Origin of the sequence: Novosphingobium sp. 1529 (genome assembly GCF_040544855.1) — a bacterium.
GTDB classification, from domain to species: Bacteria; Pseudomonadota; Alphaproteobacteria; order Sphingomonadales; family Sphingomonadaceae; genus Novosphingobium; species Novosphingobium capsulatum.
Genome location: NZ_JBEPKW010000018.1, coordinates 1 through 48,530, shown reverse-complemented (window position 1 = coordinate 48,530; position 48,530 = coordinate 1). Strand labels below are relative to the sequence as shown.

Here is a 48,530-nt window from a genome sequence, read left to right as displayed (position 1 = left end):
AATTCACCAAGGGTTGAGCAAACCAGCTGGCGCGGGCGGCTGACAGCCGCCGCCCACCAAACATCATCCTTCCGCGGCCCTGACCGGATGGTTACACTGATCGCCATAATATCGATCGACTAACGACAGGCCCTGCCGACCCTCGACCTGACCGAGAAGAAAACCGATCTCGGGCTCAGCAAACGGCCGGTTCTGGCAGGAGCTGACGTTCAAAGTCCGACCGCGATCGACGCGTTTTGGTCGCCTGCTGCCGGTCGTTCGTGTCTGGAGCAGTCATTTGGCGTTCGCCGGAGTGGCATTGAGAGCAACAGAAGCTGGCCCAATAGCATCTCCGCTCACTTTTCCGGCCAGCCTCAGGCCGCACGTTCGGCCGCCGCTTCGTTCGCAGGGACCGCGTCCTTGCGAGCTTCCCAGGTCGCCACAAGAAAGGTCGCCATCGACCCTGCAAGATTGACCGCCAGTTCGGCGTGGCGCGGCGCGGGCTTCGCCTTACGCGGACCGCTGCTGTGCGCGTCGCCGAGCCTGTTGCGCAAGGCACCGAGCGATTCGACGATCGACTGGCAGTTGCCGAGGATCTGCTTGAAGACCGGCTCGCTATGCCCGTCCGGCGCCAAGTTCAGCGCCTTCGATAATTTGCGGTAGAGCTGCGGCAGATCGTCCTGATCCGTTGCCGGCGCCTCCAGCGTCGGCGCGAGATCGTCCAGGAGCCAGCGGAAGACGTCTTCGAGCAGCGTGCGCGCCAGCGTGATGGCGCCTGCCGGATCCGTCGCGCGACGATCGAGCGCTGCCTCCCAGCGCGCATGGACCTGCTCGGGCTCGAATCGCGCGAGCGTCCCGGAGATGCTGGCTTCGGCCGGCGAACCAATCGCGGCCGCTTCGACCTTGTAGATCACGCTTCCCGACAGGCGGCCCGCGCGCTGCAGGCGATAGCCGTCATGGCGCAGATGCTCGTTAATGCCTTCTACCCGTGCCTGCTGGACCGTATCGGAGACAGTGGTCGGATGAACCAGCGCTTCGAGTACGCGAAAGAACAGCACCTTCGAGCAGTCGATCAGGCCGAGATGCTCGAGCAGTTCGCGATTGCTCCAGTCGTCGTTCCTTACCGTGTGCTGGAGGACATCCTCACGCAGGCTGCTGCGTTCGCCCCAATCATTCTGAAAAACCGACGGCATCGCGCCGAGCGGCCAGATCGTCTCCAGAAAGATCAGCTCGTCATACTCGCTGCAAAGATACTGGCCGTCGAAGAGACTGATGATCCGGCGCCGCGTCAGCGCCGAGACCATAGGCCCGTCAGATTCTTCGGCCTTGGCGAGCAATTCCGACAAAGCGAAATCCGCCTCTTCGGCCAGGAGCGCGTGGATCATCGGCAGCAGCTTAGGCGCCGGTACCTCCATCAGCCGGGAATGCGCATATTTGAACTTGCTGCGCATCGCTTCGTCTTCCGTCCCGGCCTCAAGACCGAGCAGTACGCATAACGCGGGCACGTCGTAGGCCTTGGCATCGGCAATGATCTCGGCCGCGCGTGTACGGATCGCTTTGATCAGGGACGGATCGGCACCCATGCCTTGAAACCCTCTTTCACCGGACGAAGCACAGACAGGCGCTTCCATTCATGACGATCGGTCGAGCGTGAGGACGTGAAAGGTCAGCGAAGGCGGTAGCCGTCCATGTCCTCGCTCAGCGCCGCGAGCTGATCGAGCGCCTCATTGCGGGTCGCATCACGCTTGATTCGATAGGCCTCGATATCGGCCGCGCGCAGCCGGCGATGGCTGCCGACCTTGACCCCGGGCAAGGTGCCGCCATCGACCAGGCGCACGACATATTGTCGGGAGACGTTAAGTCGCTCGGCCGCTGCCTGCGTCGTCAGCATCTCGTCGTCGGCGACCACCGATACCTGCCGGCCTTCCGCCATGAGTGTAGCAGCGCGCGCCATGACGTCCGCGAGCGACGCTGGCAGTTCGAGCTGACGCCCAGTCGCGTCGATGACATGCACCGTGGTGCGCGCCTTGCCCTTGCTCCCGGTCGCGAACATGCCCGCTAGGTGCGTCACCGCTGTCCGTTCGCTATGGGTAACCGATTTGCGACCCTTGCGGGACTCGGAGGTTCTGACATCTGCCATGGAGGTCAATATGGCGAACAAACGACCCAAACGCAACCAACAGGAGGTGAGGAGCAGGTCGACGACTGGAGCACATGTCAGCACAGGTTAGCACCATAGTATTATGGAGTCATAGCAGCCTCGCCTAAACCACGGGCAAGCCTCAGAAAATTGGATCCCTGCCGCCGCATATAGCGCACCGCCTGCAAGCCTCGTGACTCATATGAGTCAGCTTACTAAGGTTGAAACGCCGGTTCGATGTCGGCCAGCCAGCTTGACGCCTTGCGTATGTCTCTATTTTTTCTGATAAATCAATGAGATAATCCAGTCACGAAATCAAAGTGAGAATTGAAGCGATGGCCACATTGAAGGGGAAAGCAGTTCGCTCCAAGGATATCGAGCTGCGCGACACCTATTTCGAGGATGCGGCCGAGCGCCTGTGGGATCGCGGCAAGCATCATGGGTTCGCGACCGTGCCTAAGACGATGCCGCTCCTCATGCGGGCGCTCGACGAGCTCTCCAAGGGGAAGCCGCTGGGCTGCACCTATTTCGCCCTGTTCTGCGCGACTTGGGACAATGGCTTGGTCCGGCTCGGCCGATCGACCGACCTGCCTTATGCCTCCGGCTTTACCGGCCCGCGCGGTGTGCGCGGCTGGCAGGAGCGTATGAAGCTGTTGGAGAGTTTCGGGTTCGTGGAGATCCGCCCGAGCGGCGGACAGAAGTTCGGCCTGGCCTTCCTGCCCAATCCTAACATCGTGCTGCTCGACCTGTGGGAGAAGAAGCAGGCGCAGGGGAACGGACCCTTTGACCCCCCCGGTCTCGGCGGGCTGCAGGATGCGACCATGAGCGCCTTCCTCGAACGTGCGATCGACGTGGGAGCGAACGACGTCACGCGCAAACACGCCAAAATCAATGCAGTGAAGCGCAGCGTAGCCGAGGACGAGGCCGCGCAGCCGAGGACGAAGCGGGTCCGGACCGCGAAGGCCGCGAAGGAATAGACAGTTATGCTTGTGGCAGCGGTTCTCGACGCCAATGTGCTTTTCCCCATGATCCTGCGGGACACGTTGCTGCGCGTGGCAGCGGCGGGGTGTTTCCGGGCGCATTGGTCCGAACGGATTCTCGATGAGATGTCGCGCAACCTGGTCGAGGATCACCGCGTCACGCCGGAGAACGCCGAGCGCTTGCAGCGTCAGATGGCGACCGCGTTCCCGGACGCGGCCGTCGAGGACTGGGCGCTGCATGAGGGCGCGATGTCGAACGATCCGAAGGATCGGCATGTCGCGGCGGCAGCGGTTGCGATCGGCGCGGACCTGATCGTCACCGCGAATCTCAAGGATTTCGTCCCGCTGCCCGACGGCCTGCGCGCGATCGGGCCGGACGCCTTTCTGTGCGATCGGTTCCTGGCCATGCCTGAAGCCATGCTGGCCGCACTCGATCGGCAGGCGGCCGGGTATCGCAATCCCCCGGCTGGACGTGCCGAACTGCTCGACTGGCTGGAGCGCGACGTGCCCGATTTCGTGGCTGCCGTCCGAGCGCAAGAAGCCATCGGAGGGGCGTAAGCTCAATTTCTTTCGAGCCCCGATCGGCTTCCACGATGCCTATGCTTGGGCGCCAAGCCAGAAGACCGAGCGGGCGGCCTGGGGCAGCGACGCGGATCCGCTCGCGCGCGGGAGCGCCGAGGTAGTGACCGACGAGGCGCTGACCTCTGAACCTCTGGCGATCCCCGGCACGGTGAGCCGACCGGCAGCTGTCAAACTTGCGAGTGACCGGTTTTGGCGCAAGCCGACATTCCAGCGCCCGCACCGGAATGTCTTGATTTGGTCGACAACGGCCGTCTCTAACTGCCAATCTGCCAGCCCACGCTCTACGATCCGCTGTGCCCAAATTTCGGGCGCAGGATCTTCGCGCCATCGCGTAGCTGGTCGAGATGATCAGACCAGTGCTGCATCATGCGCACCCGTTCCTCCCAGTATTGGCCCCGTGCATAGGCCCGGCGAATAGAATTCCCATCAGCGTGAGCAAGCTGTCGCTCGATGGCGTCCGGATTCCAGCAGCCCATTTCGTTGAGCAGCGTGGCTGCCAAGGCGCGGAAGCCATGACCGGTCATCTCCTCCTTGCCATAGCCCAGCCGCCGGAGCGCTGCATTGATTGTGTTATCGGACATGGGTCGATCAACGGCGCGCAGGGAGGGGAACAGAAAAGGGCTATAAGCGGCGTCGTGCTCAATCTCCGCCAGTATCGCCAGCACCTGCCTGGTGAGCGGAACAGCATGAGGGCGACGCATCTTCATCTTGTGCCCTGGGATGGTCCATACGCGCTTTTCGAGGTCAAATTCGGACCACTCCGCCCAGCGTAATTCGCCGGGCCGGACGAAGACATGTGCAAGCATCCGCAACGCCGTTCGGGTCAGGGGGTGCCCATCATAATCGTCGATGGTGCGCAGCAGCGCCCCTGTTTCAACAGGCGTCGTGATTGCGGCCCGATGGGTGGTCTTGGGCGTGATCAGCGCACCGCGCAGATCCGAGGCGATATCGCGCTCAGTCCGTGCGGTGGCAATGGCATATCTGAAAACCTGGCTGGATGCTGTCCGCGCCCGATTGGCGGTGTCGTAGCGCTTGGTGGCTTCTATCTTCTTGAGTGCCAGCAGCAATTCATGCGCAGAGATTTCGCTGATAGGGCGCCTTCCAATTGCTGGGTAAAGCTTCGCCAGGAGCCAGCGCGCTTTCTTCACCGTCATCGGCGCGGCGCCTTCGGCGACTATTTTGTCGAGCCACTCCTTGGCCACCGCCTCGAACGTGTGCGTCGCCGCCAGCGATCTGGCGATCTTTTCGAGCTTGGCGTGTTCGACGGGATCAATCCCCTTGGCAAGCAGCCGACGTGCATCAAGCAGTCGCTCCCGGGCCTCTCCAAGCAGCAGTTCGGGCCACCGACCGAAAGTTATGGTTCTCTGTTTGCCATGAATGCGGTAATTCATGCGCCAGACGCGGCTACCGCTGGGTTCGACCAGCAGATAGAGGCCGTCGCGATCGCTTAGCTTGTAGGGTTTGTCCTTGGGCTTCGCACGCGACACCCATGCCGCCGTAAGCCCGGATTTCTGCCGTTTTCCGTTCGACATGATGGTATGTCCCCATCCTGAAATCGGGGCCTACCATCAACTCGTCCATCACACGGGTGAGATCTGATGAAACGGCCCTCGACTGACGGAGCCATAATAGCAGATAAAAGTTCCGAAAAACAGCCGCTTACAGGACGTCTTCAGACGCTCTGGGAGGCTGCGATGGAGGCCCATTGTGCATCAAACAAGAATGACAGGGTGGGGTGATCATCCCCTCGACGGGATCAACGATTGGCGGTGATGGCAACACACAGCATTTGACGATCCACCTGAATTCTCTCACCATTGACGGCTGAATCCGTATCACCGGGGAGCGGCTAAGGACATGCTTAAAGATTGCTACCAATTTTGGCACCGAAATGCTGTTGCCCAACATGCCAAGTGGGTTTTCACAGCATTCTCTGCACTCTTGGCTTCCTGTTCAGCCGTGCATGCAAGCACTTATGTCGAGGAAAAGGTTAAGTGCCCTGTCGGCGGTGAGAAGTTCAAATATATGGGCTTGGCCAGTATCTCGACATGGGGCGCATTTCCGGATGGGATGCCGCTGGGATCAGGACAATTTCCCACCTTGCCGCCGCAATGCCCATCTAACGGGTTGGTCATGTATCGAGACTTCACGCCGCAGGAAGTGTCCAAGCTGGCAGTCTTTGTGGCCAGTCCGGAATTCAAGGCTCTGCGCTCTTCGGGCGAAACGCCTTACTATCTCGCCTATAAAACTGCCGTTTTTCTGGGCGATGCCAAACCTTATTGGCTTCTGCTTTCAGCAAGTTGGGAAGCCAAAAACCTTGATCCGCTCGGCTCATTAGCGCGCCGATACAATGAGGAGTTTGTGACGGCGGCAAAGGCGGTGCAGATTGATGCCACCGAATTTGAATCCATCGCCATTCGCTTTAGGGCGGCAAACGCACTGCGCGAACTGGGCCATTTTGATGATGCCGAAGCCATTCGTTCGGCGATCGTAATTTCCCCCAATGCCGGCGGCGCCGACGATCGAGCCGCAACCAATCGTACTGGCTGGAGCAAAATGATTGCAGATCTGGCAGCGCCCATTGCGCGCAAAGATAGCAGTCGCAGCCCAATCGACATGCTGGGTGAGCGCGAGGTCATCTTCCGTTGTTTGAGCAAAGAGGCTGCGGAAAAGTTCAAGCAACCTCTTCCTCAGCCGTTGAGCACATTTGAACAGGCTTACTGCGCTCGCCCCGAGTTCGTCGACCATCTGAAAGAGCAGCGCGCCTGGTTAACAGCGCAAGATCAATAGCCGCCGCGAAAGCGGACGTTCAAGCCCTCAGTGCCCACATCGGAACCTGCCGCTAGTTCACCGTTGCTGCGCGACACATGAAGACAGGGGTTTAAACAGAATTACCGTTTCCCGATGTGGTGCAGATGTCAGTTTGAGCCCAGACATTGGCCTTGGAACAGATGCGGGCAGCGGCCGCATTTTTCGGTCGATTTGAGCGCAACACTACCGTTATCGCGACTGCGCTAATGACGCAGTTTCGCACTTTGGTTTCTCCGGAGGGCGAATTCGCTGTCGCTGGCCCATTGTGGCCAATCGTGCCCGTCGGCCAGTTCGCGGCCCACCGCATAAATCATGGTGAGCGTTTGCAGCGCACTATCATAAGTCCATTCGCGGCTCCATTCATCGCCGTTCTGGTGATAGCGCTTGGCCAAATAATCGGCGCGCAGCGCCTCGCCCCGTGGGGTTCCACCATCCACCATGTCCAGACCGGGGTCATAGGATAGCGCTGGGACACCTACCTTGGCGAAGGAAAAATGGTCTGAACGATAGAAGGTGCCCGCCTCGGGGTGAGCTTCTGGCGTATAGCGAAGCCCATTGGTCTCGCCCTGCGCGATCAGCATGTCGAGCAATCCGTTCTTGGCTAGACCCTTGACCGTAAAGTCACGCGTGGAACCAAAGACGTTGAAGCCACCATCCAGATTGATGGCGCCTGCAGTGGTTGCCAGCGAGTAGAGCGGGTTCTGGCCGTAATATTCGCTGCCCAGCAGCCCGCGCTCTTCGCCAGTAACAGCAAGAAAGGCAACGCTACGCGCAGGCGCAGGCGCCTTGGCCCACGCGCGCGCCAGTTCCAGCAACAGCGCGGTGCCTGCAGCGTTATCCTTGGCGCCATTGGCAATTCTGTCGCCATGCGCATCTGGGTCGCCAATCCCAAGATGGTCCCAATGGGCCGAATAAAGGACAGTTTCATGCGGACGCTGCTTGCCCTGCACCAGAGCGACAACGTTCTTGCTGTGAATGACTTCCACCCTGGCCGAGTAGCTGGCACTGAACGTTGGCGTCAGGGTGACAGGTGTGAATTCACGGGTCATCGCCTTGGCCTTGGCGGCTTCAAAATCAACGCCAGATGCTTTGAACATGGCAAGGGCTGTGTCCCTTGTGATCCAAGCTTCCAGCGGGGTGTGGGCCAAGGTTGGCGCTTTGCGTAGAATGTCAAACGAGTCGAAGGTGTTGGACCCTGCGACCGTGGCCCAGCCATAAGCTGCGGGCTTGTCCTCGTGCACCACCAGCACGCCGGCGGCCCCTCTGCGCGCCATTTCCTCGTATTTGTAGGTCCAGCGCCCATAATAGGTCATCGCCTTGCCGCCAAATGCGCAGCCCAACTTGCAGCCCGGATCCTCGAAATCGGGATCATTGACCAAAACCACGGCGATCTTACCTTTAAGATCCAGACCCTTGAAATCATCCCAGTGCAACTCAGGCGCAGCAACTCCATAGCCGACGAACACCAAAGGCGCCCCGGTCACTTGATATGAAGCGCCGCCGTGCTGAGGCGGGCGTATCGCGATGTCCTTGCGCTGCACCAGCGGGCCTAAGCCAGAAAGGCTGGCCTGAGGCATAGTCAGAAAGGTGGCGTGTTGTAGCGGCACGTCCTGAGTCCACGTGCGGTGGCCTCTCACGATCTCGCCGCCGGGTTTCAGCCCGGCCTCCTTGAACTGCTTGATCAGATAGGCGGTGGTCAGCGTCTCGCCCTTGGTGGCCGGGCTGCGTCCCTCAAATTCGTCGGACGCCAAAATCCGGATATCATCCGAGATGCGTTCCGCTTTGAAAAGCGGCGCGGGTGCAGCTTGCGCGCAATGTGATGCAAGAGCGGAGGAAAGCAGAAGAAGGCCGGCAACAAAACGCATGATCAATGCCCCCAAATCAAGTTAGTGCACTTGCACATCATCGTATCACTGATCAATGAGCTACGCCTCCGGCACGATGCGAGCATAATCGAGGCCGAGCGGATTGCGCTATCCAATCCCCATCCGCGGCGATGGGTAGAGAAGCAGATCAACGCGCATCAGCAATTCCGCAAGAAGGCGCTCTCCCGTATTCGGCGGAATGGCAACAGGTCGCTGATTGATCGGGACAGCGACATTCTCAAGTTTATGATCAACGTCCGCAAGTAGGCGCGTGCTGCCGGTTCCAGCGGCACCCAATCGGGCGCCGTGCCCGCCCTTCAAAGTGGTCGTTCACTGCTACTGATCTTCATGTCCGAACCCGCCATTGGTTCACCAAATATAGACAAGCCCGCTGCGATCACAGCGGGCCTGATATTGCGCAAAACTGGGGCGAGCCGAAATGGATGCCCCATCATCCGCGCCCACCTCGGTGTTACGAGGCCAATTGCGCACGTCCCTTCGTTTCCATCCCCAACCACCGTGCCAGTCTCGGCAAATGCGGCAGCACGAAGTGATCCAGCAGCAGCAGGATCGCCAACGAGCCGGTGAACATCGGCAGCCAGACAGCCAAGAACACCAGCAGGCCCCAAGCGCCAACACCCCGCAGCTTTCCCTGTTGCGAAAAGCGCGGCGGCGCGCCCAAAACGCCCTCAGGCTTGCGGCGGCGCCACATGACAAAGCCGCTGACCGCCAGCGTGACCAGCATCAGCGCGGTCAGCACGCCGATGAGTTGGTTGATGATGCCGAACAACTGCCCCTCGTGCCAGGCGATGCCATAGGCCATCACCTTGTCGATGGGGTGGCGGTTGGTGATATCCTCGCGCGATTTGAACGCGCCGGTTTGCCCGTCATAGCGCAAGGTCACCCGCAAGGGCCGGTTTTGCGCGTCCGATTTGACGACCCAGCCCTTGGCGGGTTTGCCCGCGCCACCTTCGCCCGCAGGCGCGCCGGGCGGGATGACCAAAGCTGGAAAAGCTAGATGTTCGGCCTTGGCATGGTCAACCATGGTGTCGAACAGCGCGGCGTTGAAACCCGCGCCCATGCCGCCTGCATGGTGATGGTGCCCGCCGGCCATATCCATCCTGGCCATGCCTTCCATGCCGGGCATCGCTGCCATGGCATCGGGCTTGTTGTGTCCGGCATGGTCGTCGCCGCCATCATCAGCCACTTTGCCGCCGATGGTCCAGTCCTGCGGGCCTTTCACCCAGCCCATCTCCTGCCGCACCGCCTTGAAGGCGCTGCCCCAGGCGCTGGCCCATGGCAGGCCGGTGAACAGCAGCACCAGGGCCAGCCCCGAAACCCAAAAGCCGGTGACCGCGTGCATGTCGCGCCAAACGGCCCGCCCGCCCAGATGCACGCGCGGCCAAACAACGCCGGCCCCCCATGCCGCGCCATTCTTGGGCCACCACAGATAGAGGCCGGTCACGATCATCACGATCGCCCAACTGGCCGCCAGTTCGACCAGCCAACTGCCATTGCGGCCCAGCAGCAATTGGCCATGGATCTTGCGGTCGATGGCGATGATGCGGTTTTCGGGCGCGATCTGGCCCAGCACCTTGCCCTGCGGCGAGACGAACACATCACTTGCGCCGCCTTGCGGCAGTTTGAAGTGAACAACGGCGGCGTCGCCTTCAACCTGCGGCAGGCGATAGGAGGTCCACTTGCCCCCCGGCACCGCCGCCTTGGCCGCGTCGAGTTGCACCGAGGCCGGGACCGCCCCGGCGGTGGGCAGGCCCTGATAGGCGCGCTCCTCCCAGCGGTCGATCTGAGGCTTGAACAAATAGAGCGCGCCCGAAATCGACAGCAGCACCATCAGCGGCAGCACGAACACGGCGGCATAGAAGTGCCATCGCCAGATCATGCGATAGAGCGCCGCGCGCTGGATCGATGTGTTGGTCATGGGAAATCCTCATCCTGCGATAAAGGGCAGCCCGCCTGGGACTGCCCATGCGTGCGGCCTTATCGATCAAAGCGGATCGAGATGAATCCGGTGGTGTTGGGATAGGGGTGATAGACATAGCCCCGGTTGTTGGTGAAATTGTCCACACCCGCCGACAGGGTCAGGCCATTGTCGAGGCGGTAGGTCACCTTGGCATCGAAGATGTCATAAGGGCTGCTGGCGCCATAGGCATGGATGACGAGATCGGTGTTGGTGAGCGTGCTGTAAGCGCCGGAAGAATGGCGATAACCCAGCGAGTAGCTGAGCTTGTCATTCTGGTGCCAGACCGCCACGGCACGCGCACGCCAGGGCGGAACGCCGGGGAATTGTTTTCCATTGGCTGCCGGGTTTTGCAGGTCCGACTGTACAACCCCATCGACATAGGTCACCGAGCCGCGCAGGTCGAAGCCCTTGATGAGCACATCGTGCAGGTCGGCCGCCGCTTCCACTCCGCGAAAACGCACCGAGGCCACATTCTCGGTGACCGAGGATGCCGTCGCGCTGACCAGCGTATCCTTTTGCGCGACCAGCGCGTTCTTACGGTTTTCCTGGAACAGCGAGACCCGCAGCGATCCGAGCTTGCCCCTGACCTCGCTGGTCCATTCATAGGCCCAGACATCCTCGGGCAGGAGGTTGGGGTTGCTGGCAATGAGGTTGGTGCCGTTGGTCACCTTCTGGAACAGTTCGGCCACGGTAGGATAGCGCACCGCCCGCCCGAACGAGAAACGCGAGGTCAGTGCCGGGGTTATCTTGTAGGCCAGTGCCGCCTTGGGCGAGAAATTGTTGCGGCTCTGGCTGGGATAGGTGACGGTGTTGGGCGTGGTGCTCGACGAGAAGTTCGAGCCGTCCTGCGCCTTCCAGAACTCCATGCGCCCGCCGATGGTCAGCGTGAGCGGATCGAGCAATTTCCAACGATCCTGCGCATAGATCGCCTGCGTGGTGGTCTGGCCGAAGGAAGCGCCGGTCTGTGCGCCATCGTCATAGGTGGTCCACTGGGCGAGCGCATAGGTGCGCTGGCGCAGACGGAAATTGTCGAGGTGATAGCCAAAACTCACCTCATGGCCCTCAGCAGGGCGCCAGATGCCTTGCGCGTCAATGTCTTTCCAGTTGGTGTTGTGCATGTTTTGGTGGCTGCCCACTGTGGTGTTGCCATAGTTGGACGCCGACAGGCTATGCTCGGTCAGATAGGTGTAGCTGGAAAAGGTCAGCTTCCAATCGAGCCGCGTGCCCTTCTGCTCCAGACCCAGCGCATGCATCATGTGCAACTGGTTGTTAATGGTGGGGTTCAGCCCGGCCACGGTGTAGGCCTTGCCGCCGAGGTTATAAGTGCCGTTGTAGACCGCATTGCCCGAGGCATCGGTCAGGTAGGACTGTGCCTGCGTGGCGGAATGCGCGCCCCACAGCGCGCCGATATAGGTCAGCGTGAGCGAGGGCGTGAAAGCATACGCCAGCTTGATCTTGCCCTGATCCTGAACCGTGTGATCGATGCCATAGCCGCCGAACACCATGCGGGGCTTGCCAGTGCCGGGATCGATATCCTGAAAGCCTCCGGTCACCACCTTGGCAGTGAGTGAGGCGGCGGTGGTCGAAACGCCGGTGGTAGCAAAGCTCATCGGTTGGCCTTGCGCATCAAGGTGATCGTAGGTTGCCCAGATCGTCAGATTGCCGATACGGTCGCCCACGGCCAGGCTGGCATCGCCGCTGTAATTGTGCTGGTTGCTGCCATAGAGGTGGAACGACTGGCGCGCGCCGGTCAGCCCGGCATGGATCTCGAAATGGTCGGGCATGTGGGTGGTAAGGTTGATGACCCCGCCCATCGAATTGCCCGGATAGATCGCGCTGAACGGGCCGTAGATCACGTCAACCTGGCTGATCTCGGCTGGCGCCACCAGGCCCCAGCGCGGCGGATAGGCGTAATTGTTGCCCAGCAGGTTCGAGATGGTCACGCCATCGGCATAGACCACCGATTGTGCGCTGCTGGTGGTTGTGGTGGTGCGCGTCTGGATGATGCCGTTACGATCGCCGATATAGCGTTCGCGCACCTCAAGGCTGGGCAGATATTTGATCGAGGCGCCCGAGGTGAGCGAATTGATGCTGGTCTTGATGTCATCCGCCGTGATCGACTGAACGACCGCGGGCACCTTGGCCACATTGGTCTTCTGCTGCCCCAGCACAACGATGGTGGGATCGGCAGGCGCTTCTGCGGCGCCGGCATCGGCCCCATCGGCAGTTGCACCGGCGGCATAGGCAGGCATGGCTCCGGCCAAAAGGCTGATGGCAAGAGCGAAAGTCGAGATTTTCATGATTACCCCTGTTGAATAGCTTAATTTGTGTGAAATCGTGCAGCTTAGCCCAAGAGCTGCCGCAGCTTCGCCAGCGAGGCGTCATCGCTTTCATTGTGGTCGAGCAGCGTCTGGAACTGTCCATCGCCGCGCATCAGATAGACGCCCGCCGTGTGGTCGATGGTGTAATCGCCGCCCGGCTGAGGCACCTTGGCGACATGGACGCCATAGGCTTTCTCGATGGCCGCAAGCTGGGCATCGGTGCCCGTGAGGCCGATGATGGGCGTGCCAAACAGCGTGACGTACTGGCCAATGTCCTTGGGCTTGTCATGCCCCGGATCGACCGAGACGAAGACAAGCGCGAACTTGTCGCCATCTTTGCCGAGCCTCGCCCGCAGCCGGGCCATTTTGGCCAGCGTCGTCGGGCATACATCCGGGCAGCGGGTGAAGCCGAAGTAGATCGCATAGGGCTTGCCCGCCAGATTGGCCTGCGTGAAGGGTTTGCCGTTGCTGTCGATCAGCGTGAAAGGGCCACCGAGGTTTGTGACTTGGGTTGCCTCGGACGCAGGCTTGCCATGGCCACCAAGGTAAGCCGCAAGACCCAGCCCAAAGGCAACCGTGGCGGCCAAGGCGATGCCCGCCAGAAGCGGTCCCCGGCGGGGTTTGGGATCAGGCTCAGTGGTGGTCATGGGCCATATCCATGCCGCCATTCATCGCCCCCACCGCGCGCACCGGCATCGCAACTTTGACGATCCCGGCCTTTTCAAAGCGCAGCGTAAGCGCGATGGTCCGACCCGGCTTGAACGGCGCCTTGATGCCGATGAACATGATATGGAGGCCGCCGGGTTCCAGTTCGACGACGCCCTTGGCTGGCACGGCAATGCCGTCGGGCAATTCGCGCATCCGCATCACGCCGCCATCCATGCTCATCGTGTGCAGCTGGACGGTGGGCGCCACGGGCGACGTGGCCGAGATCAGACGGTCCGCCGTATCGCTTTTGTTGGTGATGGTCAGGAAGCCACCGCCGTTGACCTGCGCGGGTGCCGTCTCACGCGCCCAGGCGTTGGTGATGGCGATGGTTTGGTGGGCAGCATGGTGGTGTTCGGCCCGAGCGAAAGCGGTTGTTGCCGTGCACGTGATAGCGGCCAGCGCCATGGCGGCGTTGAAGCGAAAAGTCATGGATGAGTCTCCTGGGGGTAGGCCGCGAGGGCCGCGCCGGAATGGCTGATCGGATCGAGGGCAGCGCCAGCGATCTGGCCCACGAGGCCCAGCGCGACCAAAATCCATGCGCGGCGGCGCATAATGCGAAGGTGACGGATGTGGGCGGGCATCAGCGGCGCCCCTGTGACAGGGCCGAAGCAATCAACGGGATCAGCGCCTGCCGCTCCTCCAGCCCAAGGCAGCGGCCAATCTCGACACTCGCCTTGGGGCTGCGCAGGATGAGGCGCAGCGAGGATGGTGTGGGCGCCTGCGCGTCCAGTTTGGCGAACAGGCAAGGCATATGTGTGGCCCTGCCATCGGCATCGCGGTGGCGGATCGTGCCATGGGCAATTTCCAGCACTTCGCCAGCGGGCTTGGATCGCGCATTATACTCCAGCGCGAAGACCAGCGCGCCCATCGTCATCAGGCAATAGGCTGGCACCAGCCAATGGCCAGACATCGCAGGCAGGATCGACAGCGCCATCATCATCGCGCCCAGCACCGCAAAGGTCTGGCGGGCGGGTTCGCTCAAGTGCGAGCGGTTCTCGCGCATATGCAGGACAAGGCCTGCGTGGTGCCCTTGCGGCACATCGCTGTGCGCGCTCAGGGCGAAGGGCCGCTCGGGCGAGCGGCATAAAATCTCGTACATGAAGGACTACTCCGGCCATGGCCGGGGCATCGGGCTTTATGGGAAGGAGAGCCCGCGCACCGGCCTATCCGACAGAAAGGGAAGGTTCTGTCAGGCCAGCGCAGGCGGTCCGCGCAGCGGCGGACGCAGATAGTGGACGCGCTTGGGTGCCGCGGGAAGGTGCGGCGCAAAACCCAGCGCGAGAATGAACAGCAGCGCGGCGGCCAGCAGGATGGGATCGGCCCCGCCCAGCGCGCCATGGGTCAGCGCGGTGAAGGCGCAGGGCGTATCGGCTTTTGCTTTGCCGTGGTCCTTGCTGCTAAGCTCGATCTGTTTGGTGATCTGATGGCCCAGCGAATCGGCGCAGATCTGCACCGTGATCGTTTTCGTGTCGCCGCCCAGCATATAACCGGCGGGAATCAGCGCCTTCATGCACAAAGCCAGCGCGACCAGCAGAGCGGCCACGCGGGGGTTAGACATGAAAAAGGCGCGGAACGTGAGCATGATCGATCTTGCGTCTATAGTCCGTGTGCTTATGTGTCACCGGTCTGGATCAAATTTGGACAATTTGCCCCATGTGGCGGGTGAGTAGGGCCAAGTTACGATGGCAGGTGATTACTTGCGCTTCTCGGGCAGAAGACCGCGCGAACGCATCCACCATAGGAACTCATCGAACCAATGGTCGCTTGTCGCGCCTTTCGGCCTCAGATCAAAGCCATGGCCACCGCGCTCGAACATGTGAAGTTCCGCCGCCCCGCCAGCCTTGCGCCACGCCGCATAGAGCAACGGCCCATCCTGCGGCAGATAGGAGTCATCCGCAGCCGCCGCGATAAAGGCGGGCGCGGCATCGGCGGGCACTGGCCCGCGCAAACCACCATAGATCAGCCCCACAAAGGCAGGCCGACTGACCTTGTCGCCAATGGCCAGATCTGCGGCGAGGAATGCGCCCGATGAAAAGCCGAGCATACCGATCCGATCAGGATCAACGCCCCAAGCCCTGGCGTGCTCGCGCACAAGCGTCATGGCGCGGGAGCCATCTTCCACCGCGTGAGCCTCACCGGCAAAGGGGCGCACCGGCGCAGGCTCCCCGCTTTTTGCCCGCGCGATGATCGCGGCCATCTCCCTCTCATGCACTTCGGGCATGCGCATCGCGTCCTGTGGGCTTTGTATCGTGCGGTATTTGAGAACCAGAGCGGTGACGCCATGGCGGGCCAGACGGCGGGCAATGTCTCGCCCACCATGTTCATAGGCCAAGCCGACAAAGCCACCGCCCGGTGCCACGATCACCGCCGTGCCATTGGGCCGCGCCGGGCGAAATATTTCGAGCGTTGGATCGCTGACGTTGAAGATAAACGTCTCATCCGCCTCGGCGATGCGCTCGCGGGTTTCTGGCACGCCGAGCGCATCGGTGCTCCCCTTGGGGTAGAGCGGCATCATCACTCCACCCACCGCAGCCTGGCGCGCCATGGTGCTGGTTGGCAGCAATGCCGCCAACAGCCCCAGCATCGCCCAATCCGTCCAACGCTTCATGCTGCCCGCTCCCTCAAAGCCTGGCCTTGAGCGTGACATAGGCCGAGCGCGGCTGATTGGGGCCAACCACCGGATAGCCCATATAGGAATAAGGATCCCATGCGCGCCGCCCACCCAGATTGACCACCGAAACGCCCAGCGTGAAGCGGCCAATGTCATAGGAGCCTTGCGCATCGATGACGGCATAGCCCGGCACGGCAATCGAATTGGGCAGCGTCAACTGCCGCGAGGTGACGGCCGTGATCCCTGCGCCAAAGGCCAGCCCCTTGGCCGCCCCGTGCAGGATGCGATAGCGCGCCGCGATGCGCCCGCTGCTTTCGGGGACGCGGGCCAGTCTGTCGCCCGGCGCCACGCCATTGTCGCGCGTGTCGGTATAGGCGTAATTGGCCAGCAGCGAGAGTGCAGGTCTCGGTTCCCACACCAGATCGACTTCCAACCCCCGCGCCCGCTGGCGGCCGGACTGGATGTAGAAGCCCACATTCTTCGGGTCAGCCGTGGCGACATTATCATGCGTCTGGCTGAACAGCGCGAACGTGCCCGACAGGCCCGCCTTGGGCAGGGCCAGCTTGACCCCTGCCTCGACATTGCTCGACCCTTCCGGCTTGGAAGGCTGGAGGCTGATATAGGCGAAGGGCGCGCGGAAGGCCGTGGCCCAGCCTGCGAACAGCGCAACACCTTGCACCACATCCAGTGTGGCGCCGATGCGGGGCGAGACATGGGTATAGGTCTTGTGATTGGCCACGCCGTAATCGCTGTCCTCGACGAAGCGTAGCGAGGTCAGACGCAGGCCGCCGGTCAGATGCAGCGGGCCATAGGTCGCCTGATCCTGCACATAGGCGGCAAGCGTCTGATAGTGGTCGCGCTCGTTGGAGTTGGCGGGTGTTTGCGCGGTGTAGCTCAGGTTGTAGACCGGCTTCGACAGGTTGATCGTGCCCGATGGGCTGTTGCTGACGAACAGGCCCATGCCGCTGTAGAAGCTGGTCCAGTCATAGTTGACCCCGCCGAGCAGATTATGCGTGCCGCCCAACGCATCGAACCGGGCAGCCAGATTGGCGTCAAACGTCGCCTCCTTCGTCCGGTTGGTCATGGAGATGGGATAGACATCGTAGTTCGGCGCGATGGTGCCGGTGGGCATCAGATCGGGAAAGACGAAGCTGCCCCTTTCGTCGACCTCATTGGCATAATAGCGCCCGCTGATCGTCAGCTTCACACGTTCTGAGAACGCATGACGCAGGGTGACCGTGCCCATGCGGTTGTCATTGTCGGTCTGCGGCTGTCCAATAGGCGAGCCGGGGAAGGCATTGCGGGCAATCGTGCCGGCCAGTGCCGCATCGGCGGGCAGGCCTGAATATTCCAGCGCGCCGCGGTGATTGAACTGGCCCTGCACCAGCAGATCGGTGTCGGGCGTCAGCTTGAACAGGATGCTGGGTTGCACCGACCAGCGCTTGCCCTTGACCTTGTCGATCCAGCTCCCGTTGCTTTGATACTCGCCCGCGATCTTGGCCGAGACCTCAGGCGACAAGGCGAGGTTGACATCGCCATAGGGGTTCCATGTCGAAAAGCTGCCCGCGCGCAAGGCAAGGGTTCCGCCGGTCTTGTCCGTCGGGCGCGCCGTTTCGATGTTGATGATGCCGCCCAAAGGCGTGCCAAGGCCGCCGCCATAGAGCGTGGCGCTCGGACCCTTCAGCACCGAGATCGCGGCGACGCCTACGAGGCTGTTGGGATCAAACGCCTGCTGGTTGCCCGCGAAAATCGGCAGGCCGTCGAGATAGACCTCGCCGGGAAACCCACGCAGGATCGGCGGGATGAACAAAGTCTCGTCCGACCGCGTGGGGGTCACGCCCGAGACATTGACCAGCGCATCGCCCAGCGTGCGCCGATCCTGCTCTTTGAGCAGCGCGCCGGTCACCACCTGCACCGATTGCGGTACCTGGATCAGCGGCGTGTCTGTGCGCGTGGCCGAGGCTGAGGTCGGCGCGGCATAGGTATCACGCTTGCCGGTGACGATGATCTGGTCGCCTGCCCAGCTTGGCGCGGCTTTGCTCTGGTCCGTGGTGATTTGCGCCATGGCGGTGGTGGGGAGAAGGAAAGCAGCAGCACAGGCCGCGGCAGACACGCAAGTGCCTGCAAGAAGTAGCGAACGCATGAAAATACCTTTGAATGGTCAGCGCGCATAGGCGCCCGACCAGAATCCGGAACGGGCGCGCAAGGCGGCACCCAACAAGCAGGATCAAAGGTAGATCGGCGGCCCTCTTAGCGGAGGCCTGATATACGTGGGTGCACTGCGGGCAGGCAAAGCCAGGCCGAGCCATGCCACGGCGAGGATGAAAACCAGCAACTGCGCAAGCTGGATGGGGTCCGCCGCAGGCAAGGCCGCATGGGCCAGGCTGCCATAGGGGCATGGCATGGCGTGCTCGCTATGCTGCGGGCTATCCTGCGTGCCGCCATCATGCTTGAGCGGTAATGACACCGACATCGGAGCCGAAGCCACGCCGTTGCAGATCGAGATGGTAATGCGGCTGCCGCCAGCCTCGACCATGTAGCCCGAAGGCACAAGCAACCGCAGCGCCAAAACTGCACAGCAGATCAGCGTGGTCAAGCCACGTCGGGCCAGAAGGCGGCGAACCCACTCCACAAGCCGCACATAGAGTGGGTTAGGCGCAATGTCACCGGGACAGTTTGTCACTGACCATCAATGGCCAAGCAATCTATCTGGCAATGTCAGCAATTGGATTTTGCTGAAGGTAAGCCGCCGTTCCGGTTCGTCCGCAATGCCGGACGAAATCGGTCCTGCGCCTACCTTTGCCGGTCGCCTAACGAGATTGAGCAACTCACACCCTTTCCGACCTTCGCCGCACGCTTCTGGCAATCCTCCAACGCTTTGGCATTGCTCGCCCAAACGCTGGCGGCGTCCCGCAACGCGCTCCACCGCTGCGGATTATATAACTGCAGCATCCGCTGCCCAGCCGCCCAACCATCGCGATGGAGAACCCTGGTGTACAATCGACAGCCCTGGCGTAATCAGGCGTAGATTCAGTGCGTTGGTACCGTTTTTGGCACTCTTGACGCTGACCGCAGACCAACAAATCTCACAGCGACGGAGCAAGAAAACTAACCACAGCGCAGGAAGACCACGCCATGAACGAACAGCCCCCAGACCGCATCCTGCGCCTCAATGCCGTGCTTGATCGCACCGGCCTGACCCGCGCCACTCTCTACCGCAAGATCCAGGCGGGGACGTTTCCAAAGCAGGTGCGCATTGCCACGCGCCGCACCGGCTGGCGGGAATCTGCCATCCGTGAGTGGATGCGCAATCCCATGTTCTATGAGGCAGGCGACGCTTCCTGACGCCCGCGTTGTAATTGCTGGTAGACGCCAAGCCGGTCGGTGATCTGCCAATGGCCAGTCAGGCGATCGTCCGCGTCAAACATGTAGACCGTCGCACCAGACATGTGGATCGTCTGGCCCGTGGCCGGATAGCCCGGCAGATCGGCCGCGTGCGTGCCGCGCCACAGCCAGGTCATCACCACGCTGTCACCATCGGCCAATAGGCCCTGGGTGGCAAAGCGCTGATCCGGAAACGCCGCGCGCGATTGCCGGACACGGTCCTTGAAACCGGCGCGATCGAGCGTCTGGCCGTGCCACGGATCGCCGGGATCGTGGTGGAGGGTATAGGCTTCGGCGATGTAGTCGTCGGCCGCCTCCACGCTCCCTTCATCCCAGACCGCTTGAATGAAGGCCGCGAGGCGCTGCTTGCGCAGGCCACTGCGCATCATGCCGCGCCCTCCCCGCTGGCCAGCATCAGCGCGTGATCGCGAATATCCTGCGGCCAAGCCGCCATCCTGGCCGCGAACGCGTCGCCATCGTCGGCAAACAGCGCGCGAATCGCCTCTTCGTAGCCTGGCAGATCGCCTGCCAGGGCGGACAGGAACGTGTAGGCGCGCTGCTGCGCGCCCTTGCGCTCGGTTCGCCCATGATCAGCCCGCCGTGCTTCGTCGACCAGTCGGCGCAGCGCGCCTGAGGCACCGCCGGGCTGCTGCGCCAGCCATTCCCAATGACGTGGCAACAGCGTCACCTCGCGCGGCACGACGCCGAGCTTGGGCCGCCCGCGCCCGCGCGCCGGCTCTGCCTCACCGCCGCCCGGGCGGGCAAGCCGCGCAACGATCTCTGCCGTGGTGCCACGCAAATCGAGATCGAGCACGCGTCCGGTGGCGTCGTCAAACACGAGCACAGCGTCCATGTCCCGGGTTTCTGCGGTCTTCACCACTAAGGCCACATCGATCAGCGCCCCTTGGGCCAGTTTGCGCAGGCCAGCAAAGGCGGTGCACTGCAGGGAGAGTTCATTCGTCATGGGCTTTTTATAGCCGGATAAATTTATTCTACAATACACCCGGATATAATTGTATGCGCGGTCAAGTGGTCGTGGAGGACGCGCGCAGCACGAAAGGCAGGACATGACAGAGACCACGCGCAAGGCCGCCGTCGCGGCCTACAAGGAGCGCAAGATCGCGGCAGGCATCTATGCCATCCGCTGTGTGGCAACCGATGAACTGTGGATCGGCAGCGCCCCGGACCTTTCGACCATCGAGAACCGCCTGTGGTTCACGCTGCGCCAGGGCGCCAATCCGCACCGCGCGCTGCAGGAAGCCTGGAACGCGCATGGCAGCGCGGCCTTCACCTTTGCCGTGATCGCGCACCTGCGCGACGAAGACGATCCTGGCTATCCACGCCGCACCGCGCTCAGGAACCTTCACCTGCACTGGCTGGAGCAACTCGGCGGCGCGCGGATCTAGCGGCGCCAGAGACTCCGTCTGCGGCAACCGGCCGCGTCAGGTGCTTGTGCCAGGCCTCCAGCAGCTTGCGCCGCTTGGCGAGCCGGTCGCTGCGCTGGTAGGCACCCACAACGCCAACATCGACCGCGTGACCAAGACAGGCTTCCTTGGTCTCGAAATCCGCCTTGGTGCATTCCTCGGCCCAAGTCCGGAACGTGCTGCGAAACCCGTGCGGCCGCGCGCTCAGTCCAGCGCGATCCATCAGCGCGGTCATCGCCATGTCGGACAGCGGCTTGCCGCGATAGGCCGCAAACAGGTGGCCGGATTGACCCGCCACCAGCGCCTGCGCCTCGGCCACCAGGGGAATGCGGCGGCTCTCGTTGGTCTTGGTGCGCTTGGCCGAGAGGCTCCAGACCTCACCCTCGATTTCATCGCTGGTAGCGAGCCGCACTTCGCTGGTGCGAGCAAGGGTCAGCATCAGGAAGCGCAGTGCCCGTGCGGCCGTCGTGTCGAGCTTGCCCAGCCACTGATAGAACTTGGGTGCATCGGCATAAGGCAGGGCCGGAATGTGCTCGGTCTCGTGGCGCTGCTTGCCGAGCAGGGCACGCGCCTTGAGGCAGGCCTGGAGATCGACGGCGAGCCCGAGCGCGGCCGCGTGGGTAAAGGTCAGGCTGAGACGATTGAGCGCCTTGGCCGCCGCTTCGGGCTTGGTGTGCCAGATCGGCGCCAGCAGGTCGCGCAGAGCATGCTGATCGACATCCTCGATCGCGCGATCCCCGATCTTGGGAATAACATGGACGTTGAGCGGGGACAGCCAGCGCCCGGCCGCACCATCGCCTTTGAGCTGGGCCTTGCGCGCTTCGAAGCAGCTGGCGATCGCCTGGGCGACCGTCAGGCGCGCGATTACCCGGTTCTGCTGGCGGCGGGCTTCGATCGGACACTGCCCGGCGCGCAAGGTGGCGCGGGCCTCGGCAGCGGCGGCTCTGGCATCGGCGATGGAAACATCGGGCCAGGGCCCCAGGCCCATTTCGCGGCGGCGGCCCTTGAGGAAATAGCGCAGCACCCACTTGCCCCGGGCTCGTTCACGCTTGTGCAGCCACAGGCCCGCACCGTCACCATAGCGGCCGGGTGGCGCATTGCGCGCGGCGATGTGCGAGAGGATGTGCTGCTTCACCGATCCTTTCCTCAGCGGGGAGAAAAGGGGTGGTTTCAGTCCCCCGTCTGGTCCCCCGTTTTGCGTGCGCTGGGAGGATACACGATGGGTTGCGGTGAGGCAAGAAATGGCTTTTTTCAGCCATTTGGCGATTTCCTGAGCAGCCCTGGGAGGGGTGCTGGTGCGGTCGAGAAGACTCGAACTTCCACGGGCTTTCGCCCACAACGACCTCAACGTTGCGCGTCTACCAATTCCGCCACGACCGCATATCGCATCCGGGTTGGCCAAGGGCACATCCCGTCGGGGTAGGAGCGCGCCCCTAGCAGGGGTTTTGGGGGGCTGCAACAGGGCGGTTGCACTTTTTTATCCCCAGCCGGTCGTTGCTGCCCCGGCGTGCGGCCGGGGCCTGCATGCCTATTCCGGTTTCCAGCCGATTTCGGCTGAGCGCGCGCTCTTGGGAACGTCGGTTACCGCTTCGTTGATCGTCACGCTTTCGCCCGGGCGCAGCTTGTCCTTGGGCGGGGCGACGTCCCAGGTATAGACGATGCGGTTCTGCGCGTCGCGCAGCACGATCAGGATCGGCGGCACTTCGCGCAAGTCTTTGCCCACGTTGGTGACGGTGCCGCTGGCGCCGAAATAGGCGGTGCCGTTGCTCAAGGTGCGGCGGTCCTGCCGCGCGGGCGGAAACGAAAGGACCAGATCGGGGCGGCCGTTGCCGAATGTGGGCCGGTTGACCGGCAACCAATCGGGCAGGCCCAGCCACGAAACCAGGCCGATCATCGCCGCCACGGCCAGAGCAAAGGTAATGCCCGCGGCCGTCCACAGCCGCGCCGGGTTGCGGCGCGGGCGGAACGGGGGCTGGTGTTCGAAGCTCGATACCGGCGAGACGTATTCGGCCGTGGGGGCCTGCGCGCGGGGCGGCTCTGCCCGTGGGGCGGGCGCCGGGGGCGCTTCCTCTACCGCAACCGGCGCGGCCGGCTGCACTGGCGCAGCGGGCGGCGGCGGCGGAGCCGACGGCGGAGGCACCGTTTCGACAGCGGCAGTTTCGGGCGGCGTGGCTTGCTCCGACGGGCGCGGCGGGAGTTCGGGGCCGGCCTGGAACCAGCTGTGCCGGCACTTGGCACAGCGCACGGTACGGCCGTCCACGCCGATCGCACTGTCGGGGACGACATAGCGCGTCGCACAGGCGGGACAGGCGATTATCATAAAACGGTCTAAGCATGCCGAGAGGGGCTGAAACAATAGGGTGCAAGGGGGCAAATCGCCCATGCGCCCTTTTTTCCACATGCATTGACGCGTATAGGCGCCCTTGCCATCGCGCGACGCACCAAACCGCCCATGCGGGACATTGCCAAACGGCCCCCGCGCCGACATGGTAGGCGGGCATGGCGCACGACCAAACACGCGAACGGGGCCCGATCTTTCTGCCATGAACCAAGCCGCCGCCGAGATTGTCCAGTTCGACAATGTCGGGCTGCGGTATGGCGCCGGCCGCGAAGTGCTGGCCGATGTCTCGTTCACGCTCTATCCCGGCTGCTTCTACTTTCTCACCGGCGCCAGCGGCGCAGGCAAGACCAGCCTGCTCAAGCTGCTCTATCTGGCGCAGCGCCCCTCGCGCGGGTTGATCCGCATGTTCGGCACCGATGCCATCACCCTGCCGCGCGAACGCCTGCCCGGCTTTCGCCGCCGCATCGGCGTGGTCTTCCAGGATTTCCGCCTGGTCCCGCACCTTTCGGCGTGGGACAACGTGGCCCTGCCGCTGCGCGTGGCCGGGCAAAGCGAAAAGGACATCGCCAAGCCGGTGTCCGACATGCTCGAATGGGTCGGGCTGGGCGATCGATTCCAGGCGCGGCCGGCCACGCTTTCGGGTGGGGAGCAGCAGCGCGTGGCGATCGCCCGCGCCGTCATCGCCCGTCCCGATATCCTGGTGGCCGACGAGCCGACCGGCAACGTCGATCCGGAGATGGCGATCAAGCTGCTACGCCTGTTCGAAAGCCTCAACCGCCTGGGCACTACGGTGGTGGTCGCGACGCACGACCTGCACCTGATCCGCAAGGTGCCCGATTCGCTGATCATGCGGCTGGACAAGGGCAAGCTGGCCGATCCCACCGGCGCGCTGCGCTATCCCCCGCGCCGTCCGGTCGACACCGGCGGCAATGGCGATGGCCCGATGGGCGATGGTGGCCTGCCATGAAACGGCATACCCCATGAAGCGTTTGGCCAGCGCCCTGCCCCGCACGCTGCGCGCCCTGGGTGGCGAAGGCGAATCCCGCCTGCTGCCCGAGGCGCGCCTATCGGGCCCGATGCCGTGGGTGATCGCGATCATGATCGCGCTGACCGTGGTGGCCGCGGCCAGCGCCCTGGCGCTGCGCCATGCCGCGCAGGCGGCCAGCGCCGATCTGGAAGGCGGGGTGACGGTGCAGATCGTCTCGGCCGCGCCCGCCCAGCGCCAGCGCCAGGCCGATGCGGCGCTGGCGGTGCTGCGCCACGCCCCCGGCGTGATCAGTGCCGCAGCCGTGCCGCAGGATCAGCTCGATGCCTTGGTCGAACCCTGGCTGGGCACCCGTGCGGGCGACGATCTGGACGATCTGCCGATCCCGGCACTGATCGACGTGCGCCTGGCCGGCACGGCCACGCCGGCGCGGCTCGATCTGCTGCGCAAGGCCTTGGCCGCCACGGCCCCGGCGGCGCGGATCGATGCGCAGTCAAGCTGGCTGGCCCCGGTGTTCCGCGCCATTGGTGCCTTGCAATGGGCGGCCGGCGGCCTGATCGCGCTGTTCGCCTTTGCCACGGTTTCCGCCGTGCTGCTGGCGTCGCGCAATGCGCTGGGCACCCATCGCGAAACGATCGAGATCGTCCATATGCTGGGCGCCACCGACGTGCAGATCGCGCGGGTGTTCCAGCGTTCCATGGCGACGGACGCAGCGATGGGCGGCCTGGTTGGCCTGCTTGCCGGCGTCGTTACCGTGCTGGGCCTGGCGCGCCAGTTTGCCGCGCTGGGTTCGGGCATGGTCGCGCAAGGCTCGCTCGCCTGGACCGACTGGGTCGCGCTGGCCGGTATTCCCATCGCCGGCGTGCTGCTGGTGATGCTGACAGCCCGACTTACCGTTCTTGCCGCCTTGCGGCGCATGGTATGATCGCGTGACCGTCCCCATATTGCCCCCCATAACGCCCCAGCCATGCAGCAGCCCCCAACCATGACCACACCGCACGCCGGCACGCGCCGCACGATCGTGAGAAAGCCCTGCGGCATGCGAAAGCCGTGGGCATGAGAAAGCCGCCGGGCCTGTTTCGCCGCCTGGGTTCGGCGCTGATCCTGCTGTGGATGCTGGGTTTCCTGTGGTTTGCGTGGTTCCTGCCGCAGCCGGCGCCCGATGGCACGCGCACCGATGGCATCGTGGTGCTGACCGGTGGCGGCGGCCGCATTCCTCGTGCCTTGGCCATGCTGCAGGCCGGCAAGGCGCAGACCCTGCTGGTCAGCGGTGTCGATCGCCAGGTCCGGCCGGCCGAATTTGCCGCCGAATACAAGGTCGATCCCGCGCGACTCGATTGCTGCATCACGCTGGGCTTTGATTCGGTCGATACCCGCTCCAACGCGCACGAGGCCGCCGCCTGGATCGCCCGGCACAAGATCCATTCGGTGCGCCTGGTCACCACCGACTGGCACATGCGCCGCGCCACGTTCGATCTGTGGGTCGTGGCGCCCAAGGGCCTGGTGATCGTGCGCGATGCCGTGCCCTCGCGCCCCAGCCTCAAGATCCTGTTCCTGGAATACAACAAGCTGCTGGCCCGCATGGTGGCGTGGCTGGCAGGATGGTGACAAGCGCCGTGGAAGACCGTTCCCCTACACTTGCCGAAATCGTGCGCAGCCTGGTGTTCTATGCCGCGTTCTATGGCTTTACCGTGCTGCTGCTGCTGGTGTTGGCGATCGTGCTGATCGTGGCGCCGCGCGGCGTCTTTGCCATGGTTCAGGCGTGGACCGGCGTGCACCGCGCGCTGGTGCGCCATGTGCTGGGCATCCGTGTGGAAGTGGTGGGCACGCCGCCGCAGGAAGGCGTGTTCTATGCTCTGCGCCATGAAAGCTTTTTCGAGGCGATCGACCTGCCGCAAGTGCTGCACCGCCCCTGCATCTTTGCCAAGATCGAGCTGATGCGCATTCCCGTGTGGGGCCGCGCCGGCTGGGCCTATGGCCTGATCGGGGTGGAGCGCGAGGCCGGCGCCAAGACGCTGCGTGCCATGCTGACCCATGCCCGCGCCCGCCTGGCCGAAGGGCGCCCCCTGGCGATCTTTCCCGAAGGCACGCGCGTGCCAGTGGGGCAGCGCTATCCGCTGCAATCGGGTTTTGCCGGGATATACAAGTTGTTGTCACTACCGGTGGTTCCGGTGGCGGTGCATAGCGGCGCCCTGTATCACCGCGTGTGGAAGCGACGCGGCACCATTCGCTATGTCATTGGCGAAACCATTCCCCCCGGCCTGCCGCGTGAAGAGATCGAGGCCCGTGTGCTTGACGCCATCACCGCCCCCACTGCCTGAGCGCCGCCACGCATGACCGTGCCGCCAGAACCGGATGCCCCGGCCAAGTCGCTGATGACCTCGTTGGGCCCCGGCCTGATCACCGGCGCGGCCGATGACGATCCCAGCGGCATCGGCACCTATAGCCAGGTGGGCGCGCAGTTTGGCCACACGCTGACCTGGACCATGCTGTTCAGCTATCCGCTGATGGCCGCAATCCAGGAAATCTGCGCGCGCATCGGCGCCACGACGGGGCGCGGCATTGCCGACAACGTGCGGCGCCACTACCCGCGCTGGCTGCTGCCGGGCGTGATCGCCCTGCTGGTGGTGGCCAACGTGATCAACCTGGGGGCAGACCTGGGCGCGATGGCTGCAGCGCTGCACCTGCTGCTGCCGGGGCCGCTGCCGCTCTATACCCTCGGCTTTGCCGTGATCAGCGTGCTGGCCGAAGTGTTCGTGCCCTATGCCCGCTATGCCGGCTGGCTCAAATGGACCACGCTGTCGCTGTTTGCCTATATCGCGGTGCTGATCGTCACCCCGATGGATTGGGGTGACGCGCTCTATCACGTGGTCGTGCCCACAGTGCAGCTTGACCATGCGTTCCTGTCGGGCCTGGTGGCGCTGTTGGGCACCACGATCAGCCCCTACCTGTTTTTCTGGCAGGCCGGGCAAGAGGTGGAGGAATTGCGCCGCCGCCAGGCGCGGCCGCTGCACGATGCCCCGCGCCGGGCCGCGCCGGAATTGCGCCGCATTCGCGCCGATACGCTGGTGGGCATGGGCTTTTCCAACGTTACCGCGCTCGCCATCATCGTGGCGACCGCCGCCACGCTCAACGCCCATGGCATTACCGACATCACCTCGGCCGATCAGGCGGCCATGGCGCTTCGGCCGTTTGCCGGCGATCTGGCCTTTGCACTGTTCGCGCTGGGCATCATCGGCACCGGGCTGCTGGCGGTGCCGGTGCTGGCCGGCTCTGCCGCCTATGCGCTGAGCGAGGCCTTGCGCTGGAACGAAGGGCTCGACCGCGCCCCGCGTGAGGCGCGCGCCTTTTACATTGCCATCGCGCTGGCCACGTTCGCGGGCCTGGCCATCAACGTCATCGGCATCAACCCGATGCGGGCGCTCTATTGGACGGCGGTGATCAATGGCTTGCTCGCCCCGCCGCTGATGGTGGTGACGATGCTGATCGCCCGCAATCCGCGCGCCATGGGTCACCTGGTCATCTCGCGCCGGCTGGCGGCCGTGGGCTGGCTGGCCACCGTGGCGATGACGGTGGTGGCCGTCCTGTTCCTGTTTGCGTGAAAGACCCGCGATGACCAGCCCGCCCCCGCGCATCCTGTCCATCGCCGGTTCGGATTCCGGCGGCGGCGCCGGCATCCAGGCCGATATCAAGACCATTACCATGCTCGGTGGCTTTGCCATGACGGCGATCTGCGCGCTGACCGCGCAGAACACACTGGGCGTCACTGCCGTGGCCGCGACCACGCCGGAGATGGTCGCCGCGCAGATCGATGCCTGCGCCAGCGATATCGGCGTGGACGCGGTCAAGATCGGCATGCTCGGATCGCCGCAAATTGCCGCAGTAGTGGCCGATCGGCTGGAAGGGCTGGGCGTGCCGGTGGTGTTCGATCCGGTGATGATCGCCACCAGCGGGGCGGCACTGGCCGATGCCGCCACGATCGCCGCATTCGAACGCCTGATGGCGCTCGCCACGCTCACCACGCCCAACGTGCCGGAACTGGCCGCGCTGGGCGGTGACGCCGCCATGGCGGCGCGGGGCATCGCCTATCTCGCCAAGGGCGGCGATGCCGATGGGCCAGTGGTGGAAGACCGCCTGGTCATTCCCGGCCAGCCGCCGCGCCTGTGGCAAGCGCCGCGCATTGCCACGCGCCACAGCCACGGCACGGGCTGCACTCTGTCGAGCGCGATCGCCACCGAACTGGGGCGCGGGGCCAGCCTGGAACAGGCGGTGGACCGCGCCCGCGCCTTTGTCCGCGCGGCGCTGCTGGCCGCGCCCGGGCTTGGCGCCGGGCACGGCCCGATGGGCCATCACGCGGTGCGGGTTTAGGTTACTCGCAACCGCAGTCGAGGTCGTAGAACTTGACGATCTCGTTCCAGGCTTCCTCGGCGGTTTCCACCGGCTTGAACAGGTCGAGATCCTCGAAGTTGATCACGCCTTCCTCGGCAATGGCGCGGAAGTTGATCACCTTGTTCCAGTAATCCGCCCCGAACAGCAGCACGGGGATCGGCTTCATCTTGCCGGTCTGGATCAGGGTGAGCAGTTCGAAGAATTCGTCGAACGTGCCAAAGCCGCCGGGGAACACCGCCACGGCGCGCGCGCGCATCAGGAAGTGCATCTTGCGCAGCGCGAAATAGTGGAACTGGAAAGACAGGTGCGGCGTCACATAGGGGTTGGGCGCCTGTTCGTGCGGCAGCACGATGTTGAGGCCGATCGAATCCGCGCCCACGTCCACCGCGCCGCGGTTGGCCGCTTCCATGATTGACGGGCCCCCGCCCGAGCAGACCACGAACTGGCGCTTGCCTTCTTCCACGACGCCGCAGGTGGAGGCATAGCGCGCCAGCTTGCGCGCCTCTTCATAATACTTGGCCTTGCTGGCCAGCCGCTCGACCACGGCCTTGCGTTCGGGCGTGGTGGCCGTCGCCAGCGCGGCATCGACCGCTTCGGGCGCGGGAATGCGGGCTGAGCCGTAGATCACCAGGGTAGAGCCGATATCGGCCTCTTCCAGCAGCATTTCTGCCTTGAGCAGTTCCAGCTGAAAGCGCACCGGGCGCAGTTCCTCGCGCAACAGGAAGTCGGTATCGCCAAACGCGAGGCGATAGGCCGGGTCCTGCTGCTGGGGGGTGGTCTTGGGGTGGCTTTGCGCGAACCCGGCTTCCTGCTCGGCCTTGTAGAACTTACGATTGACGAGCTGGTTGTTGATTTCTTCTTCGGTCATTTGCCGCAAAGTGGGCGTGCGCGGCGTGGTTGGCAAGCCCATCCGCGTTTGTTTCGGTGGGTTGCTTGGGCCCCTGGAAACCACGTTCGGGCAAACCATGTTCTGGCAAACCAGGGTGGGGGCGGCCAGGCCAGCCCCCAAGGCCGCCTCGTTCAGGTCAGCGCACCCACCAGCATCTGCAGCGCCGCGCCAAAGTATTCCGGTGCCAGGCCCAGCGGCGGGCGCGTGCCGATCAGCTTGCTGGCGATTGCCGCGCCGCCGTTCGATACGGCAAACGAGGCGCGCTCCCCGGTATTGAGATCGATCCACGCCGGGATCGGCTGCCCCTGCGCCAGGCACTGCCGCCAGAAATTGGCCACCGGCTGGACCAGGCTGGCGCGATGGCCGGCAAGCGCGAACAGCGGCACGCGGATCGCGTCAAAGCCAAAGCGCGGATCGTGGCCGGGGGCCGGGGCAAAGCGGCCCGGGCCGGCCACCTCCACCCAGTCGGCCGGCAGGCCATATTGGCCAAAGCGCGCCTGTGACACGATCGCGGTGGCATCATCGGCCAGCGCCTGCCACACGCCCGGCCCATCCCATTCGGCAAAGCTCGTGAACGCAGGCCAGATGAAATAGGATGGATTGACGATGACGCGCCCATTGGCCTGAAACCCTTCCAGCCCGGGCAACAGCAGCTTCATGCCAAAGCGATCGACCACCAGGCGCTGGCGGATGGCGGCGCGGATCGCGGCAGAGCGCGTGCGCCATTCCCCCACGCCCCAGCGCTGCCCGGCGCGCTGCAACGCCCAGGCGATCATGATATCGCCATCGGCGGCATTGTTGCGATCGGGCACGTGGTCAGGATTTGACGGATCGTACCGCCACGCGTGCAGGGCCACGTCGCTGCGCAGCAGGTTGTCGTTGGTCCAGTCGGCGATCAGCTCGAACGTGGCACGGTCGCCCGCCTCCAGGGCCAGGACCAGGCCATAGCTTTGCCCTTCGCTGTGGCTGATCCCGCCGTTCTGCGGATCGACGATCCGGCCCGAGGGATCGAGAAAGCGGGCCTTGAACGTTTCCCAATCGCCGTTGCTGGCCATGGCCTTGCTCTGTCGCCCCGGGGCGCAGGCGGCGGTCAGTGCCACCAGCAACCCGAACCCGAACCCACGCCGATCAATTCCTTCACTCTGCCCGGCGCCGGCCGGGCGCTTCATCCGATCAGCGGCCATGTCTGATTGCAAGCGTATGTCCCTTCCATTCGGCCGTGGTCGTCAGGGCAATGCTGCTGCCCATCATGCGGAACCAAGTATCATAGGTGCCCTCCATCAAGGGCGGCAGCAGTGCTTTCCACGGCTCGGCGATCTCGGCCTCGGTTTCGGGATAGAGGCCGTCCTGGCGCACCACGATGGCGCTGTCTTCCACCGTCACCACGGCGCTGCCCCAGCCCAGCGTGGCCCACAGCGCATTGATGCGCGTGGTCATCGTGCCCAGGTCTTCCACGTCATCGAGCGGCACCACCGCGGCGATCCGCTTGCCCACCGCGGCATAGAAGCCATGGCTCTGCTCTTCGGTCGCCGCGCTCGACAGCTCGCGCGCGATCATGGCCACCAGAAAGCTGGCACCGGCCGGTGGCGAAGCTCGGAACGCGCTGGACACGCGCGGTGTCTTCGGGTCCTCAAACATTATTTGGTCGCTCCCAAACTCTGGCGGATGCCGATGGTCGAGCGAAGCTCGTCATAGCTGCCAAAGGTATTGTAACTGGCCTCGCCCCCGATGCGGGTCGACGGGCTGATCTGGTAATAGACCGATCCTTCGGCCGAGAGCGCGAAGCCGGTCTTGCTGAGGCTGTCATACCGCGCGCGCACGTCGCTATCCTGGGCCTTGAGCGCGTTGAGCTGGGCCTGCAGCGGATCGTTGGTGGGATAGAGCGCGGCGTCTTTCTGGTTATAGCTCTGATAGCCCGGGGTGACCGCGGCACGCACAGCCAGTTGGTCCTTGTCCAGGGCATAGCGCACCGGAAAGCTGACCGAGAGGAAGCTTTGCGGGCTGAAATAGCCACCGTGGCCATAGGTGAAGTAGTTCTGCGGGTTGTCGTACGACTGGTAGTTGACGTTGATCCCGCTGGTCAGCGACGAATGCTCGGTGCGATAGACCCGCAGATAGCCGCCCACGTTGGCTTCCACGCCATGGTTCTTGCGCACGTTGATGCCGTTGTAGCGGTTGTAGGCAACCGTGCCGTAGGCGCCGCTGCCGTTGCGATCGACCGACAGTCCGGCGCCGCCGCCCAGCCGCATGACATGGCCCCAGGTCTGCCCCGTGACCGGATCGCGCGTGCCGGCATAGGCGATCACGCTGTCGGTTACCGGGCGGCGTTCCACCCAGGCCTGCGCCTGCACGCCATTGCCCAGGCCCGGCGTGACGCCAGCATGGAACGAGACCTGCGTCTTGCCCATGCCCAGCGGCGTCGTGCCGACATCGGCATGAACCACACTGCTGTCATAGCCCACGCTCAGCCCCACGCCCGAACGGTGCTGGGTATCGGCCTGGACCAGGGCAGAGGCTTTCTGCGCCACGATGGCCTGCGCCTCGATCGTGGCATTGGTGCCAAAGCGCGCCAAGCCCGATCCGGTCGGTCGGCCGGAATCGAGCACCACCGCTTCGGCGCGGGCATGCACGCGGCCACCGGCGAGCCCGGTGGAAATCTCGGCAGAGCCGCGCAGGTCGCTCAATTGCGAAAGCCCGGTCTCGCCCTTGCGCTCGCGATACGAGGTGCCAAGATCGACCCGCGGCCCGCTTTCACGCGTGAGCGAGGCGATATCGCCCGAAATCTTGGCCATCACCGGATCGACCGGGCCGCCAGCCGCCAATGGCGCTGCCGCATCGCCAAACGGCGAGGAACCGACAGGCGCGGGCGCCGTGCCAAAGCCCTGCCCGCCAAAGGCCGGGCTTGGCAGCGCGCCATAAGTGCCCTGCGCCGGATAGGCAGGTTGCGACGGATAGGTGTTCTGGGCCGGGTAGGAATTCTGGGCCTGATAGGAATTCTGGGCGGCCGGCGTGGCATAACCACCACCCGCACCATCCATGATCGAGCCACCGTTCTGCGCCACCGGCGTGGCATAGGCCGGCGTGTTGCCATAGGATGGCGCAGCATAGCTGGCGGGTGCGGCATAGGCCGGGGGCGCGCCGAAGCCGTTGTTCATCGGCACCATCTGCGCGCTGGGCAGGCGCGTGCCGCTGCCCAGGGCAAAGGGATTGATCTGCGGCTGGGCCTGCATCGCCGGCTGATCGCGGAACGGGTTGCCCGTGCCCACGCCCATCGGATCGGCGGCAAAAGGATTGCCGCCAAAGGCATCGATGCCATTGCTGCCGCTTTGCCGCGAATAGAGCGCGCGCGCTTCCTTGAGCAGGCGCACCGCAGCGCTGCGATCGCCGCGCGCCTGGGCCACCTGGGCCAGAGTCATGCGCACCTGGTAATCCTGCGGGAAGGCCTGCAGCGCGCGGTTGGCCGCGCTTTGCGACAGTTCTTTGTCGCCAGCGGCCTGGGCGGTCTGCGCCAGGCCGAGCAGGGCATCGCGGTTGCGCCCGTCACGCGTCAGCACGATCTGGAAAGTCTGCGCCGCGCGCGCGGCCATGCCGCCCGATTGATAGAGCCGGGCCAGCGCCGCCATGATTTCCAGGTTGTCGGGCGCAGCACCCCAGGCGCCGCGCAGCACGTCGAACGCCTGGGCAAACTGGCCGTTGAGGCGCAGGCGATCGGCCTGGCCCACTGCCAGCCCGGCCGACATGCGCGCCAAGGTGCGCTGGCCTTCGGGTGAAGTATTGCCCAGCGCCGCCGCTTTTTGCAGGGCCGCACGGGCCAGATCATCGCGGCCGGTCTTGGCCAGCACGCGAACCACCGCGTCATAGCCGTCGAGATCGGCAATATCGCCGCTCATCGCCGCCTGGGCATATTGCCCGGCGCCCACGCCATCGCCCAAGTCATAGAGCGCGCTGGCAATCGCGGCACGACGTGCGGCCGGCAGAGTCTTGATCGCACCCAGTTGGCGCAGCGCCGCCACGGCCTGCTCGCGCTGGCCGCCGGCGGCCATGGCCTTGGCCCGCTCGATCGCGCTGTCGGTCTTCACGCCCAGGGCAAAGTTGCGCATCGCCGGGGTGCGCTGGGTTTCGGGAATGCGATCGATCAGCGATTCGGCGGCAGCATGGCGGCCCAGATCGGAATCGATCAGCGCGGCGGCGTAAAGCGCATCGGGATCACCCGACTGGGTCAGCGTATTGATCAGCGATTCGGCTTCGACGCTGCGGCCATGGCGGATCAGGAAGCGCGCGAATTCATAGCGGATCCAAGGATCGCTCTGGTCGAGCATCAGGCCGCCCTGGAATTCCTGTTCGGCGGTCACGTCATCGCCGCGGGCCACGGCGGCCAGCGCGCGGCCACGCGCGGCGCGGCTCTGCAGGCGCTGGTCGGTCTGCGTGCCGCTCACCTCGCCGGCCTGGCGATAGAAATCGGCCGCGTCGGCATAGCGGCCCTGGCGTTCATAGATATCGGCGAGCAGTTCCAGCGCCGGCCCCGGCTGGCCAAAGCCAGAGCGCACCAGCGCCTCGGCCGCAGCCTGTGCCTGGTCGGTCTGGCCACGCGCGAGAAGATTGCGCGCCTCGTCCATGCCGGCATAGAACCGCGCAGCAGACAGCGCCTCGGCCCAGCGGCCCGGATTGGGCTGGCGCGAGGCCTGTTCCAACAGATCGCGCGCTTCGGCAAAGCGGCTTTGGCGCAGGCGCACGATGCCCAGGCCACCCAGCGCATCGCCATCGTTGCGGTTGACGCCCAGCGCCTTCTGGAAACGGCTGGCGGCCGCATCCAGGTTGTTGTCATCCAGTGCATCGAACCCGGCCATGCGCTGCTTGCCGGCATTGTCGGCGGCGCGCTGGCGCGGGTTGGCCGCAGGTGGCGGCGCCTTTTCCGCCACACGCTCGGCCGGGCGCGGCTGCGGGCGCGGCGCAGCCCGCGCCACCGTCGGGCGCGGGGCCGGCTTGGCTGCGGGCTGCTTGGCAGGCTGCGCCTTGGGTGCAGCGGCGGGCGCTCCACCCCCGGCCAGAGCGCGGCGCGCCTCGACATTGCCGGGATCAAGCGCCAGCGCGCGGCGCAGGGCCTGATCCGCCAGATCCTGGCGCCCCTTGCCCTTCCAGTAGAGCCCCTGTGCAATCAGGGCCTTTACCCCGGGCACATCGGCAAATGCCACCTGGGGCAAGGCCAGCGAGGCACCCGAGGCCAGCAGGATGGCAACAGCAGCACGGGAAGAAGGCAGCGGCGCGGACATCTCATTCATCCTTTGCACCCAGACGCAGGCGAGCCTGGCGGCGGAAATAGGCGTAAGCTGGGCCAGTGAGCCCCAATGCCAGAATGAGCGTGCCGAACGCCATGAGCAAGGGGCGTTGGCTGAACCAGAACGCCACCTTCATCCAGATCGGCAGGCTGCCGACCCAATAGGTGGACCCGATGGCAAAGCTGGACATGCCATCGCCCGTGGCGACCGAGAGGTCACCCTGGATCTGGGCGTTGATCTTGGAATCGGCCATGCCATCGACCAGCGGGGGCAGATCGGCTGCATCATCGGCCACCAGCGCCACCACCGTGCGATCCGACGCATAGGGAGACTGGAAGCTGACGATGCCGGCAAACCCGCGCGCGGCGTGGATCATCGGCTCGACATCGGCCTCGTTGGTGAGGCCACGATCGGAAAACAGCGCGGAAACATATTGCAGCGGGCTTTTTTCAGCCACTTTCAGCCCGTGCCCGTCCCAATGCAGCGGCGCATTGGCAAAGACCTGGCCAGCCCCGGCAATCGCCGAGCTGCCGATCACCAGGATATCCTGGCTCGACAGCCGATCGGGATCGACGCCATCGGCCACGGTCACCCCGGTGGGGGCGATCCCGGTGCTGTCGCCAAACCGGCCCATCAGGTTGAGGAAGGTCTGGACTGAGGCCGGCGTGGGATTGCGGCTCATCAGCACGGTCGTTTCGCCCAGGTCAGGGCGGATCGTGAAGGGATAGCCCGCACCCGCAAACGTGGCGAGATCGGGCATTTCCAGCGCATGATAGGCGTGGCTGAGATCGATGGTCGAGGCCGGATCGACTGCCACGCGCACATTATCAGGCAGCGTGCCGGTGCACTTCTGCTTGTCGGCCAGGATCAGGTTGTAATCGAAAACCAGATCGTTCTGCCCGAACAGGTTGTAGCGCGGCAGGGTAAGGCTGGCCGAACCGTCAAAGCTGTTGGCGCCCTTCGATCCGAACCAGTCGCTCCACCAGCTGCCGGCCAGCGGCAGGGTCTTGAGGAACTGGCTGTTGATCGAGATATCAAGGCGCGAGGCCTTGCGATCCATCCACTTGGCCAGCGGATAGCGATAGATGAGGTTGAGCGTGCCGCCCTGGCGCGGCCAGAAGAACAGGTCTGGCGCGACGCGAAAACGTGCCGTCAGCGGGCCCGGCGGCAGGCCCATGCCCTGGAGCGCATAGGGCTCCATGATCTCGCCCAGCTTGACGGCGTGATCGGTGGTGATCCAGCGCGGCGCACCATAGCGCGGATAGCTGGGTACGCGGGCGCCATCGAAATTCATCCGCGCCCCGCCAAACACGCCGCGGCCCGACGAGACCGCAGCAGCCGCCAGGCGCAGTTCGCCATCGTCACGCCCCATGATCACCAGCACGGTGCCATAGGGATCGCGCGGGTTACGCACGACGGCGGCCGAAGGGCCGCTGACCGTCATGTTGAGACCGGGCAGGCTCTGCCCCGATTTGAGGAAGGCGATCGCGTTGCCCATGGGCATCTGCCCAAAGAGTGGCTGGAACGAGAATCCGCGATAGCTGGCCATCGAACCGAGCCAGCCGGCCATGGCAGCAGAGGCCTCAAGCTCACCCTTGTGGGGCTGGCCGGCGAACACGAACGGCATCTTGAGCGTGGTGTTGAGCGCACGATCGAAAAACGGCCCGGGCAGGTGCGACAGGTCGGGCACGTTGGGCAGGGCCTGGGTGGTCAGGTCCAGCCACGAGCGCGTGTTGCTGACATTGGCCCAGAGCACCGAATTGAATGGATCTTCGCAATCGCGGGCATAGTGCCCGATGAGGCGCAGGTTCAACTGGTTGTCACCGGGCAGGAACAGCGCCGGGTTGATCGGCAGGGTCAGCACCTGACCGCCAGAATCCTGCGGGCGCAGCGGCACGGTCTGCACCACTTCGCCGTTCACCAGCACGACCAGCTGCGAGAGATCGCCCAGCATCGCCGGCGACCAGGCCAGTTGCAGGGTGATCGACGCATCGGTCACCACCTGGTTCTTGCGCACGCCGAACGGAATGGAGATTTCGCCGCGCGTGCCCTGGAGCCGCACGGCGTTCTTGATGCGCAGGTCCTTGAGCGTCAGCCGTTCACGCGAAACGCCGCCGCCCGAGGCGGCAGCGGCGGGCGCAGCGCCGGCCGGCGCCGTGGCGGCCTGGGCCTGCTGCGGGGCCAGCAGCGTGCCCACCAGCGGCATGGCCAGGAGCATCGCGGCGGCAGCAGCCAGGCTGGCGCGCTTCTTGCGCTTGCCCTGCCCTTCGGCCAGCTTGGCATCGGCCTTGGCCTTTTCCTCGGCCGCGCGCGCCAGCTTGGCCGCTTCGGCAAGACGGCGCTGCTCTTCCTTGGCGGCCTTGCGTTCGGCACGATTGAGCAAGAGCAGGCGCTTGATCGTCAAGCCATCGACCACCAGAATATCCCTCAGCGAACGCAAGCCAGGCACAATCTCTGGCGGCGCGGCGCGCTGCCAGGCGTCCGCCCGTCCCATAACGGCACGAACAAGCCTACGCTGGCCCAGTGTGTCAAGCGGCTGATAGCGGACAAATGCACGGCCACGCGTGCGGCGCACGGTTTCCACCGGCACGGCCAGGCGATCATCGCCCATCGCCAGGACGATATCGGTCACCGTGGCATCGCCCACCGGCAGTTCGGGCGGCAGTTCGATCGCGGCCCCACCCATCGAGATGTCGATCGTGGTGCCATCCACCACATGGCCCGAGGAAAAGTGAACAGCCACAGGCAGTTCGGCAGTTACGCGGATGGTCTGGCGGGCCTGCCGGGTTTCGCGCGCCACCGACACGGCAGCGGTCAGGATGATCAGGCTGAAGGTGGCCCAGGCGACGTTGAGCGCCAGGGTATCGAGCTGCACGTTGAACAGGTGCTGGAAGAAAACGCGCTTGCCGATCGCCAGCAGGATGCCGAACACGATCGTGGCCATGCAGATCATGTGCGGCTTGACGATGGCCCAGTCGAAGAACGTGCGATCGAGCAGGTCGCCCTTGTCGGTCACGTTGAACTTGCCCTTGCGCGGGTTGAACCAGGTCATCACCGTGGGCGCTACCAGGTGGAAGGCCAGGATCGTTTCATAGACCTCGCCCCAGAACGGGCGGCGTTCGCCGGCCTGCGAGCGTTCCGAAGTGACCTGCGAGCAGAACAGGTGCGGCGCGGCATAGGCAAAGATCAGCGAGGCCGACGCGGCGATGATGTTCTGGCCAAAGATCAGGTAGGCGAGCGGGCTGGTCAGGAAGCAGATGCGCGGCAGCGGAAACTGGAAGTGCAGCATCGCATTGAGATAGCACAGGCGCTGCTGCCACTTGAGGCCGGGGCCAAGCAGCGGGTTTTCGATGCGCAGGATCTGCGTCATCCCGCGTGCCCAGCGGATGCGCTGGCCGATGTGCAGCACCAGGCGCTCGGTGGCGAGGCCCGCCGAAAGGCGCGCGCTGATATAGGCGGTGGACCAGCCGGTGCGCTGCAGCTTCAAGGCGGTGTGCGCGTCTTCGGTCACCGTTTCGCCGGCAAAGCCGTTGGTTTCCATCAGCGCTTCACGCCGGATCACCGCGCAGCTGCCGCAGAAGAACGTGGCGTTCCACAGGTCGTTGCCGCCCTGCACCGGGCCATAGAACAGATCGCCTTCGCCCGGCATGTGCTTGGCCGTGGCGAGGTTGCGCTGCACCGGATCGGGCGAATAGAAGAAGTGCGGCGTCTGCATCAGCGCCAGCTTCCGCTCCTTCTGAAAATAGGCCACCGTCAGCTGCAGGAAGGCGCGCGTGGGCACGTGGTCGCAATCGAAGATCGCGATCAGTTCGCCCTCGGTCTTCTTCATCGCCGCGTTGAGATTGCCCGCCTTGGCGTGCAGGTTGTTGTCGCGCGTGATGTAGCCACAGCCGGCCTCGCGGGCAAAGGCGCGGAATTCCGGGCGGCGGCCGTCATCCAGGATATAGACGTTGAAGCGGTCGTGCGGGTAATCCATGTCCATCGCGGCGAACACGGTGTTGCGCACGATATCCAGGCTCTCGTTATAGGTGGGGACATAGACGTCCACCGTCGGCCAGGTGTCGGGCTCGCCCTCGATTTCCGCAACCGGGCGCTCCAGCGGCCAGGTGGTCTGCAGAAAACCCAGGATCAGCAGCACCCAGGCATAGAGTTCGGCCAGGTAAAGCCCGGTGCCGAACAGGAATTCCAGCGGCGTGCCGAACGAGAGCGTCTGCGTGGTGCGCCAGAAGATATAGCGGGTAGAGGTAATGATCGCGAGGATGCCGATCGCCAGCGAACCCTTGCGCGATTTCCAGCGCGACAGCGCCATCATGCCCACGATCGTTCCGCCGGCCAGCATCCACTGCTGCTTGAGATCAAGCGGCACGCCGATCACCACCAGCGCGGTCAGCGCCAGCAGGACGAACGTGCCCAGCCGCAGGAGGTTTGCGGGATTGCGGAACAGGGCGATCATGCGGCGCGGTTCTTTCCGGTCTGGCCAGCGGGTGCGGCGGCATCGTCTTCGGGCAGGTCGGCGCCCTCATCATCCAGGATTTCGGCAATCAGTTCGGCCACGCATTCGCCCAGCGCGATGGTATCGGCCAGGGCTGCGCTGTGCGGGGCATAGCGGCCGAGCGGCTGAAGCATGGCGCCAGCCTCGATCACGGCCTCGTCGCGGCGCACCTGGCCGAGCAGGCGATCGCCCAGCAGTTCGCGCAGGAAGCCCACCGAATGGCGGGCAAAGCGGCGGGTGTCTTCCACCATGCTCATCACGAAGCGGGTCTTGGCCAGACCGGTATCGTTGACCGCCGGCAGCATCATCAGGCATTCGGCGGTCGCCGTCAGCGGGCAGATTTCCAGCACGGCATAGGGCAGCAGCAGATCGCGCAAGTGGCGATCGGCGCTGGAAATGTCGGCCACGAACAGCTGCTCGCCGCCAAAGCCGATCTCGCCCTTGGCAAGCGCTTCGGCAAAATCGGGCTGGCGGGCCAGGGCAGCCGCGCTGCGCAGCGCCACACCCTGAACCGATGCGCTGGCCGTATCCTCGGCCGGGGCATCGAGCGGGGGCAGCGCTTCACCCGGGCCGATCCCGAAGTGCAGCTGCAGCGTGCCGCTCTGCGCCAGATCGAGCGCGGTGACATCGTGCCCGGCGCGCGACAGGGCAATCGCGGTGGTGGCCGCCAGGAACGAGTTGCCAGTGCCGCCGCGCGGGCTGTGGAACAGGATCAGGGCCATCAGGCGTCTCCCCCTTCGACCGCATCGGACAGGCGCTGCAGCAGCGAGCGGATGTTCTGGGCGCGATCGGGGCGGCCATAGCGGCCAAACAGGCTGGGCGTGGCGGCAGGCTTGGTCGGCAGCGGCACGGGATCGGATGGGGCAACCGCCACCGGGGCGGCCACAGGCTCGGCAACACGCTCAGCTGGCGTCATCGCAGCGGCCACCGGGGCTTGTTCGGGGCGGGCTTCGGCACGAGCTTCAGGGCGGATCTCGGGGCGCGCCTGGGCACGGGGCGCCGGCAGGCGGCCGCTGTCACCGGGCATGGTCGCCGCGATAGCCGAGGCATCGTCCTGCGGCATGATGCGCGGGTCCTTGAGCAGCGCCTCGAAGATCGGCCAGCTTTCCAGATCGGCGAAGCGGTCGACGAATTCGCGATAGCGAAAATCGCTTTTCCCCAACCGATCCAACAAGACCTTTGCATCTGCCCGCATAGCCCAAACCCCTTAGTAATCTCTCTAGAGGTCTTGCAGACAATGGTTAACAAATACCTTCGCATGCCCTGCAGCATGGCAGAAAGCCCCCGGTTTTGCGAGGTTTTGTGACGGTAACGAAAATTAATCGACCCTAATTTGACCAACCGCCGCGCCAGGCATGGCGTCAACCAAAGGCAGCCAAGCGCCGATTCGGCCCTGCCGGACTAGCCCGTCACGATGCGATAGGGCACGCGATCGCGCTGGGCGGGATCGACGGCGATGGCCCGGTCGCTAGGCGGAAAGGCGCGCTGATCGCAGGTATCGCGCGGGCAGGTGCGGCACGATGCGCCGATCCGCGCCACCGCCTCGTCGCTCGCCAGGTTGAGCCCATCGGCATAGACGAACTCGCTGGCCAGCGCCGCTTCGCAGCCCAGCGCCACGGCATAGCGGCGCGACGGGCGGTAATAGGAACCCGATGGCTTCACCAGGCCCTTGGCGATCGAGACATAGCGCACGCCATCGGGCATTTCGGCCAGTTGCACGTGAATGCGATCGGGAATGGCTACCGCCTCGTGCACGATCCACAAGGGGCAGGCCCCGCCATAGCGGCCGAACTGCAGCCGCGTGGCGGAATGGCGCTTGGTCACGTTGCCGGCCATGTCCACCCGGCAGAAAAACACCGGAATGCCGCGCGCCTGCGGGCGTTGCAGCGTGGACAGGCGGTGGCACACCTGCTCGAAACTGGTGTGGAACGGCTGGCGCAGCCGATCGACATCATGGCGCAGCGCCCGCGCCGCCTGGGCAAAGGCGGTATAGGGCATGGTCAGCGCGCCTGCGGCATAGTTGCCCAGGCCCACCGCCAAAAGGTGCCGCGCCGCTTCGCTGCGCAGGGGCGCTTGCGCCACGATCTGCGCGATCGCATCGGCCAGCGCGATGGCGCAAACCTGATAGGCCAGCTGGAACCGGCTGGATTCGAGCGGCTGGGTGGAATCGAGCGTGAGCGTGCGGCGCGGCGCATCATAGCGCCGCACCGGGCCGCCGCCACGCCACACCACGCTCACCCCTTCGCCCGCCAGCCAGGCCTGCATCTGGGCAATATCGGGCGATGGCTCGCCCTGCCCGATCCGCGCCGCCAGGTCTTCGGCCCCGCGATCGAGCGCATCGACATAGTTGCCGGCATGGTGGAACCAGTCGCGCACTTCCTCCCACGGCAGGCGCCCGCCCGCAGCCAGGCTCGCGCCGATGGTCTCGTCCATCATGTCGAGCCTCTGGCGGGTTTGCGTATAGAGCCCGTGCAACTGCACCACCTGCCGCGCCAGATCGGGAAACTGCCGGGCCAGCCGCTCGATCTGTTCGCCCGGCGGGCTGGCAGAGAGATGCGGATCGGCCAGCGCCCCGCGCAATGCCTCGGCCAGGTCATCGGCCGCGGGCGGCGCCAGGTCTGCCCAATCGACCGGGAACGTTGCCATCAACGTATCGGTCAGCGCGGGCGTCAGCGGGCGCTCGTCGTTTTCCAGCTGCGAGAGATAGGACGCGCTGATGCCGAGCATGCCGGCCATATCGGCCTGGCGCAGGGCGCGGCGCTGGCGCAGCGCGCGCAAGGGTTGCCCGGCAAAGAGAGGACGGCGTGCCATGGTGCCATGCGGGCTATCACGCAGCCCGCGCTTTGCAAAGTATCGCTTCGCAACTTTACAGATTAACATTGGACAGCGCCCCCGCCCTGCGGCATCGCGGGGGCAATTCTGCAAACTTGCAAAGCGAGAGATGCCATGTCAGCCAACATTGCCGAGATGGAACGCCGCCGCGCCGCCGCGCGCCTGGGCGGCGGCCAGCGCCGGATCGATGCCCAGCATGCCAAGGGCAAGCTGACGGCGCGCGAGCGGCTCGACATCCTGCTCGACGAAGACAGCTTCGAAGAGATCGACGCCTATGTGGAGCACAACTGCGTCGATTTCGGCATGCCGGAAAACACCATTCCCGGCGATGGCGTGGTGACCGGATCAGGCACCATCAATGGCCGCCTGGTCTTCGTGTTTTCGCAGGACTTTACCGTGTTCGGTGGCGCGGTGTCCGAACGCCACGCGATGAAGATTTGCAAGATCATGGACATGGCGCTGAAAGTGGGCGCGCCGGTGATCGGCATCAACGATTCGGGCGGCGCGCGCATCCAGGAAGGCGTTGCCTCGCTCGGCGGCTATGCCGAGATTTTCCAGCGCAACGTGCTGGCCTCGGGCGTGGTGCCGCAGCTCTCGCTGATCATGGGGCCGTGCGCGGGCGGCGCCGTCTATTCCCCGGCGATGACCGACTTCATCTTCATGGTGAAGGATTCCAGCTACATGTTCGTCACCGGCCCCGACGTGGTCAAGACGGTGACCAACGAGATCGTCACGCAAGAGGAACTGGGCGGCGCGATCACGCATTCGACCAAGACCTCGGTGGCCGACCTGGCGCTGGAAAACGATATCGAGGCGCTGCTGACGGCGCGCGAATTCTTCGATTACCTGCCGCTCACCAACCGCACCGGCGTGCCCGAGCGGCCCACGTCCGACCCGTGGGACCGCCTGGATGAAAGCCTCGACACGCTGATCCCGGCCTCGCCCACCCAGCCTTACGACATGCGCGAGGTGATCACCAAGGTGCTGGACGAGGGCGATTTCTTTGAAATCCAGCCGGGCCATGCGGCCAATATCCTGTGCGGCTTCGGCCGCGTCGAAGGGCGCACCGTGGGCGTGGTGGCCAACCAGCCGCTGGTGCTGGCCGGCGTGCTCGATATCAACTCGTCCAAGAAGGCCGCGCGCTTCGTGCGGTTCTGCGATGCGTTCGACATTCCCATCCTGACCTTTGTCGACGTGCCCGGTTTCCTGCCCGGCACCGCGCAGGAACTGGGCGGCATCATCAAGCACGGCGCCAAGCTGCTGTTCGCCTACGGCGAGGCCACCGTGCCCAAGATCACCGTGATCACGCGCAAGGCCTATGGCGGCGCCTACGACGTGATGGCGTCCAAGCACCTGCGTGGCGATTTGAACTATGCCTGGCCCACGGCCGAAATCGCGGTCATGGGCGCCAAGGGCGCAGTGGAAATCATCTTCCGCGGGCTGGGCCCCGAAGAGATCGCGGCCAAGACCAAGGAATACGAAGACCGCTTTGCCAACCCGTTCGTGGCCGCGAGCAAGGGCTTTGTCGACGAGGTGATCCACCCGCATTCCACGCGCCGGCGCATCGCGCTCGCCCTGCGCAAGCTGCGCGGCAAGAGCCTCGAAAACCCGTGGAAGAAGCACGACAACATTCCGCTGTAAGAAGGCGCGCAATCCCATGAAGCTTGGTCGTTTGAACCACGTTGGCGTGGCGGTGCCCTCGATGCACGACGCCATCGCCTATTATCGCGATGTGATGGGCGCGAGCCTGATCACCGCGCCGTTCGACATGCCCGAGCAGGGCGTGAAGGTGGCGTTCGTCAACACGCCGGGTGAAGCGGGCACTGCCGGCACGCAGATCGAACTGATCGAACCGCTGGGTGAAACCAGCCCGATCGCCGGCTTCATTGCCAAGAACCCGGCCGGCGGGCAGCACCACCTGTGCTACGAGGTGGCAGACATCGAGGCCGCGCGCGCCTGGTTCACCGCGCAGGGCAAGCGCATCCTCGGCCCAACGCGGATCGGTGCCCACGGCAGGCCGATCTTTTTCCTGCACCCCAAGGACATGCTGGGCCAGCTGACCGAAATCATGGAGACGCCCCGTGGGGACCATTAAAGACTGGGAAGCCCTTGCCGCCAAGGAGGTGAAGGGCAAGGACCTCACCTGGCACACGCCCGAAGGCATCGCGGTCAAGCCGCTCTATACCGCCGATGACGTGGCGACAGACCCCGGCCTGCCCGGCTTTGCCCCGTTCACGCGCGGTGTGCGCGCCAGCATGTATGCCGGCCGCCCCTGGACGATCCGGCAATATGCCGGCTTCTCCACGGCCGAGGAATCCAACGCGTTCTATCGCCGCAACCTGGCCGCCGGGCAAAAGGGCCTGTCGGTGGCGTTCGATCTGGCCACCCATCGCGGCTATGACAGCGACCATCCGCGCGTGGTGGGCGACGTGGGCAAGGCCGGCGTGGCGATCGACAGCGTCGAGGACATGAAGATCCTGTTCGACGGCATCCCGCTCGACCAGATGTCGGTGTCGATGACGATGAACGGCGCGGTCATCCCGATCCTGGCGTTCTTCATCGTCGCGGGCGAGGAACAGGGCGTTCCCACCGAAAAGCTGGACGGAACCATTCAGAACGACATTCTGAAGGAGTTCATGGTCCGCAACACCTATATCTATCCGCCCGAACCCTCGATGCGGATCATCTCCGACATCTTCGCCTTCACCTCGGCACGGATGCCCAAGTTCAATTCGATCTCGATTTCCGGCTATCACATGCAGGAAGCCGGCGCCACGCAGGTGCAGGAGCTGGCCTTCACCATTGCCGATGGCATGGAATATGTGAAGTATGGCGTCGCCTCTGGCCTCGACATCGACAAGTTCGCCGGGCGGCTGTCGTTCTTCTTTGCCATCGGCATGAACTTCTTCATGGAAGTGGCCAAGCTGCGCGCCGCGCGCGTGCTGTGGCACCGCGCGATGACGCAACTGGGCGCCAAGGACGAGCGCAGCAAGATGCTGCGTACCCACTGCCAGACCTCGGGCGTCAGCCTGCAGGAGCAGGACCCCTACAACAACGTCATCCGCACCACGATCGAGGCGATGGCCGCGATGCTGGGCGGCACGCAGTCGCTGCACACCAATGCGCTGGATGAAGCGATCGCGCTGCCGACCGACTTTTCCGCGCGTATTGCCCGCAACACCCAGATCGTGATCCAGGAAGAAACGGGCATGTGCAACGTGGTCGATCCGCTCGGCGGGTCGTACTATATCGAAGCACTCACCGCACAGCTGGTCGACCAGGCCTGGGCCATCATCGAACGCGTCGAGGCCGAAGGTGGCATGGCCAAGGCCGTGGCCGCCGGCTGGCCCAAGGCGATGATCGAGGAAGCCGCCGCCGCCCGCCAGGCGCGCGTCGACAAGGGCGAAGACGTGATCGTCGGCGTCAACAAGTATCGCCTCGCCACCGAAGACCGCATCGAGACGCTGGAGGTAGACAACCACGCCGTGCGCGCCGGCCAGATCGCCCGCATCAACGCGGTGCGCGCCAGCCGCGACGAAGCCGTCGTGCAGGCTGCGCTCAAGGCCATTACAGAGGCGGCGCGCGCGGGGGCTTCGACAAGCTCAGCCCGAACGGAACGGGCGGAACAGGACGTTCCCAGCACGGAAGGGGCAGAACAGAACACCGTTCGCCCTGAGCCTGTCGAAGGGCCTGTCCAAAGCACCCCCGACCTCACCCACAACCTCCTCGCCTTGGCCGTCGAAGCCGCGCGCCATCGCGCCACGCTGGGCGAGATTTCCGATGCGATGGAGGCGGTGTTCGGCCGCCATGGCACCACGCCTACCCCGGTCAAGGGTGTCTATGGCGCGGCCTATGCGGCCGACAAGCGCTATGCCCAGGTGATCGAGGGCGTCGAGGCCGTGACCCGGCGCCTGGGCCGCAAGCCCCGGCTGCTGGTGGCCAAGATGGGCCAGGACGGCCACGATCGCGGCGCCAATGTCATTGCCTCGGCATTTGGCGACATGGGCTTTGACGTGACCAGCGGCCCCCTGTTCCAGACGCCGGAAGAAACCTGCGTCCTGGCGCTTGCCACCGACGTGGATGCGATCGGCGCCTCATCGCTGGCGGCTGGGCACAAGACGCTGATCCCCGAACTCATCGCGCGCCTGCGCGAGGCCGGGCGGGGAGACATCAAGGTGGTGGCGGGCGGCGTGATCCCGCCGCAAGATTATGATTTCCTGCGCGAAGTCGGGGTTCAGGGCATCTATGGCCCGGGATCGAACGTGGTGGAATGCGCTGCCGATATGCTGCGCCTGCTGGGCCACAACATGCCGCCGCTCGACGCGTGACGGGACGGGAGAGGACGATGTTCAAGAAGATCCTTATCGCCAATCGCGGCGAAATCGCCTGCCGCGTGATCAAGACCGCGCGCCGCATGGGCATTGCCACCGTGGCCGTCTATTCCGACGCCGACGCGCGCGCGCCGTTTGTGCAGATGGCCGATGAAGCCGTGCACATCGGCCCGGCCCCGGCCGCGCAATCCTATCTGATCGCCGACAAGATCATTGCCGCGTGCAAGGCCACCGGGGCCGACGCGGTGCATCCCGGCTATGGCTTCCTGTCGGAACGCACCAGCTTTGCCGAGGCACTGGCCGCCGAAAACATCGCGTTCATCGGACCGCCCGTCGGCGCGATCGCCGCGATGGGCGACAAGATCGAATCCAAGAAGCTGGCCAAGGCCGCCGGCGTCAACGTCGTTCCCGGCTATGTCGGCGAGATTGACGATACCGACCATGCCGTGCGCATCGCCAACGACATCGGCTATCCGGTGATGATGAAAGCTTCGGCCGGCGGTGGCGGCAAGGGCATGCGCCTCGCCTTTTCCGAAAAGGACGTGCGCGAGGGCTTTGAAAGCGTGAAGCGCGAAGGGCTCAATTCCTTTGGCGACGATCGCGTGTTCATCGAAAAGTTCATCGAGAACCCGCGCCACATCGAAATCCAGATCCTGGGCGATCAGCACGGCAACATCCTCTACCTGAACGAGCGCGAATGCTCGATCCAGCGCCGCCATCAAAAGGTGGTGGAGGAAGCCCCCTCGCCCTTCGTCAGCCCGGAGATGCGCAAGGCCATGGGCGAACAGTGCGTCGCCCTGTCGCGCGCGGTGGGCTATTATTCCGCCGGCACGGTCGAACTGATCGTTTCGGGGGCGGACAAGACAGGCCAGTCTTTCTACTTCCTGGAAATGAACACCCGCCTTCAGGTGGAGCACCCGGTTACCGAGGCGATCACCGGGATCGACCTGGTGGAACAGATGATCCGCGTGGCCGCGGGCGAAAAGCTGGCTTTCACGCAGGATGATATCGGCATCGATGGCTGGGCGATCGAAAACCGCGTCTATGCCGAAGATCCCTATCGCGGCTTCCTGCCCTCCACCGGGCGCCTGGTGCGCTATCGCCCGCCGCTTGCCGGCTGGACCGACGACGGCCAGGCCAATGGCCGGCGCGGGGTGGACGGCGTGCGCGTGGACGACGGCGTCTATGAAGGCGGCGAAGTCTCGATGTTCTACGATCCGATGATCGCCAAGCTGGTCACCTGGGGCAAGACGCGCGACGAGGCCGCCGACCGCCAGGTTGCCGCGCTCGACGCGTTCGAGATCGAGGGCCTTGGTCACAACATCGATTTCGTCAGCGCGATCATGCAGCATCCGCGCTTCCGTTCGGGCGAACTCACCACTGGCTTCATCGCCGAGGAATATCCCGAAGGGTTCCACGGCGCCCCCGCCGACGAAGCCCTGCAGCGCGCGCTGGCGGGCATTGCCGCGTTCCTGGCGACGGCGCGGGCCGATCGCGCCCGGCGGGTGGATGGCCAGTTGGGCAAGCGGCTGCGGCCGCCATCGGCATGGTCGGTCACCCTGGGTGGCCAGGTCTTTGCCGTGGCGCTGGCCGGTGACGAGGTTACCGTCGATGGCACGCCGCTCGATCTGGCGATGGAATATACCCCCGGCGATTGGCTGGTAGAGGCTGAGGTCGACGGCGCAGTGCTGGGCGTGAAGGTCAAGCCGACGCGCAGCGGTTTCCAACTGACCACGCGCGGCGCGATCCACAAGGTGCAGGTGCTGCCCGCCCGCGTGGCGCCCTATGCCACGCACATGATCGAAAAGGTGCCGCCCGATCTCTCGCGCTTCCTGATCTGCCCGATGCCCGGCCTGCTGGTGTCGCTCAACGTGGCCGAAGGCGACAGCGTGGAAGCGGGGCAGCCGCTTGCCGTGGTCGAGGCGATGAAGATGGAAAACATCCTGCGCGCCGAAAAGAGCGGCAAAGTCAAAGCAGTGCGTGCCAAGGCCGGCGAAAGTCTGGCGGTGGACGCGATCATCCTCGAGATGGAATGAACCGCCTGCGAGGAAGGCTAGTTGACGTTTACGTAAGCGTGAATTACAAGACGGCGAAACCGTTGGGAAAGGCGTGAGTGCAATGAAAGCCCTGGTCTGCGTGAAGCGGGTGATCGACTACAACGTGAAGCCGCGGGTGAAGGCGGATGGCACGGGTGTCGAGCTGGCGAACG

At 64.6% G+C, this 48,530-nt stretch carries 41 protein-coding genes, 1 tRNA gene and 1 pseudogene; 16 read left to right on the top strand and 27 right to left on the bottom strand.

Going from position 1 to position 48,530, the window contains the following annotated elements:
• Positions 1-353: 353 nt before the first annotated feature.
• Both ABIC78_RS20415 and ABIC78_RS20410 read right to left on the bottom strand, forming a co-directional pair.
• Positions 354-1,562 (bottom strand): abortive infection family protein, encoded by a 1,209-nt coding sequence (locus ABIC78_RS20415; protein ID WP_354491731.1) that lies wholly within the window; start codon positions 1,560-1,562, stop codon positions 354-356.
• 83 nt (positions 1,563-1,645) lie between these two features.
• Complete coding sequence (locus ABIC78_RS20410) at positions 1,646-2,032, bottom strand: excisionase family DNA-binding protein (protein ID WP_354491729.1); 387 nt, start codon at positions 2,030-2,032, stop codon at positions 1,646-1,648.
• Positions 2,033-2,454: 422 nt separating this feature from the next.
• On the opposite strand from ABIC78_RS20410, the gene ABIC78_RS20405 reads away from it, so the two are divergent.
• A complete protein-coding gene (locus tag ABIC78_RS20405) occupies positions 2,455-3,096 on the top strand; it encodes a hypothetical protein (RefSeq protein ID WP_354491727.1) in 642 nt (213 codons plus the stop codon).
• A gap of 6 nt (positions 3,097-3,102) precedes the next feature.
• A complete protein-coding gene (locus tag ABIC78_RS20400; RefSeq protein WP_354491725.1) occupies positions 3,103-3,657 on the top strand; it encodes a PIN domain-containing protein in 555 nt (184 codons plus the stop codon).
• A 305-nt stretch (positions 3,658-3,962) separates the two neighbouring features.
• Here the strand turns inward: ABIC78_RS20400 and ABIC78_RS20395 are convergent, their stop codons facing one another.
• Positions 3,963-5,213 (bottom strand): tyrosine-type recombinase/integrase, encoded by a 1,251-nt coding sequence (locus tag ABIC78_RS20395; RefSeq protein ID WP_354491723.1) that lies wholly within the window; start codon positions 5,211-5,213, stop codon positions 3,963-3,965.
• 325 nt (positions 5,214-5,538) lie between these two features.
• Between ABIC78_RS20395 and ABIC78_RS20390 the strand changes: the two genes are divergently transcribed.
• The gene (locus ABIC78_RS20390; protein ID WP_354491721.1) at positions 5,539-6,471 is read left to right on the top strand and encodes a hypothetical protein; all 933 of its coding nucleotides are present in this window, start codon (positions 5,539-5,541) and stop codon (positions 6,469-6,471) included.
• A gap of 224 nt (positions 6,472-6,695) precedes the next feature.
• Here the strand turns inward: ABIC78_RS20390 and ABIC78_RS20385 are convergent, their stop codons facing one another.
• The 11 genes from ABIC78_RS20385 to ABIC78_RS20335 all read right to left on the bottom strand — a co-directional run bounded on the left by ABIC78_RS20385 (position 6,696) and on the right by ABIC78_RS20335 (position 18,978).
• Complete coding sequence (locus ABIC78_RS20385; protein WP_354491719.1) at positions 6,696-8,357, bottom strand: M28 family peptidase; 1,662 nt, start codon at positions 8,355-8,357, stop codon at positions 6,696-6,698.
• Between the two features lie 472 nt (positions 8,358-8,829).
• Complete coding sequence (locus tag ABIC78_RS20380) at positions 8,830-10,296, bottom strand: PepSY-associated TM helix domain-containing protein (protein WP_354491717.1); 1,467 nt, start codon at positions 10,294-10,296, stop codon at positions 8,830-8,832.
• Positions 10,297-10,355: 59 nt separating this feature from the next.
• Positions 10,356-12,638: a TonB-dependent receptor gene (locus ABIC78_RS20375; RefSeq protein ID WP_354491715.1), complete on the bottom strand. Its 2,283-nt coding sequence runs from the start codon at positions 12,636-12,638 to the stop codon at positions 10,356-10,358.
• Positions 12,639-12,682: 44 nt separating this feature from the next.
• Positions 12,683-13,306 carry an SCO family protein gene (locus tag ABIC78_RS20370; RefSeq protein ID WP_354491714.1) on the bottom strand — a complete coding sequence of 208 codons (624 nt, stop codon included), beginning with the start codon at positions 13,304-13,306 and terminating at the stop codon, positions 12,683-12,685.
• Positions 13,293-13,796 (bottom strand): copper chaperone PCu(A)C, encoded by a 504-nt coding sequence (locus ABIC78_RS20365; protein WP_354491712.1) that lies wholly within the window; start codon positions 13,794-13,796, stop codon positions 13,293-13,295. The genes ABIC78_RS20370 and ABIC78_RS20365 overlap by 14 nt, the downstream gene beginning before the upstream one ends.
• 151 nt (positions 13,797-13,947) lie before the next feature.
• Entirely contained in the window at positions 13,948-14,466 is a 519-nt protein-coding gene (locus ABIC78_RS20360; protein WP_354491710.1) for a DUF2244 domain-containing protein, read from the bottom strand.
• Between the two features lie 90 nt (positions 14,467-14,556).
• Positions 14,557-14,949 (bottom strand): DUF2946 family protein, encoded by a 393-nt coding sequence (locus ABIC78_RS20355; RefSeq protein ID WP_354491708.1) that lies wholly within the window; start codon positions 14,947-14,949, stop codon positions 14,557-14,559.
• 111 nt (positions 14,950-15,060) lie between these two features.
• Positions 15,061-15,975: an alpha/beta hydrolase gene (locus ABIC78_RS20350; RefSeq protein WP_354491706.1), complete on the bottom strand. Its 915-nt coding sequence runs from the start codon at positions 15,973-15,975 to the stop codon at positions 15,061-15,063.
• A gap of 13 nt (positions 15,976-15,988) precedes the next feature.
• On the bottom strand, positions 15,989-18,121 hold the full coding sequence (locus ABIC78_RS20345; RefSeq protein ID WP_354491704.1) for a TonB-dependent siderophore receptor: 2,133 nt from the start codon (positions 18,119-18,121) through the stop codon (positions 15,989-15,991).
• An 84-nt stretch (positions 18,122-18,205) separates the two neighbouring features.
• Positions 18,206-18,574: a DUF2946 family protein gene (locus ABIC78_RS20340; RefSeq protein ID WP_354491702.1), complete on the bottom strand. Its 369-nt coding sequence runs from the start codon at positions 18,572-18,574 to the stop codon at positions 18,206-18,208.
• A 197-nt stretch (positions 18,575-18,771) separates the two neighbouring features.
• On the bottom strand, positions 18,772-18,978 hold the full coding sequence (locus ABIC78_RS20335) for a DUF6118 family protein (RefSeq protein ID WP_354491700.1): 207 nt from the start codon (positions 18,976-18,978) through the stop codon (positions 18,772-18,774).
• A 135-nt stretch (positions 18,979-19,113) separates the two neighbouring features.
• Here ABIC78_RS20335 and ABIC78_RS20330 point away from each other — a divergent pair, with 135 nt between their 5' ends.
• Positions 19,114-19,323: a helix-turn-helix transcriptional regulator gene (locus ABIC78_RS20330; protein WP_354491698.1), complete on the top strand. Its 210-nt coding sequence runs from the start codon at positions 19,114-19,116 to the stop codon at positions 19,321-19,323.
• Here the strand turns inward: ABIC78_RS20330 and ABIC78_RS20325 are convergent.
• Together ABIC78_RS20325 and ABIC78_RS20320 are read right to left on the bottom strand one after the other, a co-directional pair.
• Positions 19,299-19,751, bottom strand: a complete 453-nt coding sequence (locus ABIC78_RS20325) for an ester cyclase (RefSeq protein ID WP_354491696.1) — start codon at positions 19,749-19,751, stop codon at positions 19,299-19,301. The genes ABIC78_RS20330 and ABIC78_RS20325 overlap by 25 nt on opposite strands.
• Positions 19,748-20,326: a DUF2239 family protein gene (locus ABIC78_RS20320; RefSeq protein ID WP_354491694.1), complete on the bottom strand. Its 579-nt coding sequence runs from the start codon at positions 20,324-20,326 to the stop codon at positions 19,748-19,750. Before ABIC78_RS20320 ends, ABIC78_RS20325 begins: the two co-directional genes overlap by 4 nt.
• A 103-nt stretch (positions 20,327-20,429) precedes the next feature.
• Between ABIC78_RS20320 and ABIC78_RS20315 the strand changes: the two genes are divergently transcribed.
• Positions 20,430-20,768 (top strand): GIY-YIG nuclease family protein, encoded by a 339-nt coding sequence (locus tag ABIC78_RS20315; RefSeq protein ID WP_354491692.1) that lies wholly within the window; start codon positions 20,430-20,432, stop codon positions 20,766-20,768.
• Here ABIC78_RS20315 and ABIC78_RS20310 read toward each other — a convergent pair.
• The 3 genes from ABIC78_RS20310 to ABIC78_RS20300 form a co-directional block, all read right to left on the bottom strand.
• Positions 20,716-21,921 carry a tyrosine-type recombinase/integrase gene (locus tag ABIC78_RS20310; protein ID WP_354491690.1) on the bottom strand — a complete coding sequence of 402 codons (1,206 nt, stop codon included), beginning with the start codon at positions 21,919-21,921 and terminating at the stop codon, positions 20,716-20,718. The two genes, ABIC78_RS20315 and ABIC78_RS20310, sit on opposite strands and share 53 nt — an antisense overlap.
• Positions 21,922-22,079: 158 nt before the next feature.
• Positions 22,080-22,166 (bottom strand) — tRNA-Leu (locus ABIC78_RS20305).
• 148 nt (positions 22,167-22,314) lie between these two features.
• Positions 22,315-23,106 carry an MJ0042-type zinc finger domain-containing protein gene (locus ABIC78_RS20300; protein ID WP_354491688.1) on the bottom strand — a complete coding sequence of 264 codons (792 nt, stop codon included), beginning with the start codon at positions 23,104-23,106 and terminating at the stop codon, positions 22,315-22,317.
• A 223-nt stretch (positions 23,107-23,329) separates the two neighbouring features.
• On the opposite strand from ABIC78_RS20300, the gene ftsE reads away from it, so the two are divergent.
• From ftsE to thiD, 6 genes are all read left to right on the top strand, one after another.
• Positions 23,330-24,094: a cell division ATP-binding protein FtsE gene (ftsE, locus tag ABIC78_RS20295; protein WP_022675169.1), complete on the top strand. Its 765-nt coding sequence runs from the start codon at positions 23,330-23,332 to the stop codon at positions 24,092-24,094.
• A 13-nt stretch (positions 24,095-24,107) separates the two neighbouring features.
• The gene (locus ABIC78_RS20290) at positions 24,108-25,037 is read left to right on the top strand and encodes a cell division protein FtsX (protein ID WP_354491685.1); all 930 of its coding nucleotides are present in this window, start codon (positions 24,108-24,110) and stop codon (positions 25,035-25,037) included.
• A gap of 131 nt (positions 25,038-25,168) precedes the next feature.
• Positions 25,169-25,720, top strand: coding sequence for a YdcF family protein (locus tag ABIC78_RS20285; protein WP_107718657.1), 552 nt, complete (start codon positions 25,169-25,171; stop codon positions 25,718-25,720).
• Positions 25,714-26,433 (top strand): lysophospholipid acyltransferase family protein, encoded by a 720-nt coding sequence (locus ABIC78_RS20280; protein ID WP_022675361.1) that lies wholly within the window; start codon positions 25,714-25,716, stop codon positions 26,431-26,433. The genes ABIC78_RS20285 and ABIC78_RS20280 overlap by 7 nt, the downstream gene beginning before the upstream one ends.
• 12 nt (positions 26,434-26,445) lie before the next feature.
• Positions 26,446-27,714: an NRAMP family divalent metal transporter gene (locus ABIC78_RS20275; RefSeq protein WP_354491683.1), complete on the top strand. Its 1,269-nt coding sequence runs from the start codon at positions 26,446-26,448 to the stop codon at positions 27,712-27,714.
• 10 nt (positions 27,715-27,724) lie between these two features.
• A complete protein-coding gene (thiD, locus tag ABIC78_RS20270) occupies positions 27,725-28,480 on the top strand; it encodes a bifunctional hydroxymethylpyrimidine kinase/phosphomethylpyrimidine kinase (protein WP_107718655.1) in 756 nt (251 codons plus the stop codon).
• 1 nt (position 28,481) lies between these two features.
• Here thiD and ABIC78_RS20265 read toward each other — a convergent pair whose 3' ends face one another.
• From ABIC78_RS20265 to ABIC78_RS20230, 8 genes are all read right to left on the bottom strand, one after another.
• Positions 28,482-29,369 carry an LOG family protein gene (locus tag ABIC78_RS20265; protein ID WP_022674483.1) on the bottom strand — a complete coding sequence of 296 codons (888 nt, stop codon included), beginning with the start codon at positions 29,367-29,369 and terminating at the stop codon, positions 28,482-28,484.
• Between the two features lie 152 nt (positions 29,370-29,521).
• On the bottom strand, positions 29,522-30,574 hold the full coding sequence (locus tag ABIC78_RS20260; protein WP_022674484.1) for a family 8 glycosyl hydrolase: 1,053 nt from the start codon (positions 30,572-30,574) through the stop codon (positions 29,522-29,524).
• The gene (gene bcsD / locus ABIC78_RS20255; protein ID WP_022674485.1) at positions 30,564-31,028 is read right to left on the bottom strand and encodes a cellulose biosynthesis protein BcsD; all 465 of its coding nucleotides are present in this window, start codon (positions 31,026-31,028) and stop codon (positions 30,564-30,566) included. Before bcsD ends, ABIC78_RS20260 begins: the two co-directional genes overlap by 11 nt.
• Positions 31,028-34,660, bottom strand: coding sequence for a cellulose biosynthesis protein BcsC (locus ABIC78_RS20250; protein WP_354491680.1), 3,633 nt, complete (start codon positions 34,658-34,660; stop codon positions 31,028-31,030). The genes bcsD and ABIC78_RS20250 overlap by 1 nt, the downstream gene beginning before the upstream one ends.
• A gap of 1 nt (position 34,661) precedes the next feature.
• Positions 34,662-39,119 (bottom strand): UDP-forming cellulose synthase catalytic subunit, encoded by a 4,458-nt coding sequence (gene bcsA / locus ABIC78_RS20245; RefSeq protein ID WP_354491678.1) that lies wholly within the window; start codon positions 39,117-39,119, stop codon positions 34,662-34,664.
• A complete protein-coding gene (locus ABIC78_RS20240) occupies positions 39,116-39,880 on the bottom strand; it encodes a cellulose synthase operon protein YhjQ/BcsQ (RefSeq protein ID WP_179562126.1) in 765 nt (254 codons plus the stop codon). The genes bcsA and ABIC78_RS20240 overlap by 4 nt, the downstream gene beginning before the upstream one ends.
• Entirely contained in the window at positions 39,880-40,353 is a 474-nt protein-coding gene (locus ABIC78_RS20235; protein ID WP_062788628.1) for a hypothetical protein, read from the bottom strand. The genes ABIC78_RS20240 and ABIC78_RS20235 overlap by 1 nt, the downstream gene beginning before the upstream one ends.
• A 206-nt stretch (positions 40,354-40,559) precedes the next feature.
• Entirely contained in the window at positions 40,560-41,969 is a 1,410-nt protein-coding gene (locus ABIC78_RS20230) for a helix-turn-helix domain-containing protein (protein ID WP_354491675.1), read from the bottom strand.
• Positions 41,970-42,104: 135 nt separating this feature from the next.
• Between ABIC78_RS20230 and ABIC78_RS20225 the strand changes: the two genes are divergently transcribed.
• From ABIC78_RS20225 to ABIC78_RS20205, 5 genes and pseudogenes are all read left to right on the top strand, one after another.
• Positions 42,105-43,631: an acyl-CoA carboxylase subunit beta gene (locus ABIC78_RS20225; protein ID WP_354491673.1), complete on the top strand. Its 1,527-nt coding sequence runs from the start codon at positions 42,105-42,107 to the stop codon at positions 43,629-43,631.
• A gap of 16 nt (positions 43,632-43,647) precedes the next feature.
• The gene (gene mce / locus ABIC78_RS20220) at positions 43,648-44,085 is read left to right on the top strand and encodes a methylmalonyl-CoA epimerase (protein ID WP_354491671.1); all 438 of its coding nucleotides are present in this window, start codon (positions 43,648-43,650) and stop codon (positions 44,083-44,085) included.
• Positions 44,072-46,318, top strand: coding sequence for a methylmalonyl-CoA mutase (scpA, locus tag ABIC78_RS20215; protein ID WP_354491669.1), 2,247 nt, complete (start codon positions 44,072-44,074; stop codon positions 46,316-46,318). Before mce ends, scpA begins: the two co-directional genes overlap by 14 nt.
• A gap of 17 nt (positions 46,319-46,335) precedes the next feature.
• A complete protein-coding gene (locus tag ABIC78_RS20210) occupies positions 46,336-48,357 on the top strand; it encodes an acetyl-CoA carboxylase biotin carboxylase subunit (protein WP_022676651.1) in 2,022 nt (673 codons plus the stop codon).
• An 82-nt stretch (positions 48,358-48,439) separates the two neighbouring features.
• Positions 48,440-48,530 (top strand): annotated as a pseudogene (locus ABIC78_RS20205) (electron transfer flavoprotein subunit beta/FixA family protein); the annotation flags it as partial.

What these genes read in the sequence shown, in the direction of transcription:
- ABIC78_RS20415 (WP_354491731.1), bottom strand. Translation starts at nt 1,562, where the DNA reads ATGGGTGCCGATCCGTCCCTGATCAAAGCGATCCGTACACGCGCGGCC.
- ABIC78_RS20410 (WP_354491729.1), bottom strand. Translation starts at nt 2,032, where the DNA reads ATGTTCGCGACCGGGAGCAAGGGCAAGGCGCGCACCACGGTGCATGTC.
- ABIC78_RS20405 (WP_354491727.1), top strand. Translation starts at nt 2,455, where the DNA reads ATGGCCACATTGAAGGGGAAAGCAGTTCGCTCCAAGGATATCGAGCTG.
- ABIC78_RS20400 (WP_354491725.1), top strand. Translation starts at nt 3,103, where the DNA reads ATGCTTGTGGCAGCGGTTCTCGACGCCAATGTGCTTTTCCCCATGATC.
- ABIC78_RS20395 (WP_354491723.1), bottom strand. Translation starts at nt 5,213, where the DNA reads ATGTCGAACGGAAAACGGCAGAAATCCGGGCTTACGGCGGCATGGGTG.
- ABIC78_RS20390 (WP_354491721.1), top strand. Translation starts at nt 5,539, where the DNA reads ATGCTTAAAGATTGCTACCAATTTTGGCACCGAAATGCTGTTGCCCAA.
- ABIC78_RS20385 (WP_354491719.1), bottom strand. Translation starts at nt 8,357, where the DNA reads ATGCGTTTTGTTGCCGGCCTTCTTCTGCTTTCCTCCGCTCTTGCATCA.
- ABIC78_RS20380 (WP_354491717.1), bottom strand. Translation starts at nt 10,296, where the DNA reads ATGACCAACACATCGATCCAGCGCGCGGCGCTCTATCGCATGATCTGG.
- ABIC78_RS20375 (WP_354491715.1), bottom strand. Translation starts at nt 12,638, where the DNA reads ATGAAAATCTCGACTTTCGCTCTTGCCATCAGCCTTTTGGCCGGAGCC.
- ABIC78_RS20370 (WP_354491714.1), bottom strand. Translation starts at nt 13,306, where the DNA reads ATGACCACCACTGAGCCTGATCCCAAACCCCGCCGGGGACCGCTTCTG.
- ABIC78_RS20365 (WP_354491712.1), bottom strand. Translation starts at nt 13,796, where the DNA reads ATGACTTTTCGCTTCAACGCCGCCATGGCGCTGGCCGCTATCACGTGC.
- ABIC78_RS20360 (WP_354491710.1), bottom strand. Translation starts at nt 14,466, where the DNA reads ATGTACGAGATTTTATGCCGCTCGCCCGAGCGGCCCTTCGCCCTGAGC.
- ABIC78_RS20355 (WP_354491708.1), bottom strand. Translation starts at nt 14,949, where the DNA reads ATGCTCACGTTCCGCGCCTTTTTCATGTCTAACCCCCGCGTGGCCGCT.
- ABIC78_RS20350 (WP_354491706.1), bottom strand. Translation starts at nt 15,975, where the DNA reads ATGAAGCGTTGGACGGATTGGGCGATGCTGGGGCTGTTGGCGGCATTG.
- ABIC78_RS20345 (WP_354491704.1), bottom strand. Translation starts at nt 18,121, where the DNA reads ATGCGTTCGCTACTTCTTGCAGGCACTTGCGTGTCTGCCGCGGCCTGT.
- ABIC78_RS20330 (WP_354491698.1), top strand. Translation starts at nt 19,114, where the DNA reads ATGAACGAACAGCCCCCAGACCGCATCCTGCGCCTCAATGCCGTGCTT.
- ABIC78_RS20325 (WP_354491696.1), bottom strand. Translation starts at nt 19,751, where the DNA reads ATGATGCGCAGTGGCCTGCGCAAGCAGCGCCTCGCGGCCTTCATTCAA.
- ABIC78_RS20320 (WP_354491694.1), bottom strand. Translation starts at nt 20,326, where the DNA reads ATGACGAATGAACTCTCCCTGCAGTGCACCGCCTTTGCTGGCCTGCGC.
- ABIC78_RS20315 (WP_354491692.1), top strand. Translation starts at nt 20,430, where the DNA reads ATGACAGAGACCACGCGCAAGGCCGCCGTCGCGGCCTACAAGGAGCGC.
- ABIC78_RS20300 (WP_354491688.1), bottom strand. Translation starts at nt 23,106, where the DNA reads ATGATAATCGCCTGTCCCGCCTGTGCGACGCGCTATGTCGTCCCCGAC.
- ftsE (WP_022675169.1), top strand. Translation starts at nt 23,330, where the DNA reads ATGAACCAAGCCGCCGCCGAGATTGTCCAGTTCGACAATGTCGGGCTG.
- ABIC78_RS20290 (WP_354491685.1), top strand. Translation starts at nt 24,108, where the DNA reads ATGAAGCGTTTGGCCAGCGCCCTGCCCCGCACGCTGCGCGCCCTGGGT.
- ABIC78_RS20285 (WP_107718657.1), top strand. Translation starts at nt 25,169, where the DNA reads ATGAGAAAGCCGCCGGGCCTGTTTCGCCGCCTGGGTTCGGCGCTGATC.
- ABIC78_RS20280 (WP_022675361.1), top strand. Translation starts at nt 25,714, where the DNA reads ATGGTGACAAGCGCCGTGGAAGACCGTTCCCCTACACTTGCCGAAATC.
- ABIC78_RS20275 (WP_354491683.1), top strand. Translation starts at nt 26,446, where the DNA reads ATGACCGTGCCGCCAGAACCGGATGCCCCGGCCAAGTCGCTGATGACC.
- thiD (WP_107718655.1), top strand. Translation starts at nt 27,725, where the DNA reads ATGACCAGCCCGCCCCCGCGCATCCTGTCCATCGCCGGTTCGGATTCC.
- ABIC78_RS20265 (WP_022674483.1), bottom strand. Translation starts at nt 29,369, where the DNA reads ATGACCGAAGAAGAAATCAACAACCAGCTCGTCAATCGTAAGTTCTAC.
- ABIC78_RS20260 (WP_022674484.1), bottom strand. Translation starts at nt 30,574, where the DNA reads ATGGCCGCTGATCGGATGAAGCGCCCGGCCGGCGCCGGGCAGAGTGAA.
- bcsD (WP_022674485.1), bottom strand. Translation starts at nt 31,028, where the DNA reads ATGTTTGAGGACCCGAAGACACCGCGCGTGTCCAGCGCGTTCCGAGCT.
- ABIC78_RS20250 (WP_354491680.1), bottom strand. Translation starts at nt 34,660, where the DNA reads ATGTCCGCGCCGCTGCCTTCTTCCCGTGCTGCTGTTGCCATCCTGCTG.
- bcsA (WP_354491678.1), bottom strand. Translation starts at nt 39,119, where the DNA reads ATGATCGCCCTGTTCCGCAATCCCGCAAACCTCCTGCGGCTGGGCACG.
- ABIC78_RS20240 (WP_179562126.1), bottom strand. Translation starts at nt 39,880, where the DNA reads ATGGCCCTGATCCTGTTCCACAGCCCGCGCGGCGGCACTGGCAACTCG.
- ABIC78_RS20235 (WP_062788628.1), bottom strand. Translation starts at nt 40,353, where the DNA reads ATGCGGGCAGATGCAAAGGTCTTGTTGGATCGGTTGGGGAAAAGCGAT.
- ABIC78_RS20230 (WP_354491675.1), bottom strand. Translation starts at nt 41,969, where the DNA reads ATGGCACGCCGTCCTCTCTTTGCCGGGCAACCCTTGCGCGCGCTGCGC.
- ABIC78_RS20225 (WP_354491673.1), top strand. Translation starts at nt 42,105, where the DNA reads ATGTCAGCCAACATTGCCGAGATGGAACGCCGCCGCGCCGCCGCGCGC.
- mce (WP_354491671.1), top strand. Translation starts at nt 43,648, where the DNA reads ATGAAGCTTGGTCGTTTGAACCACGTTGGCGTGGCGGTGCCCTCGATG.
- ABIC78_RS20210 (WP_022676651.1), top strand. Translation starts at nt 46,336, where the DNA reads ATGTTCAAGAAGATCCTTATCGCCAATCGCGGCGAAATCGCCTGCCGC.